Source organism: Pseudomonas bharatica (genome assembly GCF_048586865.1).
Lineage (GTDB): Bacteria > Pseudomonadota > Gammaproteobacteria > Pseudomonadales > Pseudomonadaceae > Aquipseudomonas > Aquipseudomonas bharatica.
Genome location: NZ_JBMAWR010000014.1, coordinates 55,757 through 112,703, shown reverse-complemented (window position 1 = coordinate 112,703; position 56,947 = coordinate 55,757). Strand labels below are relative to the sequence as shown.

Annotated in this window: 53 protein-coding genes (2 of these 53 cut by a window edge); 25 read left to right on the top strand and 28 right to left on the bottom strand. The window is 64.1% G+C overall.

The window, feature by feature from the left end:
* The 3 genes from cysN to ACKLLE_RS16955 form a co-directional block, all read right to left on the bottom strand.
* A protein-coding gene (cysN, locus tag ACKLLE_RS16965) for a sulfate adenylyltransferase subunit CysN (RefSeq protein ID WP_064302437.1) crosses the window boundary here: on the bottom strand, positions 1-415 show its start. 1,487 nt of this gene lie to the left of the window's left edge; 415 of the gene's 1,902 nt are visible here — the first part of the coding sequence; its start codon is at positions 413-415; its stop codon lies beyond the left edge, outside the window.
* A gap of 15 nt (positions 416-430) precedes the next feature.
* Entirely contained in the window at positions 431-1,348 is a 918-nt protein-coding gene (gene cysD, locus ACKLLE_RS16960) for a sulfate adenylyltransferase subunit CysD (protein ID WP_009408193.1), read from the bottom strand.
* A 137-nt stretch (positions 1,349-1,485) separates the two neighbouring features.
* Entirely contained in the window at positions 1,486-2,244 is a 759-nt protein-coding gene (locus ACKLLE_RS16955; RefSeq protein WP_009408191.1) for a Nif3-like dinuclear metal center hexameric protein, read from the bottom strand.
* A 241-nt stretch (positions 2,245-2,485) separates the two neighbouring features.
* On the opposite strand from ACKLLE_RS16955, the gene algW reads away from it, so the two are divergent.
* A complete protein-coding gene (gene algW, locus ACKLLE_RS16950) occupies positions 2,486-3,646 on the top strand; it encodes a Do family serine endopeptidase AlgW (protein ID WP_009408189.1) in 1,161 nt (386 codons plus the stop codon).
* Between the two features lie 152 nt (positions 3,647-3,798).
* On the opposite strand, the gene ACKLLE_RS16945 is transcribed toward algW, so the two are convergent.
* The 4 genes from ACKLLE_RS16945 to ACKLLE_RS16930 form a co-directional block, all read right to left on the bottom strand.
* Positions 3,799-4,563 carry an amino acid ABC transporter ATP-binding protein gene (locus tag ACKLLE_RS16945; RefSeq protein WP_420058589.1) on the bottom strand — a complete coding sequence of 255 codons (765 nt, stop codon included), beginning with the start codon at positions 4,561-4,563 and terminating at the stop codon, positions 3,799-3,801.
* An 11-nt stretch (positions 4,564-4,574) separates the two neighbouring features.
* Positions 4,575-5,669: an amino acid ABC transporter permease gene (locus tag ACKLLE_RS16940; RefSeq protein ID WP_009408186.1), complete on the bottom strand. Its 1,095-nt coding sequence runs from the start codon at positions 5,667-5,669 to the stop codon at positions 4,575-4,577.
* Between the two features lie 10 nt (positions 5,670-5,679).
* Positions 5,680-6,849 carry an amino acid ABC transporter permease gene (locus ACKLLE_RS16935; protein ID WP_064302434.1) on the bottom strand — a complete coding sequence of 390 codons (1,170 nt, stop codon included), beginning with the start codon at positions 6,847-6,849 and terminating at the stop codon, positions 5,680-5,682.
* A 67-nt stretch (positions 6,850-6,916) separates the two neighbouring features.
* Positions 6,917-7,945 (bottom strand): amino acid ABC transporter substrate-binding protein, encoded by a 1,029-nt coding sequence (locus ACKLLE_RS16930; RefSeq protein ID WP_009408182.1) that lies wholly within the window; start codon positions 7,943-7,945, stop codon positions 6,917-6,919.
* Positions 7,946-8,280: 335 nt separating this feature from the next.
* Between ACKLLE_RS16930 and ACKLLE_RS16925 the strand changes: the two genes are divergently transcribed.
* The 5 genes from ACKLLE_RS16925 to ACKLLE_RS16905 all read left to right on the top strand — a co-directional run bounded on the left by ACKLLE_RS16925 (position 8,281) and on the right by ACKLLE_RS16905 (position 13,510).
* Positions 8,281-8,937 carry an alpha/beta hydrolase gene (locus tag ACKLLE_RS16925; protein WP_064302433.1) on the top strand — a complete coding sequence of 219 codons (657 nt, stop codon included), beginning with the start codon at positions 8,281-8,283 and terminating at the stop codon, positions 8,935-8,937.
* 102 nt (positions 8,938-9,039) lie between these two features.
* Positions 9,040-10,494, top strand: a complete 1,455-nt coding sequence (rhlB, locus tag ACKLLE_RS16920) for an ATP-dependent RNA helicase RhlB (protein ID WP_064302432.1) — start codon at positions 9,040-9,042, stop codon at positions 10,492-10,494.
* Positions 10,495-10,718: 224 nt separating this feature from the next.
* Positions 10,719-11,669 (top strand): ornithine cyclodeaminase family protein, encoded by a 951-nt coding sequence (locus tag ACKLLE_RS16915; protein WP_420058588.1) that lies wholly within the window; start codon positions 10,719-10,721, stop codon positions 11,667-11,669.
* A gap of 15 nt (positions 11,670-11,684) precedes the next feature.
* Positions 11,685-12,815 carry an NAD(P)/FAD-dependent oxidoreductase gene (locus tag ACKLLE_RS16910; RefSeq protein WP_420058587.1) on the top strand — a complete coding sequence of 377 codons (1,131 nt, stop codon included), beginning with the start codon at positions 11,685-11,687 and terminating at the stop codon, positions 12,813-12,815.
* Between the two features lie 74 nt (positions 12,816-12,889).
* Complete coding sequence (locus ACKLLE_RS16905; RefSeq protein ID WP_064302429.1) at positions 12,890-13,510, top strand: helix-turn-helix transcriptional regulator; 621 nt, start codon at positions 12,890-12,892, stop codon at positions 13,508-13,510.
* Positions 13,511-13,541: 31 nt separating this feature from the next.
* On the opposite strand, the gene ACKLLE_RS16900 is transcribed toward ACKLLE_RS16905, so the two are convergent.
* The 6 genes from ACKLLE_RS16900 to ACKLLE_RS16875 all read right to left on the bottom strand — a co-directional run bounded on the left by ACKLLE_RS16900 (position 13,542) and on the right by ACKLLE_RS16875 (position 18,607).
* Positions 13,542-14,321, bottom strand: coding sequence for an ABC transporter substrate-binding protein (locus ACKLLE_RS16900; protein ID WP_064302428.1), 780 nt, complete (start codon positions 14,319-14,321; stop codon positions 13,542-13,544).
* 194 nt (positions 14,322-14,515) lie between these two features.
* Positions 14,516-14,962: a molybdopterin synthase catalytic subunit MoaE gene (moaE, locus tag ACKLLE_RS16895; protein ID WP_064302427.1), complete on the bottom strand. Its 447-nt coding sequence runs from the start codon at positions 14,960-14,962 to the stop codon at positions 14,516-14,518.
* A gap of 1 nt (position 14,963) precedes the next feature.
* Positions 14,964-15,209, bottom strand: coding sequence for a MoaD/ThiS family protein (locus tag ACKLLE_RS16890; protein WP_064302426.1), 246 nt, complete (start codon positions 15,207-15,209; stop codon positions 14,964-14,966).
* Entirely contained in the window at positions 15,206-15,679 is a 474-nt protein-coding gene (gene moaC / locus ACKLLE_RS16885; RefSeq protein ID WP_064302425.1) for a cyclic pyranopterin monophosphate synthase MoaC, read from the bottom strand. The genes ACKLLE_RS16890 and moaC overlap by 4 nt, the downstream gene beginning before the upstream one ends.
* 99 nt (positions 15,680-15,778) lie before the next feature.
* Complete coding sequence (locus ACKLLE_RS16880) at positions 15,779-17,173, bottom strand: PhoH family protein (RefSeq protein WP_009408163.1); 1,395 nt, start codon at positions 17,171-17,173, stop codon at positions 15,779-15,781.
* Between the two features lie 309 nt (positions 17,174-17,482).
* A complete protein-coding gene (locus ACKLLE_RS16875; protein ID WP_420058586.1) occupies positions 17,483-18,607 on the bottom strand; it encodes a polysaccharide deacetylase family protein in 1,125 nt (374 codons plus the stop codon).
* Between the two features lie 121 nt (positions 18,608-18,728).
* Here ACKLLE_RS16875 and yaaA point away from each other — a divergent pair, with 121 nt between their 5' ends.
* The 16 genes from yaaA (at position 18,729) to ACKLLE_RS16795 (ending at position 38,418) form a co-directional block, all read left to right on the top strand.
* On the top strand, positions 18,729-19,508 hold the full coding sequence (gene yaaA, locus ACKLLE_RS16870) for a peroxide stress protein YaaA (RefSeq protein ID WP_420058585.1): 780 nt from the start codon (positions 18,729-18,731) through the stop codon (positions 19,506-19,508).
* A gap of 828 nt (positions 19,509-20,336) precedes the next feature.
* The gene (locus ACKLLE_RS16865) at positions 20,337-21,653 is read left to right on the top strand and encodes a nucleotide sugar dehydrogenase (RefSeq protein WP_420058584.1); all 1,317 of its coding nucleotides are present in this window, start codon (positions 20,337-20,339) and stop codon (positions 21,651-21,653) included.
* 70 nt (positions 21,654-21,723) lie between these two features.
* On the top strand, positions 21,724-23,205 hold the full coding sequence (gene alg8, locus ACKLLE_RS16860; RefSeq protein WP_009395031.1) for a mannuronan synthase: 1,482 nt from the start codon (positions 21,724-21,726) through the stop codon (positions 23,203-23,205).
* A 39-nt stretch (positions 23,206-23,244) separates the two neighbouring features.
* Positions 23,245-24,411: a PilZ domain-containing protein gene (locus tag ACKLLE_RS16855; protein ID WP_420058583.1), complete on the top strand. Its 1,167-nt coding sequence runs from the start codon at positions 23,245-23,247 to the stop codon at positions 24,409-24,411.
* Positions 24,412-24,530: 119 nt separating this feature from the next.
* Positions 24,531-25,946: an alginate biosynthesis TPR repeat lipoprotein AlgK gene (gene algK, locus ACKLLE_RS16850; protein ID WP_420058582.1), complete on the top strand. Its 1,416-nt coding sequence runs from the start codon at positions 24,531-24,533 to the stop codon at positions 25,944-25,946.
* A complete protein-coding gene (locus ACKLLE_RS16845; RefSeq protein ID WP_420058581.1) occupies positions 25,943-27,430 on the top strand; it encodes an alginate export family protein in 1,488 nt (495 codons plus the stop codon). Before algK ends, ACKLLE_RS16845 begins: the two co-directional genes overlap by 4 nt.
* 18 nt (positions 27,431-27,448) lie before the next feature.
* Positions 27,449-29,017, top strand: a complete 1,569-nt coding sequence (gene algG, locus ACKLLE_RS16840; RefSeq protein WP_064302420.1) for a mannuronan 5-epimerase AlgG — start codon at positions 27,449-27,451, stop codon at positions 29,015-29,017.
* Between the two features lie 12 nt (positions 29,018-29,029).
* Complete coding sequence (locus ACKLLE_RS16835) at positions 29,030-30,472, top strand: alginate O-acetyltransferase (RefSeq protein WP_064302419.1); 1,443 nt, start codon at positions 29,030-29,032, stop codon at positions 30,470-30,472.
* 7 nt (positions 30,473-30,479) lie between these two features.
* On the top strand, positions 30,480-31,571 hold the full coding sequence (locus ACKLLE_RS16830; RefSeq protein WP_420058580.1) for a mannuronate-specific alginate lyase: 1,092 nt from the start codon (positions 30,480-30,482) through the stop codon (positions 31,569-31,571).
* A gap of 191 nt (positions 31,572-31,762) precedes the next feature.
* Positions 31,763-33,220, top strand: coding sequence for an MBOAT family O-acyltransferase (locus ACKLLE_RS16825; RefSeq protein ID WP_064302417.1), 1,458 nt, complete (start codon positions 31,763-31,765; stop codon positions 33,218-33,220).
* A gap of 11 nt (positions 33,221-33,231) precedes the next feature.
* Entirely contained in the window at positions 33,232-34,383 is a 1,152-nt protein-coding gene (locus tag ACKLLE_RS16820) for an alginate O-acetyltransferase (protein ID WP_064302416.1), read from the top strand.
* Between the two features lie 12 nt (positions 34,384-34,395).
* Positions 34,396-35,052 carry an alginate O-acetyltransferase AlgF gene (locus tag ACKLLE_RS16815; protein WP_009395042.1) on the top strand — a complete coding sequence of 219 codons (657 nt, stop codon included), beginning with the start codon at positions 34,396-34,398 and terminating at the stop codon, positions 35,050-35,052.
* A gap of 36 nt (positions 35,053-35,088) precedes the next feature.
* Positions 35,089-36,540: a mannose-1-phosphate guanylyltransferase/mannose-6-phosphate isomerase gene (locus ACKLLE_RS16810; RefSeq protein WP_009395044.1), complete on the top strand. Its 1,452-nt coding sequence runs from the start codon at positions 35,089-35,091 to the stop codon at positions 36,538-36,540.
* A 93-nt stretch (positions 36,541-36,633) separates the two neighbouring features.
* Complete coding sequence (locus ACKLLE_RS16805; protein WP_420058579.1) at positions 36,634-37,098, top strand: multidrug transporter; 465 nt, start codon at positions 36,634-36,636, stop codon at positions 37,096-37,098.
* Positions 37,099-37,174: 76 nt separating this feature from the next.
* Positions 37,175-37,528 (top strand): hypothetical protein, encoded by a 354-nt coding sequence (locus ACKLLE_RS16800; protein ID WP_420058578.1) that lies wholly within the window; start codon positions 37,175-37,177, stop codon positions 37,526-37,528.
* A gap of 65 nt (positions 37,529-37,593) precedes the next feature.
* Complete coding sequence (locus tag ACKLLE_RS16795) at positions 37,594-38,418, top strand: SDR family oxidoreductase (RefSeq protein ID WP_420058577.1); 825 nt, start codon at positions 37,594-37,596, stop codon at positions 38,416-38,418.
* 54 nt (positions 38,419-38,472) lie between these two features.
* Here ACKLLE_RS16795 and ACKLLE_RS16790 read toward each other — a convergent pair whose 3' ends face one another.
* From ACKLLE_RS16790 to ACKLLE_RS16770, 5 genes are all read right to left on the bottom strand, one after another.
* Entirely contained in the window at positions 38,473-38,715 is a 243-nt protein-coding gene (locus ACKLLE_RS16790) for a hypothetical protein (RefSeq protein WP_081263132.1), read from the bottom strand.
* A gap of 436 nt (positions 38,716-39,151) precedes the next feature.
* On the bottom strand, positions 39,152-40,615 hold the full coding sequence (locus tag ACKLLE_RS16785) for an efflux transporter outer membrane subunit (RefSeq protein ID WP_420058576.1): 1,464 nt from the start codon (positions 40,613-40,615) through the stop codon (positions 39,152-39,154).
* Positions 40,612-41,673: an HlyD family secretion protein gene (locus tag ACKLLE_RS16780; protein ID WP_064302410.1), complete on the bottom strand. Its 1,062-nt coding sequence runs from the start codon at positions 41,671-41,673 to the stop codon at positions 40,612-40,614. Before ACKLLE_RS16780 ends, ACKLLE_RS16785 begins: the two co-directional genes overlap by 4 nt.
* 27 nt (positions 41,674-41,700) lie before the next feature.
* Positions 41,701-43,242: an MFS transporter gene (locus tag ACKLLE_RS16775; RefSeq protein WP_420058575.1), complete on the bottom strand. Its 1,542-nt coding sequence runs from the start codon at positions 43,240-43,242 to the stop codon at positions 41,701-41,703.
* Positions 43,243-43,348: 106 nt separating this feature from the next.
* The gene (locus tag ACKLLE_RS16770; RefSeq protein WP_064302408.1) at positions 43,349-44,254 is read right to left on the bottom strand and encodes a LysR family transcriptional regulator; all 906 of its coding nucleotides are present in this window, start codon (positions 44,252-44,254) and stop codon (positions 43,349-43,351) included.
* Between the two features lie 150 nt (positions 44,255-44,404).
* On the opposite strand from ACKLLE_RS16770, the gene ACKLLE_RS16765 reads away from it, so the two are divergent.
* Positions 44,405-44,860, top strand: coding sequence for a universal stress protein (locus ACKLLE_RS16765; protein ID WP_420058574.1), 456 nt, complete (start codon positions 44,405-44,407; stop codon positions 44,858-44,860).
* Positions 44,861-45,025: 165 nt separating this feature from the next.
* Entirely contained in the window at positions 45,026-45,349 is a 324-nt protein-coding gene (locus tag ACKLLE_RS16760; protein WP_064302406.1) for a DUF3509 domain-containing protein, read from the top strand.
* A 48-nt stretch (positions 45,350-45,397) separates the two neighbouring features.
* Here the strand turns inward: ACKLLE_RS16760 and ACKLLE_RS16755 are convergent, their stop codons facing one another.
* The 9 genes from ACKLLE_RS16755 to ACKLLE_RS16715 form a co-directional block, all read right to left on the bottom strand.
* Positions 45,398-46,807, bottom strand: a complete 1,410-nt coding sequence (locus ACKLLE_RS16755; RefSeq protein WP_064302405.1) for an HAL/PAL/TAL family ammonia-lyase — start codon at positions 46,805-46,807, stop codon at positions 45,398-45,400.
* Entirely contained in the window at positions 46,804-47,820 is a 1,017-nt protein-coding gene (locus ACKLLE_RS16750) for an ornithine cyclodeaminase family protein (RefSeq protein ID WP_420058573.1), read from the bottom strand. The genes ACKLLE_RS16755 and ACKLLE_RS16750 overlap by 4 nt, the downstream gene beginning before the upstream one ends.
* On the bottom strand, positions 47,820-48,824 hold the full coding sequence (locus tag ACKLLE_RS16745; protein WP_064302403.1) for an ABC transporter substrate-binding protein: 1,005 nt from the start codon (positions 48,822-48,824) through the stop codon (positions 47,820-47,822). The genes ACKLLE_RS16750 and ACKLLE_RS16745 overlap by 1 nt, the downstream gene beginning before the upstream one ends.
* A 110-nt stretch (positions 48,825-48,934) precedes the next feature.
* On the bottom strand, positions 48,935-51,595 hold the full coding sequence (locus ACKLLE_RS16740; RefSeq protein WP_420058572.1) for a TonB-dependent receptor domain-containing protein: 2,661 nt from the start codon (positions 51,593-51,595) through the stop codon (positions 48,935-48,937).
* Between the two features lie 105 nt (positions 51,596-51,700).
* A complete protein-coding gene (locus ACKLLE_RS16735; RefSeq protein WP_420058571.1) occupies positions 51,701-52,642 on the bottom strand; it encodes a DUF4880 domain-containing protein in 942 nt (313 codons plus the stop codon).
* Between the two features lies 1 nt (position 52,643).
* Positions 52,644-53,150, bottom strand: coding sequence for a sigma-70 family RNA polymerase sigma factor (locus ACKLLE_RS16730; RefSeq protein ID WP_064302401.1), 507 nt, complete (start codon positions 53,148-53,150; stop codon positions 52,644-52,646).
* A 100-nt stretch (positions 53,151-53,250) separates the two neighbouring features.
* Complete coding sequence (locus tag ACKLLE_RS16725; RefSeq protein ID WP_420058570.1) at positions 53,251-54,018, bottom strand: phosphate/phosphite/phosphonate ABC transporter substrate-binding protein; 768 nt, start codon at positions 54,016-54,018, stop codon at positions 53,251-53,253.
* A 12-nt stretch (positions 54,019-54,030) separates the two neighbouring features.
* The gene (locus ACKLLE_RS16720) at positions 54,031-54,972 is read right to left on the bottom strand and encodes a fatty acid desaturase (RefSeq protein ID WP_420058568.1); all 942 of its coding nucleotides are present in this window, start codon (positions 54,970-54,972) and stop codon (positions 54,031-54,033) included.
* 186 nt (positions 54,973-55,158) lie between these two features.
* Positions 55,159-55,629: a phosphate-starvation-inducible protein PsiE gene (locus ACKLLE_RS16715; protein ID WP_009395129.1), complete on the bottom strand. Its 471-nt coding sequence runs from the start codon at positions 55,627-55,629 to the stop codon at positions 55,159-55,161.
* A 246-nt stretch (positions 55,630-55,875) separates the two neighbouring features.
* On the opposite strand from ACKLLE_RS16715, the gene ACKLLE_RS16710 reads away from it, so the two are divergent.
* Positions 55,876-56,142 (top strand): YebG family protein, encoded by a 267-nt coding sequence (locus ACKLLE_RS16710; RefSeq protein WP_009395127.1) that lies wholly within the window; start codon positions 55,876-55,878, stop codon positions 56,140-56,142.
* Positions 56,143-56,145: 3 nt separating this feature from the next.
* Here ACKLLE_RS16710 and ACKLLE_RS16705 read toward each other — a convergent pair whose 3' ends face one another.
* Positions 56,146-56,947, bottom strand: partial view of a Leu/Phe/Val dehydrogenase gene (locus ACKLLE_RS16705; protein WP_064302398.1) — the 3' portion only. The gene runs 224 nt beyond the window's last position; only the last 802 of its 1,026 coding nucleotides appear in the window; its start codon lies beyond the right edge, outside the window; its stop codon occupies positions 56,146-56,148.

Genomic DNA, 56,947 nt, shown 5'->3' with positions numbered 1-56,947 from the left:
AGCGGGCGTCGACGAGGATGATCGCCAGGTCGCAGGTGGAGGCGCCGGTGGCCATGTTGCGGGTGTACTGCTCGTGGCCCGGGGTGTCGGCGATGATGAACTTGCGCTTGGCGGTGGAGAAGTAGCGGTAGGCGACATCGATGGTGATGCCCTGCTCGCGCTCGGCCTGCAGGCCGTCGACCAGCAGTGCCAGGTCGACCTCTTCGCCGGTGGTGCCGACTTTCTTCGAGTCACGGGTGATGGCCTCGAGGTGGTCCTCGTAGATCATCTTCGAATCGTGCAGCAAGCGACCGATCAGGGTGCTCTTGCCGTCGTCCACGTTGCCGCAGGTGAGGAAACGCAGCAGTTCTTTACGCTCGTGTTGAGCCAGATAAGCGAGGATGTCTTCGCTGATCAATTCGGATTGGTGCGACATGGAGTAACCCTGAAATTAGAAGTAGCCTTGACGTTTTTTGTCTTCCATCGAGCCTGCGCCATCGTGGTCGATGACACGGCCCTGACGTTCGGACGTACGGGTCAGGAGCATCTCCTGGATGATGTCCGTCAGGGTCTCGGCCTCCGACTCGACGGCACCCGTCAACGGGTAGCAGCCGAGGGTACGGAAACGCACCTTCTTCTTGACGATGCGGGCTTTTTCCTCGTCGCTCAGGTGCTCGAGGATGCGATCGTCGTCGATCATGATCAGGGTGCCGTTCTTCTCGATGACTTCACGCTCGGCGGCGAAGTACAGCGGCACGATCGGGATGCCTTCGAGATAGATGTATTGCCAGATGTCCAGCTCGGTCCAGTTCGACAGGGGGAACACGCGGATCGACTCGCCCTTGTTGACCTTGCCGTTGTAGACGTTCCACAGCTCCGGACGCTGGTTCTTCGGGTCCCAGCGGTGCTTGCTGTCGCGGAAGGAATATACGCGTTCCTTGGCCCGCGACTTCTCTTCGTCGCGGCGCGCGCCACCGAAGGCGGCGTCGAAACCGTGCTTGTCCAGCGCCTGCTTGAGGCCCTGGGTCTTCATGATGTCGGTGTGCTTGGAACTGCCGTGGGTGAACGGGTTGATGCCCTGCGCAACACCCTCGGGGTTGACGTGGGTGATCAGCTCCAGGCCCATTTCCTCGACCATCTTGTCGCGGAAGCGGTACATCTCCTGGAATTTCCACTGGGTGTCGACGTGCATCACAGGAAACGGCAGCTTGCCAGGGAAGAAGGCCTTGCGTGCCAGATGCAGCATCACGGCCGAATCCTTGCCAATGGAGTAAAGCATCACCGGGTTGTCGAACTCGGCGGCCACCTCACGAATGATGTGGATGCTTTCCGCCTCCAGCTGTTTCAAATGCGTCAGTTTGTCGACCATGGCTACTCACGGGAAAAACGATCTTGTGGACGGCCAAACGGGCCGTGTTCGAGCGGGCCACTCTATCACAGCGCCCGCTTCTATTTAGGAGGGTGGCTAGAACGAAACAATCTATGGATATGCCCGACCGTTTGGGCTCACACAGGGTTGGGGCAGTCGATGAACAGATGCTCCAGGGCAAAACGCCGGGCCAGGTAATCGCCAAGCGCCTGGACGCCGTAGCGCTCGGTCGCGTGGTGGCCGGCAGCGATGAAGCTGATGCCGTTCTCCCGGGCGCTGTGGTAGGTCTGCTCGGACGCTTCGCCGCTGATGAACAGGTCCACACCCGCCTCGATCGCCTGGTCGATATAGCCCTGGCCGCCGCCGGTGCACCAGCCCACCCGGCGGATAACGTCCTCGCCCTCGACCAGCAGCGGCTCACGCCCCATGACTTCACTGACCCGACGGGCGAAGTCTCGCGCCGACACTGGCTCGGCCAGCGAACCGACCAGCCCCACCACCCGCGGGTTGGCCGGATCCAGCGGGCCTTCGACGGTGATGTCCAGTTGCCGGGCCAACTGCACGTTGTTGCCCACCTCCGGGTGCACGTCCAGCGGCAGGTGGTAGGCCAGCAGGCTGATGTCGTGCTTGAGCAGGGTTTTCAAACGCCGCTGCTTCATCCCGGTGATGCACGGGTTCTCGCCTTTCCAGAAATAGCCGTGATGCACCAGCACCAGGTCCGCTCCCGCCTCAACCGCCGCGTCCAGCAGTGCCTGGCTGGCGGTAACGCCGCTGACGATGCGGGTCACCTGCGGGCGCCCCTCGACCTGCAGGCCGTTAGGGCAGTAATCCTGGATTTTTGCGCTACCGAGATAACGGTCGGCTTCCTCGACCAGGGTAGTCAGGGCAACAGCCATGGAAAGACTCCTCAATTCAGCAGTTCAGCGCGGCGCAAGGCCCCGTATAATGCCGGCCATTATGGGCCGTCGACGGTTTCGGGGAAACCGCCGGCAATGCCCCGGGGCACTCGGTGGCAGGCATCGCTCGCCGAGTGATTTAGCGGTTCCTGCCGGGTGCTTGCCGAAGTATCATCGCGCGCTTCAAACCACTTTCCCCATAGCGTCACCGGCTCGGGCCAACTCCCCCAGGATGCGTTAAATGTTCAAGGCTCTGCGTTACTTCGGCTGGCCGCTGTTCACCGGCGTGCTGATCGCCATGCTGGTCATCCAGCGTTTTCCCGAGTGGGTCGGCCTGCCCAGCCAGGACGTCAACCTGCAACAGGCACCGCAGACCACCAATGTGGTCCAGGGTCCGGTGTCCTACGCCGACGCGGTGACCCACGCGGCGCCGGCCGTTGCCAACCTGTACACCACCAAGGTGGTCAACAAGTCCGCCCATCCATTGTTCGAGGATCCGCAGTTCCGCCGCTTCTTCGGCGACAACCTGCCCAAGCAGCGCCGCTGGGAGTCGAGCCTGGGTTCGGCGGTGATCATGAGCCCGGAAGGCTATCTGCTGACCAACAACCACGTGACCGCCGGTGCCGACCAGATCGTGGTGGCGCTCAAGGACGGTCGTGAAACCCTGGCCCGGGTCATCGGCAGCGACCCGGAAACCGACCTGGCGGTGCTGAAGATCGACCTGAAGAACCTGCCGGCGATCACCATCGGCCGCTCCGACACCATCCGCATCGGCGATGTCGCCCTGGCCATCGGCAACCCCTTCGGCGTAGGCCAGACCGTGACCATGGGCATCATCAGCGCCACCGGCCGCAACCAGCTGGGCCTGAACAACTACGAGGACTTCATCCAGACCGACGCTGCGATCAACCCGGGCAACTCCGGCGGCGCGCTGGTGGACGCCAACGGCAACCTGACCGGGATCAATACGGCGATCTTCTCCAAGTCAGGCGGCTCCCAGGGCATCGGTTTCGCGATCCCTACCAAGCTGGCACTGGAGGTGATGAAGTCGATCATCGAGCATGGCCAGGTGATTCGCGGCTGGCTGGGCCTTGAAGTACAGCCGCTGAGCGAGGAGCTGGCGGAGTCGTTCGGCATGAAGGGTCGCCCGGGTATCGTAGTCGCGGGGATTTTCCGCGACGGGCCGGCGCAAAGGGCTGGCCTGCAACTGGGTGACGTGATCCTGAGTATCAACGGCGAACCGGCCGGGGACGGTCGGCGCTCGATGAACCAGGTGGCACGGATCAAGCCGAGCGAGAAAGTGGCCATCGAGGTCATGCGCAATGGCAAGCAGTTGAAGCTGGTAGCCGAGGTCGGGCTGCGGCCACCACCGGCGCCGGTGGTGAAGGAAGAAGAGAACTGATCCAGGAGTCTTATTGCTCTTGAGGGCCTCATCGCTGGCAAGCCAGCTCCCACAGGTTATGCGATACCTGTGGGAGCTGGCTTGCCAGCGATGAGGCCCTCAAGAGCACCACAAGGAACGGCTGGTAGACCTGGATCTGCCAGCCACCTCAATCAATGCAGGATCTGGCTCAGGAACAACCTGGTCCGGTCATTCTGCGGCCGGTCGAAGAAGTCATCCGGTGCCGCCTGCTCGACGATCTCCCCCTTGTCCATAAAGATCACCCGGTTCGCCACGGTCCGGGCGAAGCCCATCTCGTGGGTCACGCAGAGCATGGTCATGCCGTCTTCCGCCAGGCTGACCATGGTATCCAGCACTTCCTTGACCATCTCCGGGTCGAGTGCCGAGGTCGGCTCGTCGAACAGCATGATCTTCGGTTTCATGCACAGCGCCCGGGCGATAGCCACGCGCTGCTGCTGGCCACCGGACAACTGCCCCGGGAATTTGTGCGCCTGCTCCGGAATCCGTACCCGCTCCAGATAGTGCATGGCGATTTCCTCGGCCTTGCGCTTGGGCATCTTGCGGACCCACATCGGGGCCAGGGTGCAGTTCTGCAGGATGGTCAGGTGCGGGAACAGGTTGAAGTGCTGGAACACCATGCCGACTTCACGGCGGATCGCCTCGATCTGCTTGAGGTCGTTGGTCAGTTCCACGCCATCCACCACGATGCGGCCCTGCTGGTGCTCTTCCAGACGGTTGAGGCAACGGATGGTGGTGGACTTGCCCGAGCCGGACGGCCCGCACAGGACGATGCGCTCGCCCTGGCGCACATTCAGGTTGATGTCCTTGAGCACGTGGAACTGGCCGTACCACTTGTTCACGCCCTGCATCTGGATAATGCCTTCAGGGCCTACAGGCTGTTTGATCGCTTCGCTCATCAAAATCTCTCCTAACGCTTGTGGCCTGTATCCAGCTTGCGCTCCAGATGCATGGAGTAGCGGGACATACCGAAACAGAAAATCCAGAACACCAGGGCCGCGAACACGTAGCCCTCGGTCGCCATACCCAGCCATTTGGGGTCGGCAGCCGCCTGCTTGACGCTGTTGAGCAGGTCGAACAGGCCGATGATGATCACCAGGCTGGTGTCCTTGAACAGGGCAATGAAGGTGTTGACGATGCCGGGAATCACCAGTTTCAGGGCCTGCGGCAGGATCACCAGGCCCATGGCGCGCCAGTAGCCCAGGCCCATGGCGGCGGCGGCTTCGTACTGGCCCTTGGGAATGGCCTGCAGGCCACCGCGCACCACTTCGGCGATGTAGGCCGACTGGAACAGGATCACCCCGATCATGGCGCGCAGCAGCTTGTCGAAGCTCATGCCCTCGGGCAGGAACAGCGGCAGCATCACCGAGGACATGAACAGCACGGTGATCAACGGCACGCCGCGCCAGAACTCGATGAAGGTCACGCAGACCACCTTCACCGCCGGCATCTTCGAACGCCGGCCAAGCGCCAGCAGGATGCCCAGCGGCAAGGCGCCGACGATGCCCACGGTAGCGATCACCAGGGTCAGCATCAGGCCGCCCCACTGGCTGGTGGGTACCGTGGTCATGCCCAGGCCACCATGCAGCAGGGTGTAGGCGATGATCGGGTAGGCGACGAGGAAGCACAGGCCGTAGACCGCCTTGCGCGGGAAGCGCGAGATGAACAGCGGCGCCGCGCCGATCACTGCCAGCCACACCGTCAGGTCAACGCGCCAGCGCAGCTCGGTGGGGTAATAGCCATACATGAACTGGCCGAAGCGCTGCTGGACGAACACCCAGCAGGCGCCCTCCTTGGTGCAGTCGGCGCGGGTCGTGCCGACCCAGTTGGCGTCGAAGATCGACCATTGCAGCAAGGGCGGCACGATCAGCCAGACCAGGTAGATGGCGAACAGGGTCAGCAGGGTGTTGAGCCAGCTGGAGAACAGGTTGGCCCGCAGCCAGGCGACGACACCGACGGTCTTCACCGGTGGCGGCATGTCGGGTTTGAAAACATGGGTACTCATGCGCGTCTCCTTACCGCTCGATCAGCGCAATGCGCTTGTTGTACCAGTTCATCAGCAGGGAAATGCTGATGCTGATGGCCAGGTACACGCTCATGGTGATGGCGATCACCTCGATGGCCTGCCCGGTCTGGTTGAGCACGGTGCCAGCGAACAGCGAAACCATTTCCGGGTAACCGATACCGGCCGCCAGCGAGGAGTTCTTCGCCAGGTTCAGGTATTGGCTGGTCAGCGGCGGAATGATCACCCGCATGGCCTGGGGAATGATCACCTTGCGCAGGGTCGGCCCTTCGCGCAGGCCCAGAGAGCGTGCCGCTTCGGTCTGGCCGTGGCTCACCGAGCGGATCCCGGAACGGACGATCTCGGCAATGAACGCCGCGGTGTAGATGGTCAGCGCCAGGGTCAGCGCCAGCAGCTCGGGAATCAGCACCCAGCCACCGGCGAAGTTGAAGCCTTTCAACTCCGGCAGTTGCCAGCTCAGCGGGTTGCCGAACAGCAGCACGCTCAAGCCCGGAATCACCAGCAGCAGGCCGACGGCGGCCCAGAACTTGTGGAACGGCTCGCCGGTGGCCTCGAAGCGGCGATTGGCCCAGCGCACCATGGCGACCACGGCGACGATCGCCAGCAGCACGGCTACCGCGAACGGCCAAAAACCTTCGGCCAGCGAGGCCCCGGGCATGTTCAGCCCGCGGTTGCTGATGAAGAAGGTGTCGTTGATGTTGATGCTGCCCCGTGGCCCCGGCAGGGTCAGGAACACCGCGAAATACCAGAAGAGGATCTGCAGGAGCGGCGGGATGTTGCGGAAGGTCTCGACGTAGACGGTGGCCAGCTTGTTGATCATCCAGTTCGGCGACAGCCGCGCCACACCGATGATGAAGCCGAGCAAGGTCGCGAGGATGATACCGATGAAGGTCACCAGCAGCGTGTTGAGCAGGCCGATGACGAAGACCCGTGCATAGGAATCGGATTCGGTGTAGGGAATCAGATGCTGGGCGATGCCGAAGCCGGCGCTGCGCTCGAGGAAGTCGAAGCCGGAGGTGATGCCCCGGTGTTGCAGGTTGGTCTGGGTGTTGTGGAACAGATACCAGCCCAGACCGACCACGAAGACTATCGTGAGGATCTGGAACAGCCACGCGCGAACGCGTGGATCGCTAAGGGACAAGCCCCTGGGTGGATTGTGCATGAAAGGCCCCGAAGAGAAGAAACGCTACGGCCCGCGGTGACAGCAACGTCACCGCGGGCCGACCCGATCAGCGCACCGGAGGCGCGTACTGGATGCCGCCGTTGTTCCACAGGGCGTTCAGGCCGCGGTCGATCTGCAGCGGGGTGCTCTTGCCAAGGTTCTTCTCGAACACTTCGCCGTAGTTGCCCACTTGCTTGACGATCTGTACGACCCAGTCCTTCGGCAGTTTCAGGTCCTTGCCGTACTCGCCGTCGGCGCCGAGCATACGGGCCACGTCCGGGTTCTTGGTCGACTTGGCTTCAGCCTCGACGTTCTTCGAGGTGACGCCCGCCTCTTCGGCATTGAGCATGGCGAACAGGGTCCAGCGCACGATGGAGAACCACTCTTCGTCGCCTTTGCGCACGACGGGGCCCAGCGGTTCCTTGGAGATGGTTTCAGGCAGAACGACGTAGTCGGTCGGCGAGGCCAGCTTGGAGCGTTGTGCGTAGAGCTGCGACTTGTCCGAAGTCAGTACGTCGCAACGGCCGGACTCCAGCGACTTGGCGCTTTCGTCGGACGTGTCGAAGGTGATCGGGGTGTACTTCAGGCCGTTGGCACGGAAGTAGTCGGAGACGTTCAGTTCGGTGGTGGTACCGGCCTGGATGCAGATGGTTGCACCGTCCAGCTCCTTGGCGCTGGAAACGCCGAGCTTCTTGTTCACCAGGAAGCCGATGCCGTCGTAGTAGGTGACACCGGCGAACACCAGGCCCATGCCGGCGTCGCGCGAGCTGGTCCAGGTGGTATTGCGCGACAGCACGTCGACTTCACCGGACTGCAGCGCGGTGAAACGCTCCTTGGCGTTCAGCTGGCTGAACTTGACCTTGGTCGCGTCGCCGAACACTGCGGCGGCCACGGCGCGGCAGACGTCAGCGTCGATACCGACGATGGTGCCCTTGGCGTCCGGCACCGAGAAGCCCGGCAGACCGTCACTGACCCCACACTGTACAAAGCCTTTCTTCTGCACCGCATCCAGGGTTGCACCCGCCTGGGCAAAGGAACTCAGGCCCAGCGCTGCGGCAGCCGTCATGACTGCCAGGGTGGACTTCAACATCTTCATTAAAACCTCCAGTTCGCTCTTATTGTGTTGAGCCGGCTTGCACCGCACCCTTATGAGGCGCATCCGACCCGTTTCGGCTTGTTATTGGGTCAATTGGCGCAATTCGCTGTTCTGTGACAGCCTTGGTTTTCCCATGAGGAGGTGTTACCGAGGAAACACGCCACATCATGTCGAAGGGGGTGTAGCAAAGCGCGTACCACATCGCCTGGCTAAAGCGGTTCAGCCTTTGGCAACTGGCAAAGTTATAGCAATGCGACATCTTTTTTCCCCGTGGCCCTCGCGTGCCTTTTTTTCATGCACCGCATTGAGATCGCGTGCACTACTTCGGAGCAGTCATGACCAACCCATTGATTCTCGAACCCCAGAAGACCGCCGACGCCTGTGTGATCTGGTTGCACGGGCTGGGGGCCGATCGCTACGACTTCATGCCGGTTGCCGAGATGTTGCAGGAGCATCTGCTCACCACCCGTTTCGTTATGCCCCAGGCACCAAGCCGCGCGGTGACGATCAACGGCGGCTATGAAATGCCCAGCTGGTACGACATCAAGGCCATGAGCCCGGCCCGGGCCATAGACGAGGCGCAACTGGAAGAGTCCGCCGAGCAGGTCATCGGTCTGATCGAAGATCAGCGCGCCGCCGGCATCGACCCGAACCGGATCTTTCTTGCCGGCTTCTCCCAGGGCGGCGCGGTGGTGCTGCATACCGCCTATATAAGGTGGCAAGGTGCGCTCGGAGGCGTGCTGGCACTGTCCACCTATGCGCCGACCTTCAAGGACGACACCCAGCTTACCGCCAGCCAGCAGCGCATCCCGGCGCTGTGCCTGCACGGCGTAAATGACCCGGTGGTGCTCCCGGCCATGGGCAGAACCGCGTTCGAGTACCTCAAGCACTGGGGTGTCAGTGTCAACTGGCTGGAGTACCCGATGGAGCACGAGGTGGTACCGGACGAAATCCGCGACATCTTCGACTGGCTGAGCCAGCGTCTGCGCTGAAAGTCGCATTACCTGTAGTTGTCGGATCAATCCACTACGCCGAGCCCGAATCTTGCATTACACTGCCCGGCGTACATTCCTTAACCAATCGATGAGAAGATCGTGCTCAAAGCACTCAAGAAGATGTTCGGCAAAGGCGAGGTTGAGCAACTCGTCGCCGAAAGCGCTGCCCCCGTGATGCAGCCACCTGCCCCGACTCCCGCTCCCGCACCGCCCGCCGTCGACCAGCGCAAAGCCGAAACGCCAGCCCGCGCAGAGACCACGGAGGCGGCCAAGCCTGCACGCAGCCAGCCTGCCGCCAAGCCGCGCCGCGAACGCAAGCCGAAGCCCCAGGCCTCGACCTGGAAGCTGGAAGATTTCGTGGTCGAGCCGCAGGAAGGCAAGACCCGCTTCCATGATTTCAAGCTCTCGCCGGAGCTGATGCATGCCATCCACGACCTCGGCTTCCCCTATTGCACGCCGATCCAGGCCCAGGTGCTGGGGTTCACCCTGCGCGGCCAGGATGCAATCGGCCGGGCCCAGACCGGCACCGGCAAGACCGCGGCCTTCCTGATCTCGATCATCACCCAGCTGCAGCAGACCCCGCCGCCCAAGGAGCGCTACATGGGCGAGCCGCGGGCACTGATCATTGCCCCGACCCGCGAGCTGGTGGTGCAGATCGCCAAGGATGCCGCGGCGCTGACCAAGTACACCGGCCTCAACGTGATGACCTTCGTCGGGGGTATGGACTACGACAAGCAGCTCAAGGCCCTCGAAGCCCGCCACTGCGACATCCTCGTCGCCACCCCGGGCCGCCTGCTGGACTTCAACCAGCGTGGCGAAGTGCACCTGGACATGGTCGAGGTGATGGTGCTGGACGAAGCCGACCGCATGCTCGACATGGGCTTCATCCCGCAGGTGCGCCAGATCATTCGCCAGACCCCGCCCAAGAGCGAGCGCCAGACGCTGCTGTTCTCGGCCACCTTCACCGAAGACGTGATGAACCTGGCCAAGCAATGGACCACCAATCCGGCCATCGTCGAGATCGAGCCGGAGAACGTTGCCAGCGAAACCGTGGAGCAGCATGTCTACGCCGTTGCCGGCAGCGACAAGTACAAGCTGCTGTACAACCTGGTCACCGGGAACAAGTGGGAACGGGTCATCGTCTTCGCCAACCGCAAGGACGAAGTGCGGCGGATCGAAGAGCGCCTGGTGCGCGACGGTGTCAACGCTGCGCAGTTGTCCGGCGACGTGCCGCAGCACAAGCGCATCCGCACCCTGGAGAACTTCCGCGAAGGCCGCATCACCGTGCTGGTCGCCACCGACGTCGCCGGTCGCGGTATTCACATCGATGGCATCAGCCACGTGATCAACTTCACCCTGCCGGAAGATCCGGACGACTACGTGCACCGCATCGGCCGCACCGGCCGGGCCGGGACCAGCGGGGTATCGATCAGCTTTGCCGGCGAGGACGATTCCTACCAATTGCCGGCGATCGAGGAACTGCTCGGGCGCAAGATCAGTTGCGAGATGCCGCCTACGGAGTTGCTCAAGCCGGTGCCGAAAAAGCACGGGTGATGACAAGGAACGCAGTCTTCGGACTGCGTTTTTTTATGCCTGGAGATTGTTGGTGATGCTGATGGCCTCATCGCTGGCAAGCCAGCTCCCACAGGATCGGCGGCGCGCCAGCGATAGGGCCATCAGCAACACCACAAATTTCAGACCTTGGGGATGGAAAATACTTAAACTAAAAGTCCATAATGGAAAAATTAGTTTATCAACCAACCCCGGAGCCCCACCCAATGGCCGCGCCTCTAGTCATCGATCAGCAGCAAGCCCGCCAACTGCTCGCCCGGGTGGATGTTCCCCGGGTGCTGCGCGACCTGTTCCGCGACCTGGCCGCCGGCCAGGCGGTGCAACCGCCACAGCAACTGGTGGAGTTTCCCGCCGGCCAGGGCGATTTCATCAACTACGGCGGCGTGCTCGCCGAAGAACGGGTCTATGGCGTCAAGACGTCTCCCTACATCGTCCGCGACCAGGGGCCGCTGGTGACCGCCTGGACCTTGCTGATGTCGATGGACAGCGGCCAGCCCCTGCTGCTCTGCGACGCCGGCGAACTGACCACGGCGCGTACCGCCGCCACCACCGCCGTTGCGGTGGATACCATGGCCCCGGCCGACGCCCGGCGCCTGGCCATCATCGGCAGCGGTCCGATCGCCCTCGCCCATTTGCATTACGTCAGCGAATTGCGCGAATGGCAGGACATCCGCCTGTACTCGCCCTCCCTGCACGGCAAAAGTGCCGAGCAGCGCAACGCCCTTCTCGCCCTGGACAGCCGCCTGGACCTGCATGATGACCTCGATAGCGCGCTGCACGACGCCGATGTGATCCTGCTTTGCACCTCTTCGGCCAAGCCGGTGATCGACCCGGCCAAGCTGAGCAAACCGGCGCTGATCACCTCGATCAGCACCAACGCCGTACGCGCCCACGAAGTACCACCGGCCAGCCTGGCAGCGATGGACGTCTACTGCGACTACCGCAAGACCACCCCGGGCAGCGCCGGCGAAATGCGCCTGGCCGCCGAACAGCATGGCTGGAACCAGGCCGCCATCGTCGGCGACCTGCCGGAACTGGTCAGCGGCCATGCCGCCCGCCCCGAATACAAGCGCCATGCGTTCTTCCGCTCCATCGGCCTCGGCCTGGAAGACATCGCCCTGGCCAATGCCCTCTACCATCTGCAGTGCAGCCACTGAGTCGCGGAGACTGTCATGCAACAGGCCGACTACATCATCATCGGCGCCGGCATTGCCGGCGCGTCCACCGGCTACTGGCTGGCGCCCCACGGCAAGGTCCTGCTGCTGGAGCGCGAAACCCTGCCGGGCTATCACTCCACCGGTCGCTCGGCGGCGCTCTACACCGCTGCCTACGGCACGCCGCAGGTACGCGCCCTGACCCTCGCCAGCCGGGCCTTCTTCGACCAGCCGCCTGCTGGCTTCGCCGACCACCCGCTACTGACCCCGCGCGGCGAGATGACCGTGGACTTCGAAGGCGATGCCGAAGAACTCCAGCGCCAGTTCGAAAGCGCCCGCGCCTGCGTGCCGGACATGCAGTTGCTCGACGCCGATGAAGCCTGCGCGCGGATTCCGGTGCTCAAGCGGGAAAAGGTCCACGGTGCCCTGTACGACCCCAGCGCCAGCGATATCGATACCGACGGCCTGCACCAGGGCTACTTGCGCGGCATCCGTCGCCAGCAGGGCGAGATCCATGGCGATTGCGAGGTGCTGGGCCTGGACAAGGATGCGCAGGGTCAGTGGCTCGTCGAAACCTCACGCGGTAAGTTCCGCGCCCCGGTGCTGATCAATGCCGCCGGAGGCTGGGCCGACAGGATCGGTGAGCTGGCCGGGGCCAGGCCGCTGGGCCTGCAACCCAAGCGCCGCGCCGCGTTCATCTTCGAAGCGCCGGCAGGCATCGACACCCACGCCTGGCCGATGCTGGTCAGCCTGGACGAGTCGTTCTACATGAAGCCCGACGCCGGCATGCTCCTGGGTTCGCCGTGCAACGCCGACCCGGTCGAGCCCCACGATGTACAGCCGGAAGAGCTGGACATCGCCCTGGGCATCTACCAGATCGAGGAAGCCACCACCCTGACGATCCGCCGCCCCTTCCGCACCTGGGCCGGGCTGCGCAGCTTCGTTGCCGACGGCGACCTGGTGGCCGGCTTCGACCCCTTGGTGACCGGCCTGTTCTGGGTCGCCGCGCAAGGTGGCTATGGCATCCAGACCTCGCCGGCCATGGGCCAGGCCAGCGCCGCCCTGGTGCGTGGAGAAGAATTGCCGGCCGAATTGCGTGGCTTCGGCCTGAGCGCCGCACAACTGTCACCCGCGCGCCTCGGCGGGTGACTCCTCCGGCCGTTTGCGGCAAACTCCCAGCGCCCTGCACCAAGGGCGCCGACCCCATCGCGGAGCCCGCCAGAATGTCCAGCCCCGATCCATTCCTGCAGAACTACCGGGCGATCGCCGATGCCATCGCCACCTTGTTCTTCCCCCACGCCGAAGTGGTCTTGCACGACCTGCGCACGCAGAAGATCGACTACATCGCCAACAACCTGTCCAAGCGCGAGATCGGCGACGACGCGGCGCTGGAAGACATGTTCGAGGAGGGCACCGACGAAACCAATATCGGCCCTTATGAAAAGCTCAACTGGGACGGCCAGAAGATCCGCTCGCTGAGCACCGTGCTGCGCGACCCGTCGGGCCAGCCGCTGGCGGTGCTGTGCATCAACCTGAACATTTCCCTGTTCGAGAACGTCAAGGCGGCGCTGGACCTGTTCCTTTCGCCGGGCAAGCTGATTCCACAGCCGGAATCACTGTTCCGCGATGATTGGCAGGAACGTATCAACACCTTCCTCAACAGTTGGCTGCGCCAGCGTCAGCTCAGCCTCAACCTGCTCACCCGCGATCACAAGCGCGAACTGGTCCTGGCCCTGCATGCCGAAGGCGCGTTCAAGGGCAAGAGTGCGGCCAACTATGTGGCCAATGTGCTGAACATGGGGCGGGCGACGGTGTACAAGCACCTGAAGGAGCTCAAGGCCTGAACAGCGTCAGGCCCTGGCTTGGGGCGACAGATCAGTCGCCGTAGATATCGGTCTTGAAGTACTTGGCCTGGATCTTCTGGTACTCGCCATTGGCGCGAATCGCATCGATGGCCTTGTTCAGTTCCGCGACCAGCTCGGTATTGCCCTTGCGCACGGCGATACCGGCGCCTTCACCGACGAACTTCGGATCCTTCAGTTCCGGGCCGACGAACGCGAAGCCCTTGCCCTTGTCACTCTCGAGGAAGCCCAACTGCAGCGGGATGGTGTCGGCGAAAACCCCGTCGAGCCGGCCCGAGGCCATGTCCATGAAGATTTCTTCGTTGGTGGTGTAGCGCACCACTTCCACGCCCTTGGGCACCAGCACCGCAGTGACATAACGGTCGGTGGTGGTCGCCCGCTGCACGCCGATGCGCTTGCCTTTCAGGGCTTCGTACTGGTCATCGACCTGGCTGCCCTCCTTCATCGCCAGGCGCGCCCCGGTGAAGTAGTACTTGTGGGTGAAGTCCACGGATTTCTTGCGTTCCTCGGTGATGGTGATCGAAGACAGCGCGGCGTCGATCTTCTTCACCTTCAGCGACGGGATCAGGCCATCGTATTCCTGTTCGGTCCACTTGCACTCGACCTTCATCTCGGCGCACAGGGCGTTGCCGATGTCGTAGTCGAAGCCGGCGATATTGCCGTCCGGGGTCTTGTAGGCGAACGGTGGGTAGGCCGCCTCGATGCCGATGCGCAGGGTCTTTTCCGCGGCGAACAGCGGGCTGCTGGCCAGCAGGCCGAGGGCCAGGCCGGCGATCAGGTGGGTGGTCTTCATGATGGGGCTCTCTCGCTCGTTGTTGTGTTGGGGGTGACAAGACAGAGGAAAGGAGTCGGGCCCGAGGGCCGGTGGTTATTTGTACTTGTTAATCCATACTGGACTTTATCGTATGGAAACACAACAACCTAAATCGCCAGAACAACACAAAACCCTGTTCCCACAGGGTTTTGCATGGTTTTCAGAAGTGTTGTCTACCAACGCCCCGCCGCATCGGTATCGCTCTGCCTGCCCTCGACCCAGCGCTCCCCTTCGCTGGTCTGCTCCTTCTTCCAGAACGGTGCCCGGGTCTTGAGGTAGTCCATGATGAAATTGCAGGCGTCGAACGCCGCCTGGCGATGGGCGCTGGCGACGCCGACGAAGACGATCGGCTCGCCTGGCTGCAGAGCCCCGACCCGGTGCAGCACCTCGACCTTGAGCAACGGCCAGCGCTGCCCGGCCTCGGCCACGATCTTGCCCAGGGCCTTTTCGGTCATGCCCGGGTAGTGCTCGAGAAACATCCCGGCCACATCCAGGCCATCATTGAAATCGCGGACATAGCCGACAAACGCCACCACCGCGCCAACACCGACATTGGCCGCATGCATGGCATTGGTTTCCGCTCCCGGGTCGAAAGGCGCAGCCTGTACCCTGACGCTCATCTCAACCTCCGGTAACCGGCGGGAAGAAAGCCACTTCGTCGCCGTCTGCAAGGGTTTCGTCCGTCCTGCACAGATCCTGGTTGCGCGCGCACATCAGGTTCTGCCCGGCCAGCACCGCATAGGCTTCGCCCTTGCCGAGCAGGGCCTGGCGCACATCCTCGATACGGGCGAAATCGCCTTCCAGCGTTTCGCCATCGAGCCCCAGCACCTCGCGGTAGCGGGCGAAATACACGACATTGATCTTCATTGCGCATCAGCCTGGTAATGGCCGCTCTTGCCGCCGAGTTTCTCCAGCAGACGCACGCTCTCGATGGTCATGCCGCGGTCTACCGCCTTGCACATGTCATAGAGGGTCAGCGCGGCGACGCTGGCGGCCGTCAGCGCCTCCATCTCCACCCCGGTCTGCCCGGACAGCTTGCAGCGCGCAACGATATGCACGCAGTCGCTGCCCTCGGCGCTCAGCTCGACCTTCACCCCGGTCAGCATCAGCGGATGGCACAGCGGAATAAGATCACTGGTCTTCTTCGCCGCCTGGATGCCAGCGATACGCGCCACGGCGAACACATCGCCCTTGGGATGGGCACCGTCGACGATCATGCTCAGGGTCTGCGGCAGCATGCGCACACGCGCTTCGGCCACGGCTTCGCGGAAGGTCACGGCCTTGTCGGTCACATCGACCATCGCGGCACGGCCCTGGGAATCGAGATGAGTCAGCACAGAGGGAACTCCTGATCGGGGGTGGGGATTGTAAACCCGCGAGTCAGGATCTGGCAGCGAAAAAAAGCCGGGCGGCGCTTGGCCGCCCGGTGCTGTCGTTTACAGATGCGACTCGGCGTACTCGGCCAGAATCGACCGCGGCACCCCTTGCAAGGTGATATGCACCCCGTTCGGGAAGTCCTTGAAGCGCTCGGTGAGGTAGGTCAGACCCGAGCTGGTGGCCGAGAGGTAGGGCGTGTCGATCTGCGCCAGGTTGCCCAGGCAGATCACCTTGGAGCCTGCACCGGCACGGGTGATGATGGTTTTCATCTGGTGCGGGGTGAGGTTCTGGCATTCGTCGATGAGGATCAAGCTTTGCTGGAAGCTGCGCCCGCGGATGTAGTTCAGGGATTTGAACTGCAACGGGACCCTTTCGAGAATGTATTCGACACTGCCGTGCGTGCTCTCGTCATCCATGTGCAGGGCTTCGAGGTTGTCGGTGATGGCGCCGAGCCACGGTTCCATCTTTTCCGCCTCGGTGCCGGGCAGGAAGCCGATTTCCTGGTCCAGGCCCTGCACGCTGCGGGTTGCGATGATGCGCCGGTAGCGCTTGCTGACCATGGTCTGCTCGATCGCCGCTGCCAGCGCCAGGATGGTCTTGCCGGAACCGGCGGCGCCGGTCAGGTTGACCAGGTGGATATCCGGGTCGAGCAAGGCGAACAGCGCCAGGCCCTGGTGGATGTCACGCGGCTTGAGGCCCCAGGCTTCCTGGTGCAGCAGCGGCTCCTGGTGCAGGTCCAGGAGCAGCAGCTCGCTGTCCTTGATGCCCTTGATCCAGCCAACGAAGCCCTGTTCATCGATGATGAACTCGTTGACATGAACCGCCGGCAGGTTGTCGATCAGTTGCACCCGATGCCAGGTACGGCCGCGCTCCTGACGGGTTTCGACCTTCGCAACGCGATCCCAGAAGGAGCCCGTCACCGAGTGATAGCCCTTGGATAGCAGGCTGACGTCATCGACCAGTTGGTCGGTGCTGTAGTCCTCGGCCGCGATCCCGCAGGCGCGGGCCTTGAGGCGCATGTTGATGTCTTTGGTCACCAGCACCACGTCGCGATGCTTGTGCTTGCTGCGCAGGTCCAGGACCTGGTTGATGATGATGTTGTCGTTGAGGTGTTCAGGGAGCAGGCGATTGGGTTCGGTGCGCTCGGTCATCAGGATCGACAGCGACCCCTTCGGACCGCTCTTGCCGCGCTGGATGGGGACACCCAGCTCGACATCGGACGGTGTGGCATCGCCCAGGGTCTGGTCGATAAGGCGGATGGCCTGGCGGCATTCGGCGGCGACTGTATGTTTGCCGGTCTTGAGCTTGTCGAGTTCTTCCAGCACCGTCATGGGAATGGCGACGTGGTGTTCTTCGAAATTGAGCAGGGCATTGGGGTCGTGAATCAGGACGTTGGTGTCCAACACATACAGGATTGGCTGGTCGGAGGAAGAAGTGCGTCCTTGGTCATCCATACTCGGTCACCTTATGTGGGGCTACACGATGCGCTACGGCTGCATCGCAGAGTGACGCCGTTCTTCCCGTATCCGCGTCGTTACGGGCGGGAAGTGCACCTGCATAAGGAAGGTCCCTGGAGACGCCACCTGGCTGCAGGATTCGGCCGTCTGACTCCTACATACCGCAAAAACCATTGCAGGAAAAAGCGTTTTTACCGGTTGGTGAAGTTTATTTTTCGCTTTGACGAATAGCCCTTGGCGAGCCGGGAAACCCCGACTACAGTCAGGAGTGGACTGCGTTGAATCCTTTCACCACTCCCCGTCCGATCACTGCCCGGCGAAGTCGCGGCAGTCCTCCCAGCCGATCCCGCTTCGTGCCGTATTGGTCAGCAGCCAGGTCACTACTTCCAGGGCCTTGGGCTGGCTGTCGTTGAGCTGGATCAGGCCGCGACGCCATAGCAGCATCAAGGTCAGGGTGCGCTGCGCCGACTGCTCGGCGGTCAGTGCGCCGAGATCCTGGGCGTCTATATCCCACAGGGCGACCCTGAGGTTCTGACTGGCGAAGAAGGCCGGGCTGTCGGCACGACGTTGCCCGTAGGGCGGGCGGAACAGTGGCACGTACTGCTCCGGCAGATCGCTCTGCGCCCGCGCCACCCCGCGAATCACCGAGTCCTCCCAGTCCTTCCATTGCGCATGGGAACGGTACTGCCAACCCTGGGTACCGACGCATTGCCCGCGATACATGTCCCGCAGCGCCTGCAGCGACTGCCGGTCGCGGCGGTTCTGCAGGTTCTGCCCGAGAACGAAGAACAGGCCATGCAGCTTCTGCTTGCGCAGGAAGGTGGCCAGGGCTTCGGTATTGCCGGGGATCACGCTGGGGCCGCCGTCGAAGCTAAGCAGGAACAGGCGGTCATTCAGGCGGTCCCCCGTCAGTTCCTGGGGCGAGAACAGCGCCACCTCGCTGGCGGTCTGAGGAAACAGCGCGGCCTTGCGCAGGATTTCGTTCAGGTAGGCGATATGGAACTGCCGGCTCGGTTCGGCCCAACCGGCATAGAAGGAGTCGGCCTCGACGGCGAAGGTAGCAGCCGTACGGCGCAGGTCGCCGAGGTTTTCCACCACGTAGCAGAACGACGCATCCTGCTCGCAACTTTGCTGGGCCATGTCGTAGTTGCGCCACAGGGTGCGCCATAAGCGCTCACGCACTTCGCGGATCATCGGCATATTGGCCTGGCGCAGTTGCAGCCGGGCGGTAAGGGTCGCGTCGTCGAGGACTTCGCTTTCGCTCAGTACCCGCGCGAAGGAAAGGGTCTCGGCCCGCGAGGCCACGTCGAAAAGCACCGGGGTATCCAGGGTCTCCGGCCAGGCAGCACGATCGAAAACGGCAACGGGCTGCATAGCGGCCTGGGCGCCGAAGGCCAGCAGGACGGTCAGGGCGACGAGGGCTTTACGCACGATGAACACTCTTGCATTGATCCGCCGGGCACTATAGCAGCGCTTGTGCCTATCGCCGCGATAGCTGGAGAACATTAGTCGCGCCCCGTAGAATCGCCCGACGATCCAAGGAGCCGACCTTATGCTGACGGTGATTTCCCCCGCCAAGACCCTCGACTACGACACCCCGCCGGTGACCTCGCGCTTCACCCTGCCGCAGTACCTGGACGACTCCCAGGAGCTGATCCTGCAACTGCGCGAGCTGTCTCCGGCGCAGATCAGCGAGCTGATGCACCTTTCCGACAAGCTCGCCGGCCTCAATGCCGCGCGCTTCGGCAGCTGGACCCCGCAGTTCACCCCGGTCAACGCCAAGCAGGCGCTGCTGGCCTTCAAGGGCGACGTCTATACCGGGCTGGATGCCGAAAGCCTGGAGGAGGACGACTTCAGCTACGCCCAGGACCACCTGCGCATGCTCTCCGGCCTCTATGGCCTGCTGCGCCCGCTGGACCTGATGCAGCCCTACCGCCTGGAGATGGGCACCAAGCTGGCCAACGCCCGCGGCAAGGACCTGTACGCCTTCTGGGGCACGCGGATCAGCGAATGGTTGAACCAGGCGCTGGCCGAGCAAGGCGACGACCTGCTGCTCAACCTGGCCAGCAACGAGTATTTCAGCGCGGTGAAACGCAGTGCGCTCAAGGCCCGGGTGATCAATACCGAGTTTCGCGACCAGAAGAACGGGCAATACAAGATCATCAGCTTCTACGCCAAGAAAGCCCGGGGCCTGATGAGCCGTTTCGTGATCCAGGAGCGGATCAACGACCCGGAACAGCTCAAGCAGTTCGATGTGCAGGGGTACTACTACAGTGCCGAGCAGTCGAAACCGGACAATCTGGTGTTCCTGCGGGATCATCCTGACGATTGATCTGCCGTATGGCTGATGGCCTCATCGCTGGCAAGCCAGCTCCCACAGGGATCGCGGAACCTGTGGGAGCTGGCTTGCCAGCGATGAGGCCATCATGAACAAAACAAATCCCCCTGCCCCTCAAATCCGCCAACATCCCGGCGCCAAAAAACCACCCTTCTTGCGTTATCGCAAAACGCCATAAGACCGTTCGTAGTTTTTTGACGAAAAATCCTGAAAAAATTTTCCGTAATGGCACAAAACCATCCCACCCCAAGTTCGCCCCGTATATATCGGGGTGAAACTCCCGCGTGCTATCAGATTGAAAGTATTCCACCATTAAAAAATATTAAAAAATCTTTCACCACGCCTCCCGCACCTCCGGAACTATCCCTCGGATAGCCGCTCATACCACCGGTAACGATTTTCCAGAGCAGCATGTGAGAAATGACTTACATAACAAACATTCCAGTGTGGAAGTTGTACGGACCCAGTCGAGCCTATGCCCGGAACCCGTCCGGAGCACCGCTCAGGCCCAGGAGAAGACGCACTCAAAATTCGTCCTAGTGGTTGATTTCAAAGGATTTAATCCAGTTGAAAGAACAAGCACTGCAGTATTGAAACAGCGGTACTGCAATAAAGACGGCTAGCGTTTGGGGCATGCCCCGTTTTATGGCCATTGGCTGCCTTATTTGAGTGCATGTATTTAAGCGCTCACAACTTACTTATGCCTGCGTGCGAACCCCGGAACTTTCGCTTCGGTTTCGCGCGCCCGAAAAACGGCTGGTAATCAACCCGGTCCGGTTCTTTGAATGGAATCGGCGTAGCTAACTACATGAGGTGAATGCGATGCGTATCAGCATCTTTGGTTTGGGTTATGTGGGTGCAGTCTGTGCCGGATGCCTGTCTGCCCGGGGCCATGAGGTCATCGGCGTGGATGTTTCCGCAACCAAGATCGACCTGATCAACCAGGGCAAGTCCCCGATCGTCGAACCCGGCCTGGAAACCCTGTTGCAACAGGGTATCGCCAACGGTCGCCTGCGTGGCACCACCGATTTCTCCCAGGCCATCCGCGACAGCGACCTGTCGATGATCTGCGTCGGCACCCCGAGCAAGAAGAACGGCGACCTTGGCCTGGAGTACATCGAGTCGGTGTGCCGCGAGATCGGCTTCGTCCTGCGCGAGAAAGCCAGCCGTCACACCATCGTGGTACGCAGCACCGTGCTGCCGGGCACCGTGAAGAACGTGGTGATCCCGATCCTCGAAGACTGCTCGGGCAAGAAGGCCGGCGTCGATTTCGGCGTGGCGGTCAACCCCGAGTTCCTGCGTGAAAGCACCGCGATCAAGGACTACGACCACCCGCCGATGACCGTCATCGGTGAGCTGGACAAGGCCAGCGGCGACGTGCTCCAGGCCCTCTACGAGGAACTCGATGCGCCGATCATCCGCAAGGACATCGAAGTCGCCGAGATGATCAAGTACACCTGCAACGTCTGGCATGCGACCAAGGTCACCTTCGCCAACGAGATCGGCAACATCGCCAAGGCCGTCGGCGTCGATGGCCGCGAGGTGATGGACGTGGTCTGCCAGGACAAGGCCCTCAACCTGTCCCAGTACTACATGCGCCCGGGCTTCGCCTTCGGCGGCTCGTGCCTGCCCAAGGACGTACGCGCCCTCACCTACCGCGCCGGCAGCCTCGACGTGAAGGCGCCGCTGCTCGACTCGCTGATGCGCAGCAACGAATCCCAGGTGCAGAACGCCTTCGACATCATCGAAAGCCATGACAAGCGCAAGGTCGCCCTGCTCGGCCTGAGCTTCAAGGCCGGCACCGACGACCTGCGCGAAAGCCCGCTGGTGGAACTGGCCGAACGCCTGATCGGCAAGGGCTACCAGTTGAACATCTACGACCAGAACGTGCAGTACGCCCGGGTCCATGGCGCCAACAAGGACTACATCGAGTCGAAGATCCCTCACGTCTCCTCGCTGCTCAACGACGACTTCCAGAAGGTCATCGACGACGCCGAGATCATCGTCCTGGGCAACCGCGACGAGCAGTTCCGAGCCCTGGCCCAGCAGGCCCCGGCCGGCAAGCAAGTGATCGACCTGGTCGGCTTCATGAGCAAGACCACCTGCCCGGCCAGCCGTACCGAAGGTATCTGCTGGTAAGCAGGCTGCGCGGGGCCGTGCGGCCCCGCGCGCTTTTTCGAACGTCCCGTCACCGATACGGATGCTGAACATGCAAAGCCTCAAGCACGGCCTGCTGCAGGCCGCCGGTTGGCTGTTCTACGTGAGCCTGCTCATGCTGATCGCCCTGGCCCTGCCCAACACCCTGTTCGACCCCGACTCCAAGGACTTCCTGTTCCTGATCGGCGCCGTCGGCATCTGGCGCTATTCCATGGGCGCGACCCACTTCGTGCGCGGCATGCTGTTCCTCTACGTGGTCTACCCACGGCTGCGGCGCCAGGTGCGCAAGCTGGGCAAGGCGGCCGATCCGTCCCACGTGTACCTGATGGTCACCAGTTTCCGCATCGACGCCCTGACCACCGCCCAGGTGTACAGCTCGGTTATCCGCGAAGCGATCCAGTGCGGCTACCCGACCACCGTGGTCTGCTCACTGGTGGAAATGTCCGACGAGCTGCTGATCAAGAGCCTGTGGGCCAAGTACAACCCGCCGGAACACGTCAGCCTGGACTTCGTGCGCATCGCCGGGACCGGCAAGCGCGACGGCCTGGCCTTCGGTTTCCGCGCCATCTCCCGCCACCTGCCGGACGAGAATGCCGTGGTTGCGGTGATCGACGGCGACACCGTGCTCGGCGAAGGCGTGGTACGCAAGACCGTGCCCTGGTTCAAGCTGTTCGGCAATGTCGGCGGCCTGACCACCAACGAATTCTGCGAAGTGCGCGGCGGCTACGTGATGAGCGAATGGCACAAGCTGCGCTTCGCCCAACGCCACATCAACATGTGCTCCATGGCCCTGTCCAAGCGCGTGCTGACCATGACCGGGCGCATGTCGATGTTCCGCGCCACGGTAGTCACCAACCCCGAATTCATCGCCGACGTCGAAAGCGACTCGCTGTACCACTGGCGCCTCGGCCGCTTCAAATTCCTCACCGGCGACGACAAGTCCAGCTGGTTCAGCCTGATGCGCCTGGGCTACGACACCTTCTACGTGCCCGACGCCGACATCAACACTGTCGAGCATCCGCCGGAAAAGAGCTTCTTCAAGGCCAGCCGCAAGCTGATGTACCGCTGGTACGGCAACAACCTGCGGCAGAACTCCCGCGCCCTGGGCCTGGGGATGCGCCGCCTCGGCCTGTTCACCAGCGTGGTGCTGTTCGACCAGCGCGTCTCGATGTGGACCAGCCTGCTCGGCCTGACCGTGGCGCTGATCGCCAGCTTCAAGTTCGGCGGCAAGTTCATCCTCGCCTACCTGCTGTGGATCGGCATCACCCGCCTGATCCTCACGATCATGCTGCTGTGCTCCGGACACAAGATCGGCCCGGCCTACCCGCTGATCCTCTATTACAACCAGATCGTCGGCGCGCTGATGAAGATCTACGTGTTCTTCCGCCTCGACCGCCAGTCCTGGACCCGCCAGCCCACCGCACTCAAACGCGACCTCGCCAGCTTCCAGCAATGGTTCAACACCTGGTCCTCCCGGACCATGACCTTCTCGGCGGCCAGCATCTTCGTTGCTGTGCTGTTCGTGGTCGTGTGAGTCGCCGCAACCCTACGGATCCAACAGGAAAACATCGCCATGAATACCGCCGTGAATGTCAATGTCGTGCATGAGTCCGAAACCCAGCGCCAGCATGCCCGGGTCAAGATCCCGGCCAGGCTGCGCTACCTGAATGCGAACCGCGAGACCGTCGAGGTCAAGGTCGAAGACCTCTCCGCAGGCGGCCTGAGCTTCCACGCCAAACAGCCGCTGCCCGTGGGCGAAGTGATGCGCGGACGCCTGCAGTTCACCGTCGACAACCTGGGCCTGTCGATGGATATCGAGTTCCAGGTGCGCTCGCACAACGCGGCCGACGGCCGGACCGGCGTGCAGTTCCAGAACCTCGAGCCACGCGACATCGCCACCTTGCGCCACCTGATCACCTCGCACCTGTCCGGCGAGCTGATCAGCATCGGCGACGTGCTCAGTACCCTGCAGCGCGACAACTTCACCAAGGCGCGCAAGCAGAAGAACGACGGCGGCGGCCTCAGCCCGCTGGGCCGCCTGCGCGCCGTGACCTTCAGCCTCGGCGTGTTCGTAGTCGGCGTCGCCGCCTTCGCCTTCATCGCCAAGTCGGTGTACGGCGTGTACTTCGTCAGCCATGCCGAAGCCGGCGTGGTCAGCGTGCCCACCACCCAGGTCACCATGCCGCGCGACGGCACCCTGCAGGCCCTGGTGGAAAACGGTGCCGAGGTCGTCAAGGGCGCGCCGCTGGCTTCGTTCAGCACCAGCATGCTCGACCTGCTCAAGGGCCACCTGGACGACGAGCAACTGGAACCGGCCAAGGTCGAGGAACTGTTCGGCAAGCAGATGAGCGGCACCCTTACCAGCCCGTGCGACTGCACCGTCGCCCGCCAACTGGTGGATGACGGCCAGTACGCGGCCAAGGGCGCGGTGATCTTCCAGCTGATCCCGCGCACCAGCAATCCGACCATCGACGCACGCTTCAGCTATCGCCAGTTCGACGACGTCAAGCCAGGCACCCGGGTCAACTTCCAGATCGCCGGCGACGGCGAAGAGCGCACCGGGCGCATCGTCAGCAGCGCCAACCTCAACAGCGACGACCTGTCCTCGGACATCCGCGTGCAGATCAAGCCGGATGCACCGCTGCCGAGCCAGATGGTCGGCCTGCCAGCGAGCGTCAACGCCAAGCGCGGCCCGTCGCTGGACTGGCTGATCGACAGCGCCATGGCGCATGGGCTCTGAAGAGGAGTTCGGTGATGAACAGTTACTACGTGTCGCACCCAATCGCGGGTAAATCGGGGCGCCGAACCGCCGCTCCCACAGGAGAGCGCGGAACCCCTGTGGGAGCGGGTTCACCCGCGATGAGGCCCTCAGCAGTACCACTGCTCTGTGCCCTGGCCCTGGCGATCAGCCTCACCGGCTGCGCCGGCCTGCCCGACCAGCGCCTGGCCAACGAGGCCCTGAAGAACGGCGACACCGCCACCGCCGAACGCAACTACCGGCAACTCGCCGACCTCGGCTACAGCGAAGCGCAGGTCGGCCTCGCCGACATCCAGGTGGCAACCGGTGACCCGGCCGAACTCAAGCAGGCCGAGGCCACCTACCGCGCTGCCGCTGAAACCTCGTCCCGCGCCCAGGCCCGTCTCGGTCGCCTGCTGGTGGCCAAGCCGGACAGCAGCGAAGCCGAACGCCACGAAGCCGAAACCCTGCTGAAACAGGCCTTCGCCAATGGCGAAAGCAACACCCTGATTCCCCTGGCGATGCTCTACCTGCAATACCCGCAGAGCTTCCCCAAGGTGAACGCCCAGCAGCAGATCGACCAGTGGCGCAGCGCCGGCTACCCGGAGGCCGGCCTGGCCCAGGTCCTGCTCTACCGCACCCAAGGCACCTACGACCAGCATCTGGACGAGGTCGAACGGATCTGCAAGGCGGCCCTGAACAGCACCGATATCTGCTACGTCGAACTGGCCACCGTGTACCAGAAACGCGCCCAGCCGGAACAGCAGGCAGCGCTGCTGGACCAGCTCAAGAACGCTTACCAGCGCGGCACCGTTCCGGCCAGCCGGGTCGACAGCGTGGCCCGCGTGCTCGCCGACCGCAGCCTCGGCCAGACCGACGAGAAAACCGCCCAGGCCCTGCTCGAAGACATCGCCCCGCAGAATCCGGCGTCGTGGGTCAGCCTGGCGCAACTGCTGTACGACTTCCCCGAACTGGGCGACAGCGACAAGCTGATGGAATACATCGACAAGGGCCGCGACGCTGAACAGCCACGCGCCGAATTGCTGCTCGGTCGCCTCTATTACGAAGGCAAGAGCATCCCCGCCGATGCCAAGCTGGCCGAGACCCATCTGCTGGCCGCTGCCGCAGCCGGCGAGGTCAGCGCCCATTACTACCTCGGCCAGCTCTATCGCCGCGGCTACCTGGGCACCGTCGAACCGCAGAAAGCGGTCGACCATCTGCTCCAGGCCGCCCGGGGCGGCCAGCTCAGCGCCGACTACGCCCTGGCCCAGCTGTACAGCGAAGGCCACGGCATTCGCCAGAACCCGGTCAATGCGTGGGTCTTCGCGCAACTGGCCCAGGCCAACCCGAGCGAACAGTCCACCGCCCTGGCCGGCGAGCTGGACAGCCAACTGAATCCGCAACAGAAAGCCGCCGCCCAGCGCCTGCTGGAACAGGAGCGCGCCGCCCGCGGCGCCCTCGGTCCAGGCCCGGGTGCGCTGGCGCTGCACGCCGTGAAAGGCGATGAAGAAGAACAAGGTGAGGACTCTTCCCTATGATGCTCAACCCGTGGATGAAAGCCGGTCTCGGCCTGAGTTTCGCGTTGTTCTGGGCGTGCCCGACCCTGGCCGCCGAAACCGCTGAAAAGAACTTCGGCCTGGAAGTGAAGATCACCGGCCAGTCCGAGGACGACCGCGACCTCGGCACCCGCGACGGTGGCGACGTCAACGGCCTCGGTATCGACCTGCGCCCCTGGGTGTACTTCGAGCGCGGCGACTGGAGCGCCTACGCCATGGGCCAGGCGGTGGCGGCCACCGATATCATCGAGACCGACACCAGCCGCCAGTCCGCCGACGGCAGCGAGATCCAGGATTCCAACAGCAGCAACGACGACCGCGAAGCCAAGAAGAACTACCTGGCGATGCGCGAGTTCTGGGTTGGCTACAAGGGCTTCACCGCCTACCCCGGCGAAGAGCTGCGCTTCGGCCGCCAGCGCCTGCGCAACGACGACGGCATGTGGCGCGACACCAATATCGAAGCGCTGAACTGGACCTTCGACACCACCCTGCTGCGCGCCAACCTGGGCGTGGCCGAGCGCTTCAGCGAATACCGCACCGACCTCACCGAACTGGCAGCCGAAGACAAGGACCGCCTGCACGTCTACGGCGATATCGCCGCGCAGTGGACGCCGGGCCATTGGGTCGGCCTGCGCGCCCACCATACCCACGACGACGGCAAGCTCAAGAGCCCGGGCGAGACCCTCGACGCCCTCGACAAGACCCGCACCGGCGACCTCACCTGGCTGGGCCTGGAAGCCAACAGCGACGCCTACAACTGGCGCAACCAGAACACCCTCAACTACTGGGGCAGCGTGACCTGGCTGACCGGCGATCGTGACACCCTGAGCAGCACCAGCGTGGGCGGCGACCAGGTCGCCACCGGCAAGCAAAGCGGCGACGTCAATGCCTGGGCCACCGACCTCGGCATTCGCCTGCGCCTCGACCCCAACTGGCAGGTCGGTGCGGCCTATGCCCGTGGCAGCGGCGGCGGTGGCGACGATGGCTCCAGCAACTACGAGCAGACCGGCCTGGAATCCAACCGCTCCAACTGGACCGGCACGCGCTCGCGCGTGCACCGCTTCGGCGAGGCGTTCCGCGGCGAACTGGGCAACCTGCAGGCGGCCACCCTGTTCACCTCCTGGCAACTGCGCGACGACTACGACGCCAGCCTGATCTACCACAAGTTCTGGCGCGTCGACGGCGACCAGAACATCGGCGGCAGCGGCATCAACGCGGTGGTCGACGATGGCGGCATCAACCGTCCGCTGGTCCAGGGCGAGAAGGATGTCGGGCAGGAGATGGACCTGGTGGTCACCAAGTACTTCAAGCAGGGCCTGCTGCCGGCGGCCCTGAGCAAATCCATCGACGAACCCTCGGCACTGGTGCGTTTTCGCGGCGGCGTGTTCAAGCCGGGCGACGCCTACGGCAAAGAGGCCGACTCGTACATGCACCGCGCCTTCATCGACGTGGTCTGGCGCTTCTGATGAGCGGAGAGCACTGACATGACCCTTCACCCGAACAGGCTTCACACCCTGCTGGCCGGCGCCTTGCTGCTGGCCACCAGCGTCGCCCAGGCCAGCAACGGCCAGGCGCCGGCGCCAGTGGCCAAGGAGCTGCAACAGGCCAAGACCTACACCGTCAGCACCGCGCCGGTGGAGCCGCTGCACCTCGACCCGCCGAAGCTGCCGGACCTCTCCGGCTATACCGCCGAGGCCGTGCAGAAGAAGATCGACCGGCGCAAGCCGGGCAAGGTCTCGGTGCGGCGCATGCTCCAGGAAGACGTGCTCAAGGAGTTCATCGGTGGCGACAACAAGGGCGCCGAATGGGTGGCCCGCCAGCGCGGCATTCCCCAGGCGATCTTCATCGACGGCGGCCACGTGAACTTCACCGAGCTGGCGAAGAAGGTTCCCGAGCGCTTCCTCCGCCAGACCTCGCCAGGCGTGTACCTGGCCCGCCTGCCAATCGTGGTCGGCAACGGCGCAACCCTGGAAATCGACGGCAAGGTCAAGGAACTGCGCCTGTCCCAGGAGGGCGGTTCGTTCCTGGTCAACGACGGCAAGCTGTTCGTCAGCGACACCCGGGTGATCGGCTGGCGCGAGAAGGACAACGGCCCGGCGACCTTCCGCAAGCCCGACGAATTCCGTCCGTTCCTGCTGTCCTGGGGCGGCACCGAGACCTACATCGTCAACAGCACCATGGCCAGCTTCGGCTATGCGAAAAGCAAGTCCTATGGCGTGAGCATCTCGCAGTACACGCCGAACATGGCCAAGCAGATGGGCCGCGCCGAACCCACCGGCTGGATCATCGGCTCGACCTTCAGCGACATGTGGTACGGCTTCTACTGCTATGAAACCAGCGACTTCGTGGTCAAGGACAACACCTACAGCGACAACATCGTCTACGGCATCGACCCCCACGACCGTTCGCACCGCCTGATCATCGCCGGCAACACGGTGTACGGCACCAAGAAGAAGCACGGGATCATCATTTCCCGGGAGGTCAACGACAGCTGGATCATCAACAACAAGAGCTATGACAACAAGCTCTCCGGCGTGGTGATCGACCGCAACAGCGTCAACAACCTGATCGCCTACAACGAGATCTACCGCAACCACACCGACGGCATCACCCTGTATGAAAGCGGCGACAACCTGATCTGGGGCAACAAGCTGATCAGCAACCGCCGCCACGGCATCCGCGTGCGCAACAGCGTGAATATCCGCCTGTACGAAAACCTCGCCATGGCCAACGGCCTGGTCGGTGTCTACGGCCACATCAAGGACCTCTCCGACACCGACCGCAACATCGCCCTCGACCCCTTCGACACCAAGGTCTCGCTGATCGTGGTCGGCGGCGAGCTGGCGGCCAACGGCAGCGGCCCGCTGTCCATCGACTCGCCGCTGAGCGTGGAGCTGTACCGCGTGTCGATGCTGGCGCCGAGCAAGGCCAGCGGTATCAGTTTGTCCGGCGTGCTGGGCGAACGGCAGAACGAGATCCTCGACCTGATGGTGCGCCAGCAGAAGGCCGTGCTGATCGATCCGGTCGAACGCCAGACCGAAATGGCAGACTGAGGAAGCCCGAACATGACTCCACACCTGATCAAACTCCTGGGCCTCAGCGCCGCCCTGCTGGCAATCGCCAACGGCGCGCGCGCCGACCAGGTCACCGCCCCAAGCTTCACCGCCGAGCCGTGCTGCCAGCTGTGCCCCGAGGCCCACGACGCCAGCCGCTACACCACGCGCTACCAGCAGAACTTCACCACCCTGGTCCAGGCCAAGGGCGACTGGCTGTTCCGTACCCGGGAAGACCTGCGTACCGAATTCGACACCACGCCCGCCGGCTACAAGCGCCTGCAACAACTGCATGACGCCTTCAAGGCGCGCGGCATCGAGCTGGTGGTGGTCTACCAGCCGACCCGCGGCCTGGTGAACCGCAACATGCTCACTCCCGAGGAAAAGGCGAAGTTCGATTACCAGAAGGCCCTGGGCAACTACCAGGCCATGCTCAAGCGCTTCCGCGCCATGGGCTACAACGTTCCCGACCTGTCGCCGCTGACCAACGAGCAACTGGCCGCCGCCGACCAGGGCAAGGACTTCTACTTCCGCGGCGACCAGCACTGGACCCCGTACGGCGCCGAGCGCGCAGCGAAGATCGTGGCCCAGACCGTGCACGCCATGCCGGCCTTCGAAGGCATCCCGCGCAAGGAGTTCGAGACGAAGAAGTCCGGGCGCATGGGCAAGACCGGCACCCTGCACAACGTCGCCGGCCAGCTGTGCGGCACCAGCTATGCGGTGCAGTACATGGACCAGTTCGCCACCGAGCCGAAGGGCTCCAGCGGCGGCAGCGACGACCTGTTCGGTGATTCCGGCAACGCGCAGATCACCCTGGTCGGTACCAGCCACAGCGGCAAGAACTACAACTTCTCGGGCTTCCTGGAACAGTACATCGGCGCCGACGTGCTCAACGTCGCCTTCCCCGGTGGCGGCCTGGAAGGCTCGATGATCCAGTACCTGGGCAGCGAGGAATTCAAGAAGAACCCGCCGAAGATCCTGATCTGGGAATTCTCCCCGCTGTACCCGCTGAACCAGGAAACCATCTGGCGGCAGATGCTCGCCCTGCTCGACAACGGCTGCGAAGGCAAGCCGGCGCAAATGAGCGCCAGCACCGCCATCAAGCCAGGCAAGAACGAGCTGATGGTCAACGGCCGCGATGGCGTGATCAAGGACCTGACCAACCGCAACCACCAGTTGGACATCCGCTTCGAAGACACCTCGGTCAAGGTCATGCAGGCCACCCTCTGGTACCTCAACGGCCGCCACGAGGACATCAAGATCGAGAAGCCGACCACTTCCGACACCGATGGCCGCTTCGCCTTCCAGTTGCGTGAAGACGAGGACTGGGCCGGGCAGACCCTGCTCGCCGTCGAGCTGCAAGGGCCGGAGAGCGGTACCCAGAAAGTCCAGGCCACCCTGTGCAAACGCGGCCCTGTCGGCGATGCCCCGCGCAACGCCCAGGCCGGACTGTGAGGACCCCATGAACAGACTCAGCATGATCGCCAGCGCGGTACTGCTCGCGGCCTCCAGCCAGGCATTCGCCGGGCTGGTACCGCCCCAGGGCTACTACGCCGGCATCGAGAAACAGAAGACCGGCGACGGCAATTTCCAGTGCGAAGCGGTGCCCACGCCCTACACCGGCAGCCTGCAATTCCGCAGCAAGTACGAGGGCTCGGACTCGGCGCGCTCGACCCTGAACGCGGTGTCGGAGAAAGCCTTCCGCGACTCGACCAAGGACATCACCACCCTGGAGCGCGGCGTGGCCAAGCTGGTCACCCAGTACATGCGCGACGGCCGCCCGGCGCAGCTCGACTGCGCCCTGACCTGGCTGGACACCTGGGCCCGCGCCGACGCCTTGCTGTCGAAGGACTTCAACCACACCGGCAAGTCCATGCGCAAATGGGCGCTGGGCAGCCTCAGCGGCTCGTGGCTGCGCCTGAAGTTTTCCAACGCCAAGCCGCTGGCGGCGCACCAGGCCCAGGCCGAAGAGATCGAGAAATGGTTCGGCCGCGTCGCCGACCAGGTGGTCAGCGACTGGAGCGACCTGCCGTTGGCGAAGATCAACAACCACAGCTACTGGGCGGCCTGGTCGGTGATGGCCACCGCCGTGGCCACCGACCGCCGCGACCTGTTCGACTGGTCGGTGAAGGAGTACCGCGTCGCCGCCAACCAGGTGGATGACCAGGGCTTCCTGCCCAACGAGCTCAAGCGCAGGCAGCGTGCCCTGGCCTACCACAACTACGCCCTGCCGCCACTGGCGATGATCGCCAGCTTCGCCCAGGTCAACGGCGTGGACCTGAAGGATGAAAACCACCAGGCGCTGAAACGGCTGGGCGAGCGGGTGCTGGGTGGGTCGAAGGATCCTTCGGCGTTCCGCAGCAAGAACGGTGAGAAACAGGATATGGACGACCTCAAGGTCGACAGCAAATACGCCTGGCTCGAACCCTGGTGCAGCCTCTATCAGTGCAATGCCGATGTGCAGCAGCGCCGGCATGGCATGCAGCCGTTCAACAGCTTCCGCCTCGGCGGGGATGTAACCCGGGTCTACGACCCGGCGGCAGAGCGCAAATAGCAGCCGTTATGCGTCCCCTGTGGGAGCGGGTTCACCCGCGATGACGTCGGTGAGCCCACCACTGCAATCGCGGGTGAACCCGCTCCCACAGGGGATCGGCGGTGACATTGAAACATCGGTTTCCCCCGGTTTCTGACTGGGGGGTTTGGGGGGCGCTGTTGCCCCGTAGCTGACCACCAAGGAGAACCGGGATGGTCTTCTCGTCCAATGTGTTCCTGTTCCTGTTCCTGCCGATCTTCCTCGGCCTGTACTACCTGAGCGGGCAACGCTATCGCAACCTGCTACTGCTGCTGGCCAGCTACCTGTTCTACGCCTGGTGGCGGGTGGACTTCCTGGCCCTGTTCGCCGGGGTCACCCTGTGGAACTACTGGATCGGCCTGAAAGTCGGCGCCGCCGGCGTACGGACCAAACCGGCCCAGCGCTGGTTGCTGCTCGGCGTGGCCGTGGACCTGTGCATCCTCGGCTATTTCAAGTACGCCAACTTCGGTGTCGAGAGCATCAACGCGATCATGGCCTCGTTCGGCCTCGAGCCGTTCATCCTGACCCACGTACTGCTGCCGATCGGTATCTCGTTCTACATCTTCGAGTCCATCAGCTACATCATCGACGTATACCGCGGCGACACCCCGGCAACCCGCAACCTGATCGACTTCGCCGCCTTCGTCGCGATCTTCCCGCACCTGATCGCCGGCCCCGTGCTGCGCTTCAAGGACCTCGCCGACCAGTTCAACCACCGCACCCACACCGTCGACAAGTTCGCCGAGGGCTGCACCCGCTTCATGCAGGGCTTCATCAAGAAGGTATTCATCGCCGACACCCTGGCGGTGGTCGCCGACCATTGCTTCGCCCTGGAAAACCCCAGCACCGGCGACGCCTGGCTCGGCGCCCTGGCCTATACCGCGCAGCTGTACTTCGACTTCTCCGGCTACAGCGACATGGCCATCGGCCTGGGCCTGATGATGGGCTTCCGCTTCATGGAGAACTTCAAGCAGCCGTACATCAGCCAGTCGATCACCGAGTTCTGGCGGCGCTGGCACATCAGCCTGTCCACCTGGCTGCGCGACTACCTGTACATCACCCTGGGCGGCAACCGCGGCGGCACCTTCGCCACCTACCGCAACCTGTTCCTGACCATGCTCCTGGGCGGCCTGTGGCACGGTGCCAACTTCACCTACATCATCTGGGGCGCCTGGCACGGCATGTGGCTGGCGATCGAGCGGGCCCTGGGCATCGACACCAACCCGCAGCGCTTCAACCCGGTCAAATGGGCCTTCACCTTCCTGCTGGTAGTGATCGGCTGGGTGATCTTCCGCGCCGAGAACCTGCACGTGGCCGGCCGCATGTACGCCGCGATGTTCAGCCTGGGCGACTGGAACCTGTCGGAGCTTAACCGCGCCAGCCTCACCGGCCTGCAGGTGGCGACCCTGGTCCTGGCCTACCTCACCCTGGCCTGGTTCGGCCTGCGCGACTTCTACCGCAATGCCAGGCCGACCGCGAAAGCCAGCCCGGTGGTGGTGCACCACGACGGCAGCGTCGGCCTCGACTGGAGCCTGTACGCCACCCGCGTGCTGGTTCTGCTGCTGTTCGTCGCGTCGATCCTCAAGCTCTCGGCGCAGAGCTACTCGCCCTTCCTCTACTTCCAGTTCTGAGCGAGCCGACCATGACCCGATCACTTCGCATCCTTTACTCGCTGCTGTTCCTCGCCCTGCTCACCGCCCTGGGGCTGTGGTCCCTCGGCGGGCTCGCCGGCTTCCAGCGCACGGCGCAGATGAGCCTGCTCGACGGCAAGCTGGCCAAGGCCGCCGAAACCCACTACGACGAGCAGTTCCCGCTCAAGCGCATCGGCACCAACCTGTGGGCGGCGCTGGACTTCAAGCTGTTCAACGAAGGCCGCCCCGGCGTGGTGCTGGGCCGCGACCAGTGGCTGTTCAGCGACGAGGAGTTCAAGCCGGCAGCCGACGGTGAACTGAGCCGCAACGAGAACCTGGCCCTGCTGCGTGGCGTGCGCGACACCCTGCGTCAGCACGGCGTGGAACTGGTACTGGCGATCATCCCGGCCAAGGCCCGGGTCTATCCCGAGTACCTCGGCGAAAAGACCCCGGCCAGCGTCCACCATGACCTGTACAACGCGTTCCACGCCCAGGCGCGCCAGGCCAACATCTTCGCCCCCGACCTGTTCGGTCCGCTGGAAGCGGCCAAGGCCCGCGGCCAGGTGTTCCTGCGCACCGACAGCCACTGGACGCCCATGGGCGCGGAAGTCGCCGCCCAGCAACTGGCCGAGGCCGTGGCCCGGCAGACCCTGCTCAACGGCCAGCCGCAGACTTTCATCACCGAGAACCAGGAACAGACGCCGTACAAGGGCGACCTGACCAACTTCCTGCCGCTGGACCCGCTGTTCACCGAGCTGCTGCCCAAGCCGGACCAGTTGCAGAAGCGCAGCACCCGTGCCGCCGACGACGGCGGTGACGATGCGCTGTTCGCCGACAAGCAGATCCCCGTGGCACTGGTCGGTACCAGCTACAGCGCCAACCCCAACTGGAACTTCGTCGGCGCCCTGCAGCAGGCCCTGCGCAGCGACGTGGCGAACTACGCCGAGGACGGCCACGGGCCGATCCTGCCGATGCTCAAGTACCTGCAAAGCGATGAATTCAAGAACAGCCCGCCGCAACTCGTGGTCTGGGAGTTCCCCGAGCGTTATCTGCCAATCAAGAACGACCTCAGCGGCTTCGACCCGCAATGGATCGCGCAACTGAAGAAAACCCGCAACGCCAATCAAGAGCTGGCCCTGACGTCCAACCGGACCGAACACTAAGAGGAAATGCACATGACCTTGCACACGTCCAAGCACCGTATCGCCAAAGCCTGCGCCCTCGCTGCCGGCCTCACCCTCGCCTCGCTGCAAGCCTGGGCCGGCGGCGACGCCGCGCTCTACGGCCCGAGCGCGCCGAAGGGCTCGACCTTCGTGCGTTTGTACAACGCCTCCAGCCAGCCGGTCGCCGCCAGCGTCGGCAACACCCCGATCAACCAGGTGGGGGCCCAGGCCAGCAGCGACTTCAGCTTCATGCCGCAAGGCGACTACAGCGCCAAGGTGGGTAACGCCACCCTGCCGGTGAAGCTGGCGGCCGACCACTACTACACCCTGGTCAACCACGCCAACGGCAAGCCGCAGCTGGTTGAAGAACCGCCATTCCGCAACAAGCAGAAATCCCTGGTGCGGGTGCAGAACCTCAGTGACCAGGCCCTGACCCTGAAGACCGCCGACGGCAAGACCGAAGTGGTCAAGCCGGTGGCCGCCGCCAGCCGTGGCGAGCGCGAGATCAACCCGGTCAAGGTCAACCTGGCCCTGTACGAAGGCGACAAGAAAGTCAGCGACCTGAAACCGGTCGCCCTCGAGCGCGGTGAAGCCGCCGTGCTCTACGTCACCGGCTCGGGCAGCAACCTGTCCCCGGTCTGGGTCAAGCGCCCGGTAGCGACCCGTTAATCCACTGCCCAACTTTTAGATTCGGAGAGCAAAACCATGATTCCAGTCATCCTGTCCGGCGGTAACGGTTCGCGCCTGTGGCCCCTGTCGCGCAAGCAGTTCCCCAAGCAGTTCCTCGCCCTGACCGGTGAGCACACGCTGTTCCAGCAAACCCTCTCGCGCCTGGTCTTCGAAGGCATGGACGCACCCATCGTGGTGTGCAACAAGGACCACCGTTTCATCGTCAACGAACAACTGCAAAGCCTGAACCTGCAGACCCAGGCCATCCTCATGGAGCCCTTCGGCCGCAACACCGCGCCAGCGGTGGCCCTGAGCGCCATGAAGCTGGTCAATGAAGGCCGTGACGAACTGATGCTGGTGCTGCCGGCCGACCATGTGATCGATGACCAGAAAGCCCTGCAACGCGCCCTGGCCCTGGCCACCGTGGCCGCGGAGCGTGGCGAGATGGTGCTGTTCGGCATCCCTGCGACCAAGCCGGAAACCGGCTACGGCTACATCCGTTCCAGCCAGGACGCGCTGCTGCCCGAGGGCATCAGCCGGGTCGCCCAGTTCGTCGAGAAACCCGATGAAAAGCGCGCCCGCGAATTCGTCCAGAGCGGCGGCTACTTCTGGAACAGCGGCATGTTCCTGTTCCGCGCCAGCCGCTTCCTCGAAGAGCTGAAAAAGCACGATCCGGACATCTACGACACCTGCCTGCTGACCCTCGAGCGCAGCCAGGAAGACGGCGACAGCCTGAGCATCGACGAAGCCACCTTCGCCTGCTGCCCGGACAACTCCATCGACTACGCGGTGATGGAAAAGACCCAGCGCGCCTGCGTGGTGCCGCTGACCGCCGGCTGGAGCGATGTCGGCTGCTGGTCGTCGCTGTGGGACGTGCACCCCAAGGACGACAACGGCAACGTCACCAAGGGCGATGTGGTAGTGCAGGACAGCCACAACTGCATGATCCACGGCAACGGCAAGCTGGTCTCGGTGATCGGCCTGGAGAACATCGTGGTCGTCGAAACCAAGGACGCCATGATGATCGCCCACAAGGACAAGGTTCAGGGGGTCAAGCAACTGGTCAACACCCTGGATGCCCAGGGCCGCAGCGAAACCCAGACCCACTGCGAGGTCTACCGGCCGTGGGGTTCCTACGACTCGGTGGACATGGGCGGGCGTTTCCAGGTCAAGCACATCACGGTCAAGCCCGGCGCCAGCCTCTCGCTGCAGATGCACCACCACCGTGCCGAGCACTGGATCGTGGTGTCCGGCACCGCCGAAGTGACCTGTGACGAAAACGTCTTCCTGCTCACCGAAAACCAGTCCACCTACATCCCCATCGCCTCCGTCCACCGCCTGCGCAATCCGGGCAAGATCCCGCTGGAGATCATCGAGGTGCAATCCGGCAGCTACCTGGGCGAGGACGATATCGAACGCTTCGAGGACATCTACGGGCGCTCCACGCCGATCGAGCGTGGGGTTTCGATCAAGACCATCGCGCAGTAAGCGGTAAACGAAAGGGGCCGGCCCGCTCATTCATATGACAGGCCGGCCCCTTGTCGTTAGGATCGAAGGATCGTCTTTCCCGGGGCATCCATCATGTTCATCGGCATCCTCCTTGTTCTGACCTGGCTGGTCCTGTTGCTGCGTTACCCGGCCAAGGCACTGCCGGTGTCGCTGGCAGCGCTGCTCGGGCTGGTGATGGTAGGCGGCTGGGTGGCGTGGCTGGACACCCGCGAGGCTCGCCAGTTGGCGCGCCTGGAACTGCGCCTGGACTACCTGCCGCAGGAATGCCCCGCCGGACGCCCGCTGCGGGTCCGCATGAACAATGGCAATGATGTGCCACTCACCGAGTTGCGCTGGCGCGTCGCCGCCTATGCGCCCGGCGACAGCGTCAATCTTGCCGAAAACACCTACGCCGCGCCGCGTTACCGCGGCCCCGGCGAACTCCAGGCCGGCGCCGACTGGAGCGACTGCCTGCCATTGCCGCCGCTGCGCTCCGGCTATCGCCCGCAAACCCTCGAATTCCGCGCCGAACACCTGCAAGGCAGCTTTGCCAACTAGCATTTTTGTCAGTTTCGCGATGCGTGCGTCGGGGCTTCAATTAGCTGGTGAAGGCTCACCATGAAGGAGAAAGCCCATGGACGTCCGCCCTTTGAATGGAGTCGATGCCTTGGCGCGCTTGCTGGAAACCGATGAACGCGACGCCCCCGGCATGATCCTGGTCGGCTCGGCCAGCGACCGCCTCAGTTGCGACCTCCTGGAAGAGGTTCGCCGCGATACGCCGATCTATCCGCAATTCGTCTTCTATCAGTTCGATCTCGACGACTACGGCTCCCCGGAGCAGGACCGGACGCTAAGTCTCCTGCTTGACGACATTGGTATCGAAAGGCTGCCGGCACAGATTCTCCTGCCAAGCCGGGGTTGCCGGCCCAGCGTGATCAACGCGGTGAGCATGATGGCGATCAGGAGGGCCCTGCGCTTTCTGTATTGAGGTGCATGATGCGGATGAACCGGTATGATCGGGCTCTTCTCCCTAGACACGAAGGACCGCCTACCATGCCTGTCGCCCTGATCACCGGTTGCTCCAGCGGCATCGGCCGCGCCCTCGCCGACACGTTCCGCGATGCCGGCTATACGGTCTGGGCCACCGCGCGCAAGGCCGGGGATGTGGAAAAACTCGCCGCCGCCGGTTTCCACGCCTGTCCGCTGGATGTCAATGATGCCCGCGCGCTGCAACAACTGGCCGAAGCCATCGACACCGAGCATGGCGGCCTTGACCTGCTGATCAACAACGCCGGCTATGGCGCCATGGGCCCGTTGCTGGATGGCGGGGTCGAAGCGATGCAGCGGCAGTTCGAGACCAATGTCTTCGCCGTGGTCGGGGTGACCCGCGCGCTGTTCCCGGCGCTGCGTCGCGCGCGCGGGTTGGTGGTGAATATCGGCAGCGTCTCCGGAGTACTGGTAACGCCCTTCGCCGGCGCCTACTGCGCATCCAAGGCCGCGGTACATGCCCTGAGCGATGCCCTGCGCCTGGAACTGGCGCCATTCGGCGTCAGGGTGATGGAAGTGCAACCGGGGGCGATCCAGTCGAGTTTCGCCAGCAATGCCGGGCATGAGGCAGAGCAGGTGCTGACACCGGAATCGGCCTGGTGGCCATTGCGCGAGAATATTCGGGCACGGGCGCGTGCCTCGCAGGACCGGCCGACGCCAGCCAGCGAGTTCGCTGCCGGTGTACTGGCGGCGGTGCGCAAGACGCCGGTGCCGGGGCTGGTCAGGCTGGGCAATGGCAGCCGGGCGTTGCCGCTGCTGGCGAACCTGTTGCCTTCGCGGTTGTTGCAGGGGGTACTGAAGAAGAAGTTTGGGTTGAATCGGGCTTTGTGAGGCGCTCATCAACAACACCCCGGAAAGGGCCGCAGATCACTCTGCGGCCTTTCTTCACACCGCGATGGTTACCGACGATGGCGATTGGGCGATGGCCAGCAATGCCTTGGAGATCCGCATGTTCAGCAAGGCGTCGCTGAGCATTTCACGGTGGTGTGCTTCGGGAGGGTCGGGAAGATAGGCAGCGCGAAGTATCGCTCTGTTGAGATGTTCCGCAGCCCGGGTGATGGCTTCCTCATGGGAGAGACCTGGACCGACACAGAGCGTTGGGGGTGGATCAGGAACGATTTTCTTCATGGTTTAGCTCCTGGAAACAAACGGAGCTGCCACTACCTGCTGTCAAACGGATGGTGGCAGCTGTACGTGGGTTGACAGACCGGTCCAGGTGCCCGGCGCGCCCGAAGACGCCCACACGCACAGCTGCCATAAGCACTGGCGTCTGGAAAACGGTCTGTCAAAACCGGTCGTCATTACCGCAACGACCCGCGAAGACTAGGTACGGTTTCCAGATGACGCAACCACCAGTCAGGGTCCGGGAGTATGCTTGGGAAATTACCTGCAAGAAAGTCGGAAGTCGGTGCAGTTCCCAGCTGATATGCAACAGTTTATGGATGTGTTGTTCATCCTGGCCTCATCGCTGGCAAGCCAGCTCCCACAGGTTTGCATGTGGGCCTCCTGGTGTTAGATCAATCGAAAGAACGACGGAGATTGGGTGAACCCGCTCCCACAGGGTTTAGTGGTACTGGGCCATTTGTGGTGTTTCAGCCAGATCGAAGGCCTGCCAGCCGCCACCCAGCGCCTTGTACAACCCCACCAGCGCCTGCGACACCGCCGCCGAGCTGTCGATCCATTGCTCCTCGCTGGCGAGCAATGCCCCTTGCACGGTCAGCACATTGAGAAAATCCACCGCGCCTTCGACGTATTGCCGCTGTGCCGTGTCCAGCGCGATGCGGTTCTGCCTGACCGCCTCGGCGAGATGGTCGCGACGCAACTGGCTGGCGTTGTAAAGGCGTAGCACATCGTCGATTTCATGCCAGGCGCCGAGCACCACCTTGCGGTAGTTCAGCGCCGCTTCCTGCTGCTGTGCCTCGCGCAGTTCGAGCACACCGCTCAGGCGCCCGCCTTCGAAGAGCGGCAGGGAAACCTGCGGACCGATGGCGAAGCGCCGTGAGTCCCAGGCGCCGAAATCACTCAGTTGCATGGCCTGGAAACCGAAATTCCCGGACAAGCGAATACTTGGGTAGAAGTCCGCCTTGGCCACGCCGATGCTGGCCGTGGCGGCATGCAGGCGGGCCTCGGCCTGGCGGATATCCGGCCGGCGCTCGGCCAGTTGCGACGGCACACCGATCGCGAAGCGCTGCTGCGGCGCGGGCAATTCGGCGTTTTCCAGCAGCTCGCCTTGCAGGGTGCGCGGGGGTTCGGCGGCGAGCAGGCCGATGGCGTTGATCAGGTCGGCCTGGCGCGCTTCAAGCGTCGGCAGGCGCGCCTCGATGGAGGCCACCTGGGCACTGGCCTGGGCCACATCGAGACGGGTAGCGACCCCTTGGACCTGACGGTCATTGGACAGCTTGAGGCTGTGTTGCGCGACCTTCAGGTTGTCGCGCGTCACCGCCAGGGTGTGCTGCACCGCGCGCAGCTGGATGTAGTCGCCCGCAGTCTCCGCCAGCAACGCCAGCAACACGCCGCGACGGTCGTTCTCGGCCACCTCCACGCCAGCATCGGCCGCCTCGACCTGACGCCGTACCCGGCCCCACAGGTCCAGCTCCCAGCCGGCGACCAGATCGCCCTGCCAAAGGTTGTAGGCGGCCTTGCCTGAATTCCCGGACGGATCGTTCAGCCCTTCGGCACTATTGCGCGCCCGGCTGTAGCCGCCGCTGAAGCCCAGCGATGGCGTTTCATCGGCGGCGATGCTGCTGCGCAAGGCACGGCTTTGCAGCAGGCGCGCGCTGGCCATGCGCAGGTCGAGGTTGTTGGCCACGACCTTCTCGATCAGCGCACTGAGACGGGCATCGTGAAAATTCTGCCACCAGCGCAGGTCCAGCGGCTCGGCCGTCGGCCGGCTGGCCGCCGCCTCGCCTTGCAAGGGCGTCCACTGCTGTGGCGCCTGGCTATCCGGGCGCTGGAAGTCGGGGCCCAGGGTGCAGCCGGCGAGCAGCATGCCGAGCACGATCGGGGTCAAGCGAAACAGCTGGCTCATCGTGCGCTGACCTCCTTGCCATCCAGGGTATCGCCCCGGGTGTCGATCACCGCCTCGACCGACATGCCGACCCGCAGGCGCTCTAGCAGCGGCTGGTCGGCATCGAAGACGATCTTCACCGGAATGCGCTGGACCACCTTGGTGAAATTGCCCGTGGCGTTATCAGGCTTGACCGCGGCGAAGGTCACCCCGGTGGCCGGTGCGATGCTTTGCACATGGCCGCGCAGGGTTTCGCCGGCAAAGGTATCGACACTGATGCTCACCGGCTGGCCGGGCTGGACATGGGTCAGTTGGGTTTCCTGGAAGTTGCCGACGACATAGGCGCGGTCCAGCGGCACCACCGAGAGCAGGCGCGCTCCTGGGTTGACGTAGGCACCGACGCGCAGCGCCCGCTCGCCGACCATGCCGTCCACCGGGGCGACGATGCGGGTGTAGGACAGGTCCAGGTTGGCCTTTTCCACACCCGCTTCGGCCCGCTTGAGCTGGCCGTCGGCGCTGGCTACCTGGGCTTCGAGGATGTCCACCTGCTTGCGGGTCGCCAGCAAGGCGGCCTGGGCGTTGGCCAGCCGTGCACGGGCCTGGTCCACGCGGCTGCGCGCCTGCTGGGCATTCTGCACGGTACCGGCGCCCTGCTCGGCCAGGCGGCTGTAGCGGGTGGTTTCATGATCGGCAAAGGCCGCTTCCGCCTGCGCCGCCTTGACCGCCGCTTCGGCCTGGGCGATCAGCGAAGCCTGGCGCTCAAGCGTGGCACGAGCATCGGCGCTTTGCGCCCGGGCCACCAGCAACTGCGCCTGGGCTGCATCGAGGGCAGCCTGGTAATCGCGGTCGTCGAGGGTCGCCAGCAGTTGCCCGGCCTGGACCTGCTGGTTGTCTTCGACCAGCACCTGCTTGATGAAACCGGCCACCTTGGGCGCGACCACGGTGTAGTCGGCACTGACATAGGCATCGTTGGTGCTCTGCCGCTGGTCGCTGCCCAGCAGGTGCGGGCCGCCGAGGGCAGCGAGGACGGCGATGGCGAGCACCGAGCCGATAAGGATGTTCTTGCGGGTAGGGGTCATGTCGGCAAATCTCGAATTCATCCGGGCTCAGGCCACCGCGCGCGGTGGGTAGACCCGTGTAGGCACGAAAGGAATCAGGCAGATCAGGGCCACGGCGATGCAGGCCATGACCAGGTACAGGTCGGCCGAGGTCAGTACCAGGGCCTGTTCATGGATGCGCCCGGCAAGGCCGGCGGCGCTGTCGTCGAGCAAGGGCGCGTTGCCCAGGCTGTCGCTGAGGTGGGTGGAGTGGAAATGCCGGCGCAGGGTGCCGAGGGCATCCAGCAGGCCACCGGCGACCACTGCCGCCAGGCCCTTCACCGTGTTGAACCAGGCCGAGGCGAACGGCCCTTCCTGCGGGCTCATGCCGTTGGTGGAGAGCATCAGCAGCGGCAGCACGGCCATCGGCTGGCCGAACACGTGGAGCAGTTGCAGGACATAGAAGTTGTCGCGGATCCACGCCGACGTCAGCTGGGTGCCACCGAGGCAGGCCAGGGCCAGCAGCCCCAGGCCGCACGCCAGGACCCAGCGGCAATCCACTGCGCGGATATTGCACAGCGCCGCCACCAGCGGCAGCGAGATCAGTTGCGGCATGGCCACCAGCAGCATCAGCGGGCTGGTCTGGGCCGGGCGATAACCCTGGACCTGGGCCAGGTAAGTCGAGGGAATGCTGATCGCCGCCGAGAGCACGATCAGCACCCCGGCCAGGGTCACCAGGGCGAAGCTGAGGTTGCGCCGGCCCAGCATGCGCAACTGGAAGAACGGCAGCGGCTCGGACCATTCGTTGAACATGAACAGCACCAGCAGCACCAGGCCGCCGCCGAGCAGCCAGCAGATCAGCGGCGAATCGAACCAGCCCCAGCGGTCGCCAAGGCTCAGGCCGAGCACCAGCGAACTGATCGCCGGCAGGCCCAGCAGCACGCCGCGCCAGTCCAGTTGCCGGAAACGCTCCAGGCGCAGCGGGTCCTGGGGCAGGCCCCAGCCGACGCAGAACATCGCCAGCAACGACGGCACGATGATCTGCCAGAACGACCACTGCCAGCCAACATATTCGGTCCACAGTCCGGCCAGGGGCGTACCCAGGTTGGGGCCGAAGGTGGCAGTGAGGGCATAGCAGGCCAGGCCATGGACCTTGATCCCCGGCGGCAGGAAGCGCAGGGCCACGCTCATAAGCATCGGCGGTAGGGCACCGCTGGCCAGCCCCTGGAGGATGCGCAGCAGCATCAGGCTGTACAGGTCCGGGGCGTAAGGCTGCAGCAGCCCGAGCACGGCAAACAGGGCGATGGCGGACAAGGTGAAGCGACGCAGGGAAAAGGTGGTGGCCAGCCACGGTGAGAAGGCCATGGCCGAGACGGACGCAGCGGCATAGGCCGCGACCAGCCAGGCGCCCTCGTCGGCACCGATGCCCATGGCACCACGAATGTCCGCGAGGGAGATCTTGGTCACCATCTCGTTGAGCCCGGCGCACAGCACCGCCAGCAACACGCCGAACAGCCCGACCACCACCTGCAGGCCGAAGGCCGGCTGCGCCGGGGCCGTCGTTTGAGCAGCAACGACAGGCGCGGCAAGAGGGGTGGATAAGGACGACAATTGAAATCTCCAGCAACAAATTGACTGGAGAAAGTCTAGAAACCTCGAATGCTGACGAAAACTGACTTCTCGACAGCTTACAGTTGCGCCAGACGCAATCCGTGCCTCACGGATCCACTGCGCAACAGGCCTTCAAGGTCTGGCGCAGCCAGCGGTGGGCGGGGTCGTTATGGAAGCGTGGATGCCAGGCCTGCATCACCGTTACCCGCTCCATCGGCAGCGGAATCTCGAAGGAGCGCAGCGGCAAGCCGAGCCGGTGCACGCTGTTGAGGATGTTGGCCGGCATCGGCAGGATCAGGTCCGAAGCCGGCAAGGAGAACATCGCCGAGTGGAAGCTCGGGGTAATCAGCGCCACTCGCCGCTGCACCTTGTAGTTGGCCAGTTCGACATCGATAGGCCCGTTGGCCCGGCCACGGCGCGACACGCTGATCTGCGGATAGGCGGCGAAGGTTTCAGGCGTGATCTCCTTGTCGAAGATCGGGTGGTCACGTCGCGCCAGGCCAACGTAGATGGTATTGAACAGGCTCTGCACCTTGATCTCCGGCCCAAGCTCGATGCTTGAACTGATGAGCAGGTCGGTGCGTCCGTCACGCAGCACTGCGTCGTCGTCGCCGCCGCTTTCCGGAACGAAGCGCAGCACGGTGCGCGGTGCCTGTTCGTGCATGGCGCGCAGCAGTTGCGCGCCATACAAGGCGATGAACAGATCGTTGGTGCGGATGTTGAAGGCACGCTCGAGGTTGAGCAGGTCCACCTCGTCGCCACCGCGAAAGACCTGCCCGGCCTGCTCCACCAGCCCCCGCACCTGCTCCTGCAGGGCCAGGGCCCGCGGCGTCGGCACCAGGCCGCGACCGGCACGGACCAGGATCGGATCACCCAGGGCTTCGCGAATACGCCCCAGGGTCCGGCTCATGGCCGCCGGGCTCAGGTTCATGCGCTGGGCGGCGCCAACCACGCTGCCCTCGTCGAGCAAGGCGTCGAGGGCGACCAGCAGGTTCATGTCCGGGAGTTGCATGCCGGCTTCCGTTTGTCGAGTGATGAAAATGCGATCTTAACAGCTGGCTGGATTGCGCCGGACGCAACATTCCAGTGCATGGCAGGCCATTTATCGGGGCGCGGCGATGGGCGGAGAATGCCGTTTCCTGCTCCTTTCCAAGGAATCCGCATGTCCAGTCCGGTACTGATCGCCATTGATGCCTCTCCCGCCTGCAGCACCCTGCTTGACCTGGCGCGCCGCTACTGCCGCCCTGAACTGCACCGTCTGCATGTGCTGTTGGCGATCGACAGCACCTTCGCGGTGCATGATCATCCTGCGCCCTACACCCGGGGCGAGCTGGAGGAATACCCGGCGGCCTGCGACGAACAGCAATTGGCCGAGCGGGCGGTCGGCGAGGCGGTCAAGGCGCTGCGCACGGCCGGGTTCGGCGATTGCACCGGCAGCCTGGTGACCGGCGAGCCGGTGGAGGCGATCGTTGGTACGGCGCGAGAGCTGGGTGTGGAGTTGATCGTCATGGGCCACCGGCACCTGTCGCGGCTGGGGCGGTTGCTGGATCCGTCGGTGAGCGGGAAGGTGATCGATCAGGTGGGATGCCCGGTGCTGGTGGGGGCTACCGGGCATTGATGGCGATCTTTCGGGCCTTATCGCTGGCAAGCCAGCTCCCACAGGGATGGTGGGCACCGAAAGATCTGTGAACTGACATGACCACTCGGCCCGGGCCTTGCAACCCTGTGGAACTACCCATCGAGCGCTTAGTCAATCGATGCATGTCCTTGTCAGGTGAGCACCATGCACAATCCCTTTCAGCAGATCAGCGATGCCTTCTCGGACGAGTACCGGGTCAACCTCAGCATCGAACGCCTGGACGGCAGCATCATGCTGACCCTGTCCAATGAACACGGGCGCGTGGTCGCCAAGCGCTTGATCAGCCGGGAGCAACGAGATTGCCCGAAACGGCTGGAGCGGTTGATCGACAGCATCAGGTTCGGGATTGCCATCGAGCAGGGGCATAGCGCGGTGGATATCCTGGCGGCGATGACCGAGCGCCATGGCGGTGGCCGTTGGGGCCTCATCGCTGGCAAGCCAGCTCCCACAGGGTCCGCGCAGATCTGAAGCCCTACATCAAACTGTGGGAGCTGGCTTGCCAGCGATTGGGCCGCGCTAGCGGCCCCAGAATTCCCCGGTCACATCGATGGCCCTGTCGTCCTCCACGAACGCCACCACCTGCCTGATTTGCCGGTAGATCGCGGACGCCTCCGAACCCAGCGTGATCCCCGCCCGCAGATCCACCGCCTGCGCCGCCACCACCGCCTCGATCCTGACCAGCCACTCCACCCGTTGCACCAGCCGCGCGGTCTTCTCCACCACCGCCAGCCCCTGCCCCGCGTAATCCTCGACCCGGTCCGCCACCGGCACGCTGAGCGCCGGCAATGGATTGGCCAGGTGCACGATCTCCGCCACCAGCGCCGCAGCCGTGCGCTGCAGGGCCGCCAGCCCGACACTGCCCGGACGCGGACTCAAGGAGTGCGGCAACTCGCTGGACCCAGGCGACAAGAGCTTCGCCATTCGCTCGGCACTGGCGACCGCCAGTCGGCTCAAGGCCAGCCCCAAACCTTCGAATGCCAGCGCCAGATGGGTACTGTCGAAGTTCGCCGTCACCAGCACCTCACGGCTTTTCACTACCAGCGCCGGGTTATCCGCCCCGCTCTGCAGCTCGATCACGACGATGTCCCGGGCCCGCGCCAGTGCATCACGTACCGCCCCCAGCACCACCGTGGAACAGCGAAAGCTCAACGGATCCTGCAATCGCCGCGCCTGCCGATCGCCGCCTTCGAGCAAGGCCAGCAACGCTGTCGACTCCTCCACCAGCCCCGGCGCGGGCCGCAAGTGCGCCGCCTGAAACGGTGCCACACCAGCGCGATAACCTTCGCAGGACAACGCCAGCACACCCCGCTGCCGGTCCAGCAACCGCTGCGTCTCGCTGACCAGCAAGGCCCCCAGCCCGATACTTGCCGAATTGGCCGAGACCAGCGCCAGGCCGTCCTTGTCCCGTGGCACCAACGGCGCCAGCCCGGCCCGCTGCAAGGCTTCAGCCGCTGGCAAGCGCTCGCCGTGATACTCGACCCAGCCCTGCCCCTGCAAAGCCAGGGTCACATGGGCCAGGGGCGCCAGGTCACTTGCCCCAAGCGAGCCGAGCAACGGCACCTCGGGGTGAATGCCGTGATCCAGAAAATCCCCAAGCGCCATGGCACTGGCGAGAGAAATGCCCGAGCGTCCCAGGGCCAGCCCGGCCAGCCGCGCCGCCATGATGGCCCGTACCTCCCGCCGCGACGCCAGCCGCCCCACACCCACCGCCCGGCCGGCAGCAATGCGCTGCTGGAACCCGGCATCGCCCTGCGCGTGATCCACCGCAGCCCCCAGCCCGGTAGTCACACCATAGATGGGCGCACCCGCTGCGATCAGTTCCAGCAACAAGGCATGCCCGGCGTCGATGCGCCCTCGCATACCTTCATCCAGTCGCGCCGACACCTCGCCATCCACCACCGCCAGCAAACGCTCGATGGGCCTCATGCCCAACGCAACCGCTGGCCAATCCCCAAGTGCCGGGCCTTGTCCAGCAAGGCATGGCCGAGGGCGATATCGCTCAGGCTCAAGCCGCGATGCCAGAACAGGATGGTCTCGTCCGGATGCTCGCGCCCCGGCCTCAGCCCGGCGACGATCTGCCCGAGTTCGGCATGCAAGGTCTGCGCGCTCAGCCGCCCTGCCTCGACATGGGCACGCAGCGAGCCGAACTGCCCACCCTTGCATTGTCCCCAATCGTCCACCACCAGCTTGTCCATGATGTCGGTCAGCGACAGTTCCACCGCGCTCATGGTGCCGTAGGGCACGACAAAGGCGCCCGGCTCGATCCACTCGGTGCGCAACAACGGCTCGGGCCGTTCCAGCCGCGATGCTTCGACCACGATATCGGCGCCGCGCACGGTGCTCTCCCAGTCCTCGGTCACCACCACCGGCTTGCCCAGGTCACGACGCAGGCGCTCGGCGAAGGCTTCGCGGCTCTCGACCCGACGCGAATGCACGCGGATCTCGTCGAAATCGAACAGGTGATCCAGCAGGCGCACATTCCAGTACGCCGTGCCCCGCGCGCCGATGTGCCCCAGCACCTTGCTGCCGGGCCTGGCCAGGTGCCGGGCTCCGATGGCGGTCAGTGCACCGGTGCGCATATCGGTGATCGCCGAGGCATCGAGGATCGCCTTCGGCACACCGGTGGCCGGGTCCAGCAGGTTGAGAATCGCCAGCTCCGACGGCAGGCCCTGGCAATAGTTGTCGACGAAATCACCGACCACCTTGACCCCGGCCCGGCCGATCCCACCACCGAGCACGCCGCGCAGCACATTGAAATGACCATTGATCCCGGCACCGGGAATCAGGTGGGTACGTGGCTCGATCACCGCCTCGCCCTGCCCCTGCAAAGCCAGCCCGGCTTCGACGGCGGCGAGGATTTCGTCGTTGTCGAGGTTCAGTTCGGCGACGTCGAGACCATTCAGAAAATCGATGTAGATCGGTTCATGCACGCTGCTCATCACAGGCTCCCGCTGACTTTCGCGGCGACGTCGGCTGGCACCCAGGCGCTCCAGACCTGTGGATGGTCACGCAGGAAATCCTCGGCAACAGCGCGAGGTTGCAGGCGTTTTTCGCTCATGCGGGCGAGGGTCTGGTTGAGCAGCTCGATGGGCAGATCGACCTTGCCGAACAGGTCCACCAGCTCCGGATATTGGGCATGGAAAGGTGCGGACACGCCAATCGCCAGGCGTGCCGGCATCGAGCGGCTGCCCCGGGGATTGGGATGATTGGCGTTGGCCAGGGTTTTCCAGGCTTCGGCATCGAATGGCGGCTCTTCCAGCTTCACCAGCTTGTAGCGGCCCAACAGTGGGGTCGGCGACCAGTAGTAGAACAACACCGGCTTGCCGCGGCGGATCGAAGAGGCCACTTCGGCATCCAGCGCCGCACCGGAGCCGGTACGGAAGTTGACGAAGCTGTCGGTCAGGCCATAGGCCTTGAGCTTCTGGCTATTGACGATTTCCGAGGTCCAGCCGGTGGGGCTGTTGAGGAAGCGACCCTTGTCCGGGGCTTCCGGATCCTGGAACAGCTTGGCGTAGCGCGGCAGATCGGCAACCGATTTCAGGTCCGGCGCCAGGGCCGGGAGATTGCGTTCGGGATCGCCCTTGACGACGAATTCCGGCACCCACCAGCCTTCGGTGGCGCCCTTCACCGTATCGCCGAGGCCGAATACCTTGCCCTCGGCTTCGGCCTTGACCCAGGCCGGGCTACGGCCGGCCCACTCTTCACCGATCACCTGGATATCGTTTTTCGCCAGCCCCGCTTCGAGGCTGACGGTACTGCCGGGCAGGGTGTCGGTGGTGTAGCCGTAGCCCTTTTCCACCAGCAGGCGCAGGACCTCGGTGATGAAGCTGCCGCTTTCCCAGGTGATGTCGCCGAAGTGGATGGGCTGGGGTTTGTCGGCGGCGTGGGTGAGCAACGAGAGGGTGACGAGGGCGGTGCCCAACAGGGTTTTCAGGAGTTTCATGCTAATGCCTCGGGTTCGGCTGTGTCCCTCAGGGCCTCATCGCTGGCAAGCCAGCTCCCACACTGTGGGAGCTGGCTTGCCAGCGATGAGGCCCTGAAGGGCACTGAAGATCAGAAGTCGTAGGTGAGCTTGGTGTAATAGAACGCCCCCTCGGGCGCCGAAGGCGCGAGGTAGCTGTACTGCTGCCCCGGGGTCTGGCGCAGGCGCAGGTTGAAGTCGTCCGGCTTGCTGTCGAACAGGTTGTTGGCGCCCACCGACAGCTTCAGTTGCTTGCTGAACGCGTAGTTCACGTCCAGGTCGGTGTTCCATTGCGCCGAGAAGGTCTGGTCGTACTGCGCGTTGGCCGCCGAGGCCGCGTATTTGCGGTACTCGCCATAACGGGTCTGGGCCAGGCTGACAGTCCACGGCCCATAGCGGTGCACCGCGCCCAGCACCAGCTTGTCTTCCGGGTAACCGTGTTCGAGGAAGCCGCGCGCCTCGCGGGTCAGCACATCGAAACCGTAGGGGTTGGCGTTCACCGATTCGATGGTGGTACGCGCCTTGGTATAGCCCGCCGACAATGCCAGGTTGCCGAAGCGCTGCAGATCCAGGTTGTACTTGCCGACGATATCGACGCCCCGGGTGCGGGTATTGGCCGCATTGGTCATGAACTGTGCCCAGCTGTACTGGCCGTAACCGGCGGCGGCGAGAATGCGCTCCGCGTCCGGGCCGGAAATCCCGCCGCTGTAGAGCAGGCGATCCCGGATGGTGATCTGGTAGGCGTCGATGGTCAGCGACGCCTGCTCGCTCGGCCGGAATACCACGCCAAGGGAGTAGTTGGTGGATTTCTCCGGCTTCAGCGCCTCGGCCCCCAGGGCCTGGGCCGCCGGGTGATCGACCGGAAGGATCCGCGTCAACACCGGGTTGCCGTTGACATCGACGTTGGTGGTGGTGGTCCAGGAGGTGCCGATCTGGCCCAGGGTCGGCGCGCGATAGGCGCTGTTGACCGTGGCCCGCAGGCCCACCTGCGGGGTCAGCTCGTAGCGCGCCGAGAGCTTGCCGGTGGTGGCCGAACCGAAGTCCGAGTAGTGCTCGGTACGCCCGGCGATGCCCACCTGGAATTTCTCGGTGACCTGGTTCTCCAGGCCGAAATACACCCCGCCAACATCGCGCTTGTAGGTCCCGGCGTCGTCGGGCATCAGGCCGGAAGCCTGCACCGCCCCCACCTGCACGCCATCGATGCCGCCATAGGAGTAGGAATCGTAGTCGCCGTCTTCGAGGCGGTATTGCTCGTGGCGATAGGCGATGCCGGCGGAGACGGTCAGCGGGTTGTCCGACCAGGCCACGGCCAGGTCCCTGGCGTAGTCGATGCCAAGGTTGGTCTGTTCGTTGACCAGGGTCGCGACATCGAACTTGGTCGGGCTGTTGGCGCCATAACTCGGGTTGACCGTATCGAAGGCCAGCTCGTCATGCTTGTCGCGGCCATAGGTGGCACTGAAATCGAAGCGCCCGATGGCCTCGTCTTCGAAGCGCGAGCCGACGGTGAACGAGGCATCTTCGTAGCGGTAGCGATACTTGGGAATGGTGCCGCCGGGATACAGCGCGGCGACGTTGTTCGGGTTGGACGCCAGCAACGGCGGCGTGTTGTTGATCGACTTGTCCTGGCCGAAGGTGGCGAAGCTGTAAAGGCGCCACTGGTCATCCAGGCCGACCTCGGCGTTGGCAGCGAGGTTGTACTTGTCGCGAGACGCACCGCCCCAGCGCGGGTCCTGCCAGGTGCCGCCGGCCTGGTACTGGTCGCCGATATCGGTGGGCTTGGTATTGACCCCGTTGAAGCTCAGGGTGAGGAAGCCGTCCCCCGGCAGGCCCAGGCCGTACCAGCCATCGGCGCTTTTGCTGAAGCCGTCGCCCTGGGCGTACTTGCCCAGTTGGGTATTGAGCTGGCCGCCGCTGTCGCGCTCCTTGAGCACGATGTTGACCACCCCGGCCACCGCGTCGGAACCGTACTGGGCAGACGCGCCGTCACGCAGCACCTCGACATGGTCGATGGCGCTGATCGGAATCATGTCCAGGTCGACCGGCTGTGCGCCAATGAACGGCACGCCGCCGGAAATGTTCACCACCGCCGAGGCATGCCGGCGCTTGCCATTGACCAGCACCAGGGTCTGGTCCGGGGCCAGGCCGCGCAGCGAGGCGCCCTTGGGGTTCTGCCCGCGGGTGGCGCTCTGGTTCTGCGGAAAGTTGAACGACGGCAGCAGTTGGAACAGCGCCTGGTTAAGCGTGGTGGCGCCGGTCTGCACCAGTTCCTCGCTGTTGATCACATCTACCGGCGCGGCGCTGGTCAGGGCGGTGGCGTCGCTGCGGCGGGTGCCGAGGGCGACCACGCGATCCAGGGTCGGCACGCTGGCGGCGGAGGTTTCGCGGTTGGCGATCCGGCTGGCACTGGCAGTGCCGGTCGCCGACGACGATTCGGCCTTGTCCTTGATGATGAAGGCGCCGGTCGGGCTGACTTCCAGGGCCAGCCCGGTTCCCTGCAGCGCCACCTCGATGGCCTGGGCCGCGGACAGGTTGCCGTCGACCCGCGCCGAGGAATAACGCCCCAGCTCCGGCGTGAAGGAAATCACCTGGCCGCTCTGCCGGCTGATGTTCAGCAGCACCTCGTCCAGCGGGCCGGATTCGAGATGCCAGGCCTGGCGCGCTTCGTCGGCGAAGGCCGCACCGCCCAGCAGCAGGCTGAAGGCGATGGCCACGGATGTCTTGTTGCGTTGCGTGTTGTATTGATTCTTGCGCACAACGATTCCCCCCACGGAATCCAAACCGCGCTGCTCCCTCGGCAACGCTTGCGGGAAGGGTGTGGCGCGGGCCGGGGAAATCTTGCAGATCGTTTGGTTATGGGCTTATGCCGCCGTCAGCGTGACCCAGTAATCGCTGCGTCGATTGATGCGGATCGGCAAGGTACGGCTGAGTGCTTCGAGGACTACATCGCTCTGGTCGAGGCGGTACAGGCCGCTGACCCGCAGATCGGCGATGGCCGGGTCGAGGCGCAGCACCCCATGGCGATAAGGGCGCAGGGCCTCGATCACTTCGCTCAGCGGGCTGCCGCGTACCTCCAGCAGGCCATTGACCCAGGCGCTGTCGCCGCTGCGCAGGGCCTGGACCCTGCCGAAACGCAAGCGGTCGAAGGTGACCTCCTGGCCGGGCTGCAACTGCAGGCGGTCGCCACCACGGGTAACGATCTGCAGCGGCGCCTGCATGGCGCCGACCCGGCACTGGCTGTCGCGATCACGCAGAAGAATCCGCGCATCGCGGCCATACACCTCGCCACCACTGGTTTGCAGGATGAAGGGGCGGTGGTCGGCGGCCACCTGCAGCAACCCTTCCCCACCCCGCCATTTCAACAAGCGGCGCTGGCTGTCGAATTGCACATCGGCGGCGCTTTGCGCGTTGAGCACCAGTTCGCTGCCGTCGTCCAACTGCACGGTCTGGCGCTGGCCGATGCCCGTGGAAAAATCGGCGCCCAGCGAGTCGAAAGTCGGCGTCAGGCTCCAGCCGCCGCCGATCATCAGGCCGGCACCGAGCAAGGCGCGCTGCAACACCTTGCGCCGGCTCGACGGCGCATCCAGCGCCCGTTGCAGCACACCGCCATCGATACCCTGGGCAATCGGCACCTGGAACACGCCGAGGGTGCGTTCCAGGCGCAGGCATAGTTCTTCATGGCGCGGATCGCGGGCACGCCAGGCCAGGAAAGCCTGGCGCTCCGCATCGCTGGCCTGGCCTGAACGCAGCAGGACGATCCAGTGGGTGGCCTGTTCGAGCAGGCGTTCCTGTTCGGCGCTCATATCACTCCAGGCTGGCCTTGAGACAACGGTGGATGGCCTTGGCCATGTAGTCGCTCACCGAGCGTTGCGAGATGCCCAGTTGCGCGGCGATTTCCGGGTAGGTCAGGCCGTTGACCTGGGACAGCAGGAAAGTCGCCTTGACCTTGGCCGGCAGGCCGTCGAGCAACTCGTCGATGATCTGCAGGGCTTCGAGCATCTGCGCCAGTTCTTCCGGCGAAGGTGCCTGCGCCTCGTCGTCCAGGTCCAGGGCATCGAGATAGGCGCGCTCCAGGTCGCGGCGACGCCAGAGCTGGTACATCAGGCGCTGGGCAATGGTGGTCAGCAGTGCCCGCGGCTGGCGGATCGGCTCGGCGACCGGAGCACTGAGCAACTGCACGAAGGTGTCGGCGGCGATATCTTCCGCGCCACCATCGCCCAGGTGTCGGCGCAGGCGCAGGCACAGCCACTGGTAATGGTTGCGGAACAGCGAGCCCACATATTCGCGGTGGGCGTGGTCGAGACCGGACATGAATGACTCCAGAAGGAGGATTGCTTGAGATGTCCGGTGGTCCGGTGACGCCATGCTAGAGGGAGGGCTTATGCTTTAAAAATATTTAAAAAGCATTCGATTATTCGAATTTGAAATTAGGGGCATCGCGCTCGTAGTCGAGCAGGATCTGGTAATCGGCTTCGCTGGCAGCCAGGACTTCGCGAATCGCCAAGGTGTCGGCGAACGCGTGCAGCGTCTGGTTCAGCGCTTGGCGGATGCGTTCGGCGCCGGGCTCGTCGAGGTGGGCCGGGCCGATGAAGGGCAAGGTCGGGCTCGGCGCACTGCTATCGAGAATCCGCAGGCCGCTGACTTCTTCGCTGCGGTCGCGGGCGAGGTAATCCCAGGTGATGCTGTCGATCGCCGCCAGATCGCCCTGCCCTGCCTTCAGGGCCTTGAGGCTGTCGCGGTGGCCGCCGGTGTACTGGATCGCGGAGAAGAAACGGTTGTCCCGCTGCAAGGGCGCGAGGCGATGGCGCAACAGGTTCATGCCGGAATTGGAGTCGGGGCTGTTGAGCAGGCCGCGGCTGTCGAAGAAGTCGGTCAGCGTGCAACGCGGATCGTCTTCGCGCACCACCAGCAGGCTGCAATGGTTGCCGGCGCTGGCGTGGGGCAGTTCGTAGACCGGGCGGCCAATGACCCGGACCTTGCCGCGCAGCAGGGTCATCAGCGGGTAGCCGCAGGTCTGGGCGAACAACAGGTTCGGCGATTGCCACAGGGTGGGCAGGTCGAGGGCACTGGCGTCCTCACGTACCCCACCAAGCAGATCCAGCGTGTGTTGCAGCCAGGATTCGCTGGCCGCGCGAACCCGCGAGGGTGCCACGTACATCAGCAGTTCGGCGTAGGCCATGGGTACTCCGGGTCAGGCGAAAGGATGTTCGGGGCTGTCGATGGGACGCAGGCTGTGCGCGCGGATCAGCTCGCCATAGCCGTGCACCAGATAGCCGCCACTGCGCGCCAGCCATTGCTCGCGACGCTGGCGGTAGACGGTTGGCAGGAAATACCACGGCAGGCCTGGCAGGTCGTGGTGCACCAGGTGCAGGTTGAGGTGCAGGAACAGCCAGGTCCAGGGCCAGCCGGCCTCGTTGAGGACAGTGCGGTGCTCCGGGCGTTCGGCGGGGCGGTGCTCGTAGAAGGAACGCAGCATGGCCACGGACAACGCCGGCACGCTGGCCAGGAACACATACTGGGCAATGGACAGGGCGCTGTATTCGGCGATGAAGGCAAACATCAACAGTGTGCAGAAACCGTGCGTCAGCCACATGCGCCAGGCCTGGCGGTCCACCTGTTTCAGCCGGGTGAGTTGTTCCCGGGCAAGGCCGAACAGGGCTTGCGGAGCGCCGGTCAGCAGGCGTCCGGGAACGGTCTTGTCGAGCCAGCGCAGGGCCCGGTCGGTCTTCCGGGTGCGTTGCCAGGCCTGCTGGCCGAGGTAGCGGCTTTCGGGGTCGCGGCCCGGCAGTGTGAGATCTTCGTCGCGGTGATGCAGCAGATGGCTGTCGCGATACAGGGTATAGGGGTACCAGACGGCGAACGGCGCGTAGCCGAGCAGCTTGTTCAGCCAGAGTAAGCGGGTCGGATGGCCGTGGAGCAGCTCATGTTGCAACGACAGCCAGAGCACCAGCAGCGGGATCAGCAGCAGCGTGGTGAGCCCGGCGCCGAGCAACGAACTGCCCAGCAACAGGGCGAACCAGCCGGTATAGGCCCCTATCAGCAGCAGCCAGGTCGGCCACTCGCTGCGCCCGAGGAAGCTGGCGTGCAGGCGCAGCACTTCATCGCGCTGGGCGTCGTCGAGGTAATGAGGCATGAAGGGGATCCTGAAATGGCGGATAACCCCTTGTGGAGTGAGGCGGGAAAATCTTGCAGATCGATTGGTTATAAAGAGCAGGATCTTTTGTTGTTTTGAGGGCCTCATCGCTGGCAAGCCAGCTCCCACAGGATCCTTGTGGGAGCTGGCTTGCCAGCGATTGGGCCCTCAAGAACAAAGCAAAAATTACCTGCCTTCCTCCACATCCTTGCCACTGGCATCGATCGCCCGGCTCGACGGGTAGCGCGACGACGCGTAGCGCACCACCAGGATCGAGAACGACAGCAGCAGGATGCCGCCGCACAGGTACAGCAGCCCTTCGTCGGGTGCCTTGTGGTGCGAGACGTCACCGATCAGCAGGCGGGTCAGCGCGGTGATCGCCACATAGAGCAGGAAGCGGATCGGCATGTGGTTGGTCTTGAAATAGATCCCCACCATCGCGCCCAGCTCCAGGTAGATGAACAGCAGCAAGATGTCGTCGACGCTGACCCCGCCCTTGCCGATCATGTCGATGAAGGTGGCGACCGCCGCATAGGCGGTGATGGCACCGATCCCGAACAGGGCCAGGTAGTGGAACGCCTCGACGCACAGGTTGCCCAGCGAGTCGGCCCCGCCATGCAGGCCCTTGCGCAGTTTTTCAGCCCATTTGATGTTCACGATGCGAATTCCCCGATACGGCTTGGAAGAAGGATGCTGCCGGCATATGACGGCTATGCCTGCATGCAGTAAAAAGGCCAGCGGCCTCGCTTGAGAAGGCGACCGATTGCCGCAAGGCACGCCCGCACACCCTCCGCCTGCAAAAATCTGGGCTATAAAAAGGCCACTATCCAATACCGGGCGATTACTGTATAAATACCCAGTATTCCGTATTCCTTCAATTTCGAAAAAGGCGTGAGGTGATGAATGGCCGTCGAAGTGGTGTACCGCAGCAGCCGCGACCTGGAGCGTTTGTTCATGGATAAAGCCGAAGCAGACCGTCACGACAAGATGCTCGAGCTGGCCGAGATGCTGGCTGAAGTCCTGAAGAAGGCCGTGCCGTCGCTGGACGAACAGCAGGTCGATGACATCGGTATCTACATGGCGAAGAACCGCGACGTGTTCGCCAAGGCCTTCAAGAGCCAGCCGGATGCCCTGTCCGAACTGCTCGAGGCACCTGCGGACGCGGAGTGAGCCCTAGGCGTTACCGTATACCAGGCGCTCCGCCAATTGCTCCGCCACCCGCGCCGGCGAGCGTTTTTCCGCCTGGGCGTGGGCGAACACCTCGGTCAACCGGCTGGGGATCCGCGCCAGGTGGGCGGTGATGTCGGGCAGTGCCTGGCCCTGATGGGTCAGTGCCACGTAGATCAGGCCGCCGGAATTGATGATGTAGTCCGGCGCATAAAGGATGCCGCGGCTTTCCAGTTGATCGGCCACCTGCAGGCTGGTCAATTGGTTGTTGGCCGAGCCGGCCACCGCGGCACAGCGCAGTTGCATCACGCTTTGCCCGGTGAGGATCGAGCCCAGGCCGCACGGCGCGAAGATATCGCAAGGGGTGCCTACCATCGCTTCGGCAGCCACGGGCTGGGCGTCGAATTGTTCCATCGCCAGTTGCACCCTGCCCTGGTCGTGGTCGCTGACCAGCAGCTCGGCGCCCGCCGCATGCAGCTGTTCGGCCAGCGCATAGCCGACATTGCCCAGCCCCTGCACAGCTACCCGCAAGCCCTCCAGGTTGTCGCTGCCCAGGCGCGCCATGGACGTGGCGCGAATGCCGGCGAACACGCCCATCGCCGAATGCGGCGAGGGGTCGCCGGCGCGGGTGGTGCTGGTGACGTGCCGGGTGGACTGGGCGATGCAGTCCATGTCGAGGGTCGAGGTGCCACTGTCGATGGCGGTGATATAGCGGCCTTCGAGGGACTCGATGAAACGGCCGAAGGCTTCGAACAGCGCAGCGCGATTTTCCACATGGGGATTGCGGATGATCACCGCCTTGCCGCCG

Excerpts from the sequence above, each read along its gene's own strand:
- ACKLLE_RS16765 (WP_420058574.1), top strand. The coding sequence starts at position 44,405 with ATGTCCAGTCCGGTACTGATCGCCATTGATGCCTCTCCCGCCTGCAGC.
- ACKLLE_RS16800 (WP_420058578.1), top strand. The coding sequence starts at position 37,175 with ATGGACGTCCGCCCTTTGAATGGAGTCGATGCCTTGGCGCGCTTGCTG.
- ACKLLE_RS16940 (WP_009408186.1), bottom strand. The coding sequence starts at position 5,669 with ATGAGTACCCATGTTTTCAAACCCGACATGCCGCCACCGGTGAAGACC.
- ACKLLE_RS16835 (WP_064302419.1), top strand. The coding sequence starts at position 29,030 with ATGACTCCACACCTGATCAAACTCCTGGGCCTCAGCGCCGCCCTGCTG.
- ACKLLE_RS16815 (WP_009395042.1), top strand. The coding sequence starts at position 34,396 with ATGACCTTGCACACGTCCAAGCACCGTATCGCCAAAGCCTGCGCCCTC.
- ACKLLE_RS16810 (WP_009395044.1), top strand. The coding sequence starts at position 35,089 with ATGATTCCAGTCATCCTGTCCGGCGGTAACGGTTCGCGCCTGTGGCCC.
- ACKLLE_RS16745 (WP_064302403.1), bottom strand. The coding sequence starts at position 48,824 with ATGAAACTCCTGAAAACCCTGTTGGGCACCGCCCTCGTCACCCTCTCG.
- moaE (WP_064302427.1), bottom strand. The coding sequence starts at position 14,962 with ATGAGCGTCAGGGTACAGGCTGCGCCTTTCGACCCGGGAGCGGAAACC.
- ACKLLE_RS16780 (WP_064302410.1), bottom strand. The coding sequence starts at position 41,673 with ATGACCCCTACCCGCAAGAACATCCTTATCGGCTCGGTGCTCGCCATC.
- ACKLLE_RS16935 (WP_064302434.1), bottom strand. The coding sequence starts at position 6,849 with ATGCACAATCCACCCAGGGGCTTGTCCCTTAGCGATCCACGCGTTCGC.
- ACKLLE_RS16890 (WP_064302426.1), bottom strand. The coding sequence starts at position 15,209 with ATGAAGATCAATGTCGTGTATTTCGCCCGCTACCGCGAGGTGCTGGGG.
- alg8 (WP_009395031.1), top strand. The coding sequence starts at position 21,724 with ATGCAAAGCCTCAAGCACGGCCTGCTGCAGGCCGCCGGTTGGCTGTTC.
- ACKLLE_RS16725 (WP_420058570.1), bottom strand. The coding sequence starts at position 54,018 with ATGGCCTACGCCGAACTGCTGATGTACGTGGCACCCTCGCGGGTTCGC.
- algW (WP_009408189.1), top strand. The coding sequence starts at position 2,486 with ATGTTCAAGGCTCTGCGTTACTTCGGCTGGCCGCTGTTCACCGGCGTG.
- ACKLLE_RS16930 (WP_009408182.1), bottom strand. The coding sequence starts at position 7,945 with ATGAAGATGTTGAAGTCCACCCTGGCAGTCATGACGGCTGCCGCAGCG.
- ACKLLE_RS16795 (WP_420058577.1), top strand. The coding sequence starts at position 37,594 with ATGCCTGTCGCCCTGATCACCGGTTGCTCCAGCGGCATCGGCCGCGCC.
- ACKLLE_RS16855 (WP_420058583.1), top strand. The coding sequence starts at position 23,245 with ATGAATACCGCCGTGAATGTCAATGTCGTGCATGAGTCCGAAACCCAG.
- ACKLLE_RS16865 (WP_420058584.1), top strand. The coding sequence starts at position 20,337 with ATGCGTATCAGCATCTTTGGTTTGGGTTATGTGGGTGCAGTCTGTGCC.
- algG (WP_064302420.1), top strand. The coding sequence starts at position 27,449 with ATGACCCTTCACCCGAACAGGCTTCACACCCTGCTGGCCGGCGCCTTG.
- ACKLLE_RS16755 (WP_064302405.1), bottom strand. The coding sequence starts at position 46,807 with ATGAGGCCCATCGAGCGTTTGCTGGCGGTGGTGGATGGCGAGGTGTCG.
- ACKLLE_RS16805 (WP_420058579.1), top strand. The coding sequence starts at position 36,634 with ATGTTCATCGGCATCCTCCTTGTTCTGACCTGGCTGGTCCTGTTGCTG.
- ACKLLE_RS16710 (WP_009395127.1), top strand. The coding sequence starts at position 55,876 with ATGGCCGTCGAAGTGGTGTACCGCAGCAGCCGCGACCTGGAGCGTTTG.
- algK (WP_420058582.1), top strand. The coding sequence starts at position 24,531 with ATGAGGCCCTCAGCAGTACCACTGCTCTGTGCCCTGGCCCTGGCGATC.
- ACKLLE_RS16720 (WP_420058568.1), bottom strand. The coding sequence starts at position 54,972 with ATGCCTCATTACCTCGACGACGCCCAGCGCGATGAAGTGCTGCGCCTG.
- ACKLLE_RS16880 (WP_009408163.1), bottom strand. The coding sequence starts at position 17,173 with ATGGATGACCAAGGACGCACTTCTTCCTCCGACCAGCCAATCCTGTAT.
- ACKLLE_RS16955 (WP_009408191.1), bottom strand. The coding sequence starts at position 2,244 with ATGGCTGTTGCCCTGACTACCCTGGTCGAGGAAGCCGACCGTTATCTC.
- ACKLLE_RS16730 (WP_064302401.1), bottom strand. The coding sequence starts at position 53,150 with ATGTCCGGTCTCGACCACGCCCACCGCGAATATGTGGGCTCGCTGTTC.
- ACKLLE_RS16905 (WP_064302429.1), top strand. The coding sequence starts at position 12,890 with ATGTCCAGCCCCGATCCATTCCTGCAGAACTACCGGGCGATCGCCGAT.
- ACKLLE_RS16830 (WP_420058580.1), top strand. The coding sequence starts at position 30,480 with ATGAACAGACTCAGCATGATCGCCAGCGCGGTACTGCTCGCGGCCTCC.
- ACKLLE_RS16735 (WP_420058571.1), bottom strand. The coding sequence starts at position 52,642 with ATGAGCGCCGAACAGGAACGCCTGCTCGAACAGGCCACCCACTGGATC.
- ACKLLE_RS16900 (WP_064302428.1), bottom strand. The coding sequence starts at position 14,321 with ATGAAGACCACCCACCTGATCGCCGGCCTGGCCCTCGGCCTGCTGGCC.
- ACKLLE_RS16845 (WP_420058581.1), top strand. The coding sequence starts at position 25,943 with ATGATGCTCAACCCGTGGATGAAAGCCGGTCTCGGCCTGAGTTTCGCG.
- ACKLLE_RS16910 (WP_420058587.1), top strand. The coding sequence starts at position 11,685 with ATGCAACAGGCCGACTACATCATCATCGGCGCCGGCATTGCCGGCGCG.
- ACKLLE_RS16820 (WP_064302416.1), top strand. The coding sequence starts at position 33,232 with ATGACCCGATCACTTCGCATCCTTTACTCGCTGCTGTTCCTCGCCCTG.
- ACKLLE_RS16825 (WP_064302417.1), top strand. The coding sequence starts at position 31,763 with ATGGTCTTCTCGTCCAATGTGTTCCTGTTCCTGTTCCTGCCGATCTTC.
- ACKLLE_RS16750 (WP_420058573.1), bottom strand. The coding sequence starts at position 47,820 with ATGAGCAGCGTGCATGAACCGATCTACATCGATTTTCTGAATGGTCTC.
- ACKLLE_RS16925 (WP_064302433.1), top strand. The coding sequence starts at position 8,281 with ATGACCAACCCATTGATTCTCGAACCCCAGAAGACCGCCGACGCCTGT.
- ACKLLE_RS16945 (WP_420058589.1), bottom strand. The coding sequence starts at position 4,563 with ATGAGCGAAGCGATCAAACAGCCTGTAGGCCCTGAAGGCATTATCCAG.
- ACKLLE_RS16760 (WP_064302406.1), top strand. The coding sequence starts at position 45,026 with ATGCACAATCCCTTTCAGCAGATCAGCGATGCCTTCTCGGACGAGTAC.
- cysD (WP_009408193.1), bottom strand. The coding sequence starts at position 1,348 with ATGGTCGACAAACTGACGCATTTGAAACAGCTGGAGGCGGAAAGCATC.
- ACKLLE_RS16790 (WP_081263132.1), bottom strand. The coding sequence starts at position 38,715 with ATGAAGAAAATCGTTCCTGATCCACCCCCAACGCTCTGTGTCGGTCCA.
- ACKLLE_RS16770 (WP_064302408.1), bottom strand. The coding sequence starts at position 44,254 with ATGCAACTCCCGGACATGAACCTGCTGGTCGCCCTCGACGCCTTGCTC.
- yaaA (WP_420058585.1), top strand. The coding sequence starts at position 18,729 with ATGCTGACGGTGATTTCCCCCGCCAAGACCCTCGACTACGACACCCCG.
- ACKLLE_RS16785 (WP_420058576.1), bottom strand. The coding sequence starts at position 40,615 with ATGAGCCAGCTGTTTCGCTTGACCCCGATCGTGCTCGGCATGCTGCTC.
- ACKLLE_RS16915 (WP_420058588.1), top strand. The coding sequence starts at position 10,719 with ATGGCCGCGCCTCTAGTCATCGATCAGCAGCAAGCCCGCCAACTGCTC.